The sequence below is a fragment of the Psychrobium sp. 1_MG-2023 genome (assembly GCF_030689115.1).
In the GTDB taxonomy this organism is placed as follows: domain Bacteria; phylum Pseudomonadota; class Gammaproteobacteria; order Enterobacterales; family Psychrobiaceae; genus Psychrobium.
The window spans coordinates 115,344-173,014 of sequence record NZ_JAUYVJ010000001.1; the positions used below are offsets into that span (position 1 = coordinate 115,344).

45 protein-coding genes and 1 other RNA gene (2 of these 46 cut by a window edge) are annotated in these 57,671 nt (G+C 41.7%); 31 read left to right on the forward strand and 15 right to left on the reverse strand.

Annotated elements, in window-relative coordinates; genetic code table 11:
• On the forward strand, positions 1-440 hold the final stretch of the coding sequence (locus Q8W26_RS00455) for a sensor domain-containing diguanylate cyclase (protein WP_101212778.1). The gene continues 814 nt to the left of window position 1, outside the view; the window shows 440 of its 1,254 coding nt (coding positions 815-1,254); its start codon lies off the left edge, out of view; it ends in the stop codon at positions 438-440.
• A 130-nt stretch (positions 441-570) separates the two neighbouring features.
• Here the strand turns inward: Q8W26_RS00455 and rapA are convergent, their stop codons facing one another.
• Positions 571-3,468, reverse strand: coding sequence for an RNA polymerase-associated protein RapA (gene rapA, locus Q8W26_RS00460; protein WP_101212781.1), 2,898 nt, complete (start codon positions 3,466-3,468; stop codon positions 571-573).
• Positions 3,469-3,719: 251 nt separating this feature from the next.
• On the opposite strand from rapA, the gene Q8W26_RS00465 reads away from it, so the two are divergent.
• Positions 3,720-7,355 (forward strand): response regulator, encoded by a 3,636-nt coding sequence (locus tag Q8W26_RS00465; protein ID WP_101212784.1) that lies wholly within the window; start codon positions 3,720-3,722, stop codon positions 7,353-7,355.
• Between the two features lie 50 nt (positions 7,356-7,405).
• Positions 7,406-9,787 (forward strand): zinc-dependent metalloprotease, encoded by a 2,382-nt coding sequence (locus tag Q8W26_RS00470; protein ID WP_305471850.1) that lies wholly within the window; start codon positions 7,406-7,408, stop codon positions 9,785-9,787.
• Between the two features lie 76 nt (positions 9,788-9,863).
• On the opposite strand, the gene Q8W26_RS00475 is transcribed toward Q8W26_RS00470, so the two are convergent.
• On the reverse strand, positions 9,864-11,675 hold the full coding sequence (locus Q8W26_RS00475; protein ID WP_101212787.1) for a phosphotransferase: 1,812 nt from the start codon (positions 11,673-11,675) through the stop codon (positions 9,864-9,866).
• Positions 11,676-11,967: 292 nt separating this feature from the next.
• On the opposite strand from Q8W26_RS00475, the gene Q8W26_RS00480 reads away from it, so the two are divergent.
• Both Q8W26_RS00480 and Q8W26_RS00485 read left to right on the forward strand, forming a co-directional pair.
• Positions 11,968-12,285, forward strand: coding sequence for a c-type cytochrome (locus tag Q8W26_RS00480; protein WP_101212789.1), 318 nt, complete (start codon positions 11,968-11,970; stop codon positions 12,283-12,285).
• 226 nt (positions 12,286-12,511) lie between these two features.
• Positions 12,512-13,534 carry a hypothetical protein gene (locus Q8W26_RS00485; RefSeq protein ID WP_101212791.1) on the forward strand — a complete coding sequence of 341 codons (1,023 nt, stop codon included), beginning with the start codon at positions 12,512-12,514 and terminating at the stop codon, positions 13,532-13,534.
• Positions 13,535-13,586: 52 nt separating this feature from the next.
• On the opposite strand, the gene Q8W26_RS00490 is transcribed toward Q8W26_RS00485, so the two are convergent.
• The 3 genes from Q8W26_RS00490 to pepA all read right to left on the reverse strand — a co-directional run bounded on the left by Q8W26_RS00490 (position 13,587) and on the right by pepA (position 18,412).
• Positions 13,587-16,349 (reverse strand): valine--tRNA ligase, encoded by a 2,763-nt coding sequence (locus tag Q8W26_RS00490; protein WP_101212793.1) that lies wholly within the window; start codon positions 16,347-16,349, stop codon positions 13,587-13,589.
• A 33-nt stretch (positions 16,350-16,382) separates the two neighbouring features.
• Positions 16,383-16,811 (reverse strand): DNA polymerase III subunit chi, encoded by a 429-nt coding sequence (locus tag Q8W26_RS00495; protein ID WP_101212795.1) that lies wholly within the window; start codon positions 16,809-16,811, stop codon positions 16,383-16,385.
• 89 nt (positions 16,812-16,900) lie between these two features.
• Positions 16,901-18,412, reverse strand: coding sequence for a leucyl aminopeptidase (gene pepA / locus Q8W26_RS00500; protein ID WP_101212797.1), 1,512 nt, complete (start codon positions 18,410-18,412; stop codon positions 16,901-16,903).
• Between the two features lie 222 nt (positions 18,413-18,634).
• Here pepA and lptF point away from each other — a divergent pair, with 222 nt between their 5' ends.
• Both lptF and lptG read left to right on the forward strand, forming a co-directional pair.
• Positions 18,635-19,792 (forward strand): LPS export ABC transporter permease LptF, encoded by a 1,158-nt coding sequence (gene lptF, locus Q8W26_RS00505; RefSeq protein ID WP_101212799.1) that lies wholly within the window; start codon positions 18,635-18,637, stop codon positions 19,790-19,792.
• Positions 19,792-20,856, forward strand: a complete 1,065-nt coding sequence (lptG, locus tag Q8W26_RS00510; protein WP_101212956.1) for an LPS export ABC transporter permease LptG — start codon at positions 19,792-19,794, stop codon at positions 20,854-20,856. Before lptF ends, lptG begins: the two co-directional genes overlap by 1 nt.
• Before the next feature lie 120 nt (positions 20,857-20,976).
• Here lptG and dolP read toward each other — a convergent pair whose 3' ends face one another.
• The 4 genes from dolP to Q8W26_RS00530 are packed head-to-tail and all read right to left on the reverse strand — an operon-like array spanning position 20,977 to position 24,437.
• Positions 20,977-21,567 carry a division/outer membrane stress-associated lipid-binding lipoprotein gene (gene dolP / locus Q8W26_RS00515; RefSeq protein ID WP_101212801.1) on the reverse strand — a complete coding sequence of 197 codons (591 nt, stop codon included), beginning with the start codon at positions 21,565-21,567 and terminating at the stop codon, positions 20,977-20,979.
• Positions 21,567-22,163 carry a phosphoheptose isomerase gene (locus Q8W26_RS00520; protein WP_101212802.1) on the reverse strand — a complete coding sequence of 199 codons (597 nt, stop codon included), beginning with the start codon at positions 22,161-22,163 and terminating at the stop codon, positions 21,567-21,569. The genes dolP and Q8W26_RS00520 overlap by 1 nt, the downstream gene beginning before the upstream one ends.
• A 15-nt stretch (positions 22,164-22,178) precedes the next feature.
• On the reverse strand, positions 22,179-22,535 hold the full coding sequence (locus Q8W26_RS00525) for a YraN family protein (protein ID WP_101212804.1): 357 nt from the start codon (positions 22,533-22,535) through the stop codon (positions 22,179-22,181).
• Positions 22,536-22,595: 60 nt separating this feature from the next.
• Positions 22,596-24,437: a penicillin-binding protein activator gene (locus Q8W26_RS00530; protein ID WP_305471859.1), complete on the reverse strand. Its 1,842-nt coding sequence runs from the start codon at positions 24,435-24,437 to the stop codon at positions 22,596-22,598.
• 87 nt (positions 24,438-24,524) lie between these two features.
• Between Q8W26_RS00530 and rsmI the strand changes: the two genes are divergently transcribed.
• A complete protein-coding gene (rsmI, locus tag Q8W26_RS00535) occupies positions 24,525-25,367 on the forward strand; it encodes a 16S rRNA (cytidine(1402)-2'-O)-methyltransferase (RefSeq protein ID WP_101212807.1) in 843 nt (280 codons plus the stop codon).
• A 21-nt stretch (positions 25,368-25,388) separates the two neighbouring features.
• Here rsmI and Q8W26_RS00540 read toward each other — a convergent pair whose 3' ends face one another.
• Positions 25,389-25,733, reverse strand: coding sequence for a DUF3802 family protein (locus tag Q8W26_RS00540; RefSeq protein WP_101212809.1), 345 nt, complete (start codon positions 25,731-25,733; stop codon positions 25,389-25,391).
• Positions 25,734-25,840: 107 nt separating this feature from the next.
• On the opposite strand from Q8W26_RS00540, the gene rnpB reads away from it, so the two are divergent.
• The 5 genes from rnpB (at position 25,841) to Q8W26_RS00565 (ending at position 32,182) form a co-directional block, all read left to right on the forward strand.
• Positions 25,841-26,216, forward strand: an RNA gene (rnpB, locus tag Q8W26_RS00545) — RNase P RNA component class A.
• 401 nt (positions 26,217-26,617) lie between these two features.
• Positions 26,618-26,932: a hypothetical protein gene (locus tag Q8W26_RS00550; RefSeq protein WP_101212811.1), complete on the forward strand. Its 315-nt coding sequence runs from the start codon at positions 26,618-26,620 to the stop codon at positions 26,930-26,932.
• Positions 26,933-27,147: 215 nt separating this feature from the next.
• Positions 27,148-28,599 (forward strand): hypothetical protein, encoded by a 1,452-nt coding sequence (locus tag Q8W26_RS00555; RefSeq protein WP_101212813.1) that lies wholly within the window; start codon positions 27,148-27,150, stop codon positions 28,597-28,599.
• Positions 28,600-28,730: 131 nt separating this feature from the next.
• Positions 28,731-29,303 (forward strand): ECF-type sigma factor, encoded by a 573-nt coding sequence (locus Q8W26_RS00560; protein ID WP_101212815.1) that lies wholly within the window; start codon positions 28,731-28,733, stop codon positions 29,301-29,303.
• A gap of 14 nt (positions 29,304-29,317) precedes the next feature.
• Positions 29,318-32,182 carry a serine/threonine-protein kinase gene (locus Q8W26_RS00565; protein WP_101212817.1) on the forward strand — a complete coding sequence of 955 codons (2,865 nt, stop codon included), beginning with the start codon at positions 29,318-29,320 and terminating at the stop codon, positions 32,180-32,182.
• Positions 32,183-32,235: 53 nt separating this feature from the next.
• Here Q8W26_RS00565 and Q8W26_RS00570 read toward each other — a convergent pair whose 3' ends face one another.
• From Q8W26_RS00570 to ahpC, 3 genes are all read right to left on the reverse strand, one after another.
• On the reverse strand, positions 32,236-33,120 hold the full coding sequence (locus Q8W26_RS00570; RefSeq protein ID WP_101212819.1) for a hypothetical protein: 885 nt from the start codon (positions 33,118-33,120) through the stop codon (positions 32,236-32,238).
• Between the two features lie 219 nt (positions 33,121-33,339).
• A complete protein-coding gene (ahpF, locus tag Q8W26_RS00575; protein WP_101212821.1) occupies positions 33,340-34,911 on the reverse strand; it encodes an alkyl hydroperoxide reductase subunit F in 1,572 nt (523 codons plus the stop codon).
• A 115-nt stretch (positions 34,912-35,026) separates the two neighbouring features.
• Positions 35,027-35,626: an alkyl hydroperoxide reductase subunit C gene (gene ahpC / locus Q8W26_RS00580; protein ID WP_101212823.1), complete on the reverse strand. Its 600-nt coding sequence runs from the start codon at positions 35,624-35,626 to the stop codon at positions 35,027-35,029.
• Positions 35,627-35,870: 244 nt separating this feature from the next.
• On the opposite strand from ahpC, the gene Q8W26_RS00585 reads away from it, so the two are divergent.
• From Q8W26_RS00585 to Q8W26_RS00605, 5 genes are all read left to right on the forward strand, one after another.
• A complete protein-coding gene (locus Q8W26_RS00585; RefSeq protein ID WP_101212825.1) occupies positions 35,871-36,524 on the forward strand; it encodes an ABC transporter ATP-binding protein in 654 nt (217 codons plus the stop codon).
• Entirely contained in the window at positions 36,508-38,913 is a 2,406-nt protein-coding gene (locus Q8W26_RS00590) for an ABC transporter permease (RefSeq protein ID WP_101212827.1), read from the forward strand. Before Q8W26_RS00585 ends, Q8W26_RS00590 begins: the two co-directional genes overlap by 17 nt.
• 1 nt (position 38,914) lies before the next feature.
• Positions 38,915-39,973, forward strand: a complete 1,059-nt coding sequence (locus Q8W26_RS00595; protein ID WP_305471865.1) for a lipocalin-like domain-containing protein — start codon at positions 38,915-38,917, stop codon at positions 39,971-39,973.
• A 136-nt stretch (positions 39,974-40,109) separates the two neighbouring features.
• The gene (locus Q8W26_RS00600) at positions 40,110-40,604 is read left to right on the forward strand and encodes a GNAT family N-acetyltransferase (RefSeq protein WP_101212829.1); all 495 of its coding nucleotides are present in this window, start codon (positions 40,110-40,112) and stop codon (positions 40,602-40,604) included.
• Between the two features lie 30 nt (positions 40,605-40,634).
• Positions 40,635-41,168 carry a GrpB family protein gene (locus tag Q8W26_RS00605; protein ID WP_101212831.1) on the forward strand — a complete coding sequence of 178 codons (534 nt, stop codon included), beginning with the start codon at positions 40,635-40,637 and terminating at the stop codon, positions 41,166-41,168.
• A gap of 6 nt (positions 41,169-41,174) precedes the next feature.
• Here Q8W26_RS00605 and Q8W26_RS00610 read toward each other — a convergent pair whose 3' ends face one another.
• Positions 41,175-41,567, reverse strand: coding sequence for a type IV pilin protein (locus Q8W26_RS00610; protein ID WP_101212833.1), 393 nt, complete (start codon positions 41,565-41,567; stop codon positions 41,175-41,177).
• 184 nt (positions 41,568-41,751) lie between these two features.
• Here Q8W26_RS00610 and Q8W26_RS00615 point away from each other — a divergent pair, with 184 nt between their 5' ends.
• The 6 genes from Q8W26_RS00615 to Q8W26_RS00640 all read left to right on the forward strand — a co-directional run bounded on the left by Q8W26_RS00615 (position 41,752) and on the right by Q8W26_RS00640 (position 47,152).
• Entirely contained in the window at positions 41,752-42,282 is a 531-nt protein-coding gene (locus Q8W26_RS00615; protein WP_305471866.1) for a Tfp pilus assembly protein FimT/FimU, read from the forward strand.
• The gene (locus Q8W26_RS00620) at positions 42,276-43,010 is read left to right on the forward strand and encodes a hypothetical protein (protein WP_101212837.1); all 735 of its coding nucleotides are present in this window, start codon (positions 42,276-42,278) and stop codon (positions 43,008-43,010) included. Before Q8W26_RS00615 ends, Q8W26_RS00620 begins: the two co-directional genes overlap by 7 nt.
• The gene (locus Q8W26_RS00625) at positions 42,994-44,154 is read left to right on the forward strand and encodes a hypothetical protein (protein WP_101212839.1); all 1,161 of its coding nucleotides are present in this window, start codon (positions 42,994-42,996) and stop codon (positions 44,152-44,154) included. The genes Q8W26_RS00620 and Q8W26_RS00625 overlap by 17 nt, the downstream gene beginning before the upstream one ends.
• A gap of 29 nt (positions 44,155-44,183) precedes the next feature.
• Positions 44,184-46,151, forward strand: a complete 1,968-nt coding sequence (locus Q8W26_RS00630) for a hypothetical protein (protein ID WP_153071454.1) — start codon at positions 44,184-44,186, stop codon at positions 46,149-46,151.
• Between the two features lie 110 nt (positions 46,152-46,261).
• Positions 46,262-46,636 (forward strand): VOC family protein, encoded by a 375-nt coding sequence (locus tag Q8W26_RS00635; protein ID WP_101212843.1) that lies wholly within the window; start codon positions 46,262-46,264, stop codon positions 46,634-46,636.
• A 78-nt stretch (positions 46,637-46,714) separates the two neighbouring features.
• Positions 46,715-47,152: an acyltransferase gene (locus Q8W26_RS00640; protein WP_101212844.1), complete on the forward strand. Its 438-nt coding sequence runs from the start codon at positions 46,715-46,717 to the stop codon at positions 47,150-47,152.
• A 12-nt stretch (positions 47,153-47,164) separates the two neighbouring features.
• Here the strand turns inward: Q8W26_RS00640 and Q8W26_RS00645 are convergent, their stop codons facing one another.
• Complete coding sequence (locus tag Q8W26_RS00645; RefSeq protein ID WP_101212958.1) at positions 47,165-48,127, reverse strand: LysR family transcriptional regulator; 963 nt, start codon at positions 48,125-48,127, stop codon at positions 47,165-47,167.
• 132 nt (positions 48,128-48,259) lie between these two features.
• On the opposite strand from Q8W26_RS00645, the gene Q8W26_RS00650 reads away from it, so the two are divergent.
• From Q8W26_RS00650 to Q8W26_RS00680, 7 genes are all read left to right on the forward strand, one after another.
• The gene (locus Q8W26_RS00650) at positions 48,260-49,468 is read left to right on the forward strand and encodes an MFS transporter (RefSeq protein ID WP_305471870.1); all 1,209 of its coding nucleotides are present in this window, start codon (positions 48,260-48,262) and stop codon (positions 49,466-49,468) included.
• A gap of 69 nt (positions 49,469-49,537) precedes the next feature.
• Positions 49,538-50,107: a hypothetical protein gene (locus Q8W26_RS00655; RefSeq protein WP_101212848.1), complete on the forward strand. Its 570-nt coding sequence runs from the start codon at positions 49,538-49,540 to the stop codon at positions 50,105-50,107.
• A gap of 263 nt (positions 50,108-50,370) precedes the next feature.
• Positions 50,371-51,789, forward strand: coding sequence for a xanthine/uracil/vitamin C permease (locus Q8W26_RS00660; protein WP_101212850.1), 1,419 nt, complete (start codon positions 50,371-50,373; stop codon positions 51,787-51,789).
• Between the two features lie 10 nt (positions 51,790-51,799).
• Positions 51,800-53,428: an acyl-CoA synthetase gene (locus tag Q8W26_RS00665; protein WP_101212852.1), complete on the forward strand. Its 1,629-nt coding sequence runs from the start codon at positions 51,800-51,802 to the stop codon at positions 53,426-53,428.
• A gap of 195 nt (positions 53,429-53,623) precedes the next feature.
• Positions 53,624-56,113, forward strand: a complete 2,490-nt coding sequence (locus Q8W26_RS00670) for a cache domain-containing protein (protein WP_101212854.1) — start codon at positions 53,624-53,626, stop codon at positions 56,111-56,113.
• 13 nt (positions 56,114-56,126) lie between these two features.
• A complete protein-coding gene (locus tag Q8W26_RS00675) occupies positions 56,127-56,837 on the forward strand; it encodes a response regulator transcription factor (RefSeq protein WP_101212856.1) in 711 nt (236 codons plus the stop codon).
• Between the two features lie 400 nt (positions 56,838-57,237).
• Positions 57,238-57,671: the 5' end (the start) of a cache domain-containing protein gene (locus Q8W26_RS00680; RefSeq protein ID WP_101212858.1), read on the forward strand. Its footprint extends 2,074 nt past the window's final position; only the first 434 of its 2,508 coding nucleotides appear in the window; the start codon lies at positions 57,238-57,240; its stop codon lies off the right edge, out of view.

Here is a 57,671-nt window from a genome sequence, read left to right on the forward strand (position 1 = left end):
TTAGGTTGGGAGAATTGATTGAAAAAGCAGATCAAAAACGCACCTTTATGGCTTTTCTATTTATCGATTTAGATTTGTTTAAGCAAATTAATGATACCTATGGCCATGCCGTGGGAGATGGTGTGTTAACGGGAGCAGCGAACCGATTAAAGAACTGCGTTAGAAAATCTGATCTCGTTACGCGCTTGGGTGGCGATGAGTTCTTAATTGTACTAGGGGGGTTGGAAAAAGAAGAGTTTATCGAGCAGATGGCCAATAAGATTTTAGCGGAATTTAGCTCGCCATTTAAAATACAATCTCAGTTAATTGATGTGGCTGCCAGCATTGGTATTTCCATCTACCATAATAATAATGCAGACCCACAAACATTGATACAACTCGCAGATGAAGCTATGTATCAAGCTAAAAAAAGTACGGGTAACTCTATCTATTATATTTAGCTGGAAGTAAAGCGTCGTCCCGGTAGCGTTTTAGCCGGAATCGACTGTTGGTTGTTACAACTGTGAGTAGATTAATCACTCATGAGGTTCCCGCTAAAACGACTGCGGGAACGACAATTTGTATGTTGACTTACTCAGGAGAAACCACAATAAAGCGTAAACAATCGAGTTGCACTTGTGCGTTATCGATGTATTTAGCCAGTTGTTGTTGCTCAGTACGTAAGAAATTAAGCTCTTCCTCACGAATGTTAGGGTTAACCGCTTTAAGATCAGTCATGCGCTCTAACTCTTGGTTTAGTGCATGATTCATTTTTTCCAAAGCTTCGGCTTTTACGGTTGCTAGAGCTTCTTGAGCTTTAGTTGTGCCTAGCTGCACTTGCTGGTGGATAAAGGCTTGTGATGCACCGACTAACTTACTTGCAATGTGTCGGCCAATCGGGCTTAGCTGAGAGCTGAGTTTGTCGTAGCTAATGTTAGCACTGAGATTGTTACCGTTTTTATCCATTAACATGCGTACTGGAGTTGCAGGTAAGAAGCGACCAATATGATATTTTTTAGGTGCAGAAGTATCGGCAACGAATATCAGCTCTAATAACATAGTACCAGCAGGAAGCGCCTTACTTTTTAAGACTGATACGGCATTATTACCAGTGGTGTCGCTAAGCACCATATCGATGCTCCCTTGAACCATCGGATGCTCCCAGTTAATAAACTGAAAATCTTCACGTGACAGTGCGGTTTCTCGGCTAAATGTTACCGTTGCACCATCATCCGTTAATCCCGGGAACTGGCTATGTAGCATGTGACCACCTGGGCGTAAAATCAACGCATTTTCGCTATGATCTTCTTGCTCAACCCCACAAATATCAAGCATATTAAACATGAAGGTTGGTAGCTCAGTGCCATTATCGCGTTTAGCAATACGCTGGGCAATTTCTTGGCCAGACTTTTGGCCGCCAGAGTTTAACTCTAGCAAGCGGTCTCGGCCTTGTTCTACTTTCTGTTTTAGCTCTTGATGTATCGATTGCGTTTGCTCAATCACTTGCTCTAAGCTAATCGAAGCCGTTTCGCGGTCGTTTAATAGCTCAAATAACGCGTCTCTGACTTGATTGAACACGATGCCACCTGATGGGCAGGTGTTTTCAAATGCTTCTAAGCCTCGGTGATACCAATCAAGTAATAACTCTTGGCTTGAACCCGCTAAATAAGGCAGATGTAACTGAATGTCGTTTGCTTGACCAATACGGTCTAATCGACCAATACGCTGCTCTAATAAATCAGGATTCAATGGTAAATCAAATAAGACTAAATGACGGGCGAATTGGAAGTTACGACCTTCTGAGCCAATCTCAGAACAGACCAATACTTGTGCACCGTCTTCGCTCTGTGCGAAGTATGCAGCGGCCTTATCACGCTCAATCAGTGATAATCCTTCATGGAATACTGCGCTACGGATGCCTTCTTTAACGCGTAATGCCTGTTCGATAACTAGTGCCGTTTGCGCGTGCGCACAAATGACTAACATCTTTTCTTTACTTGCTTTAATTTGCTCGATTAACCATTCGATACGCGGATCAAACGACCACCAAGAGGCGTCTTTACCTTCAAACTCTTGGAAGATTTCTTCTGGGTAGAGCGATTGCTGAGCCGTTGCTTCTATGCTCTTGCTTCCTCCCATCATCTTTGACACTTTGATTGATGTCGCGTACTGGCTTGGCATGGCTAATGGGTAAGTATTAACGATACGCTTTGGAAAACCTTTAACTGCTTGACGAGTGTTACGCATTAATACACGGCTCGTGCCGTGACGCTCGAGTAACAGTTTTAATAATTCATCACGTGCAGGTGATTCAGCATCATCGGCAATACGTTGTAATAAGTCACTAATATCACGTTCTTTTAATAGCTCGCTCAGTACGGCAACCGTATCATCAGATAACTGAGACTGTTCGAGAAGCTCATTAGCTGCACTCGCTACATCTTGGTAGGCAGTCTCTTCTGCTAAAAAGCTTTGATAATCGTAGAAACGGTCAGGGTCTAACAAACGTAGACGCGCGAAGTGAGACTCATGACCTAATTGGTCAGGGGTGGCTGTGAGTAATAAAATCCCCGGTACATTTTGCGCTAACCCTTCAACAACGCGGTATTCACGAGAAGGTTTTTCACTGTTCCATTCAAGGTGATGGGCTTCATCAACAACGAGTAGATCCCAATCACCATCAAGCGCTTGTTTGTAGCGGTTATTTTTACGTAAGAGATTTAAACTGGCGATAACCAACTGTTCTGTATCAAATGGGTTTTCAGCGTCTAGGTTAGCTTCACAACAACGTTCTTCATCAAAGATTGCGAAGTTAAGATTAAAGCGGCGACGCATTTCAACAAGCCATTGATGTTGTAAGCTATCTGGTAGCAAGATTAAAACGCGTTCAGCACGACCTGTAAGCACTTGCTGCAGGATAATCATACCTGCTTCAATAGTTTTACCAAGACCTACTTCATCAGCGAGTAATACGCGTGGTGCATAACGCGAACCGACCTCTTTAGCGATGTGAAGCTGATGTGGGATTAAGCTTGCGCGAGTACCAGCAAGGCCTAATAAGTCGCTTTGTTGCATCTTATGACGCTGAACTAAGCAGTCGTATCGTAGAGTAAAGTGATTCATTCGCTCAATTTGACCGGCAAACATACGGTCTTGAGGTTTGTTAAAGCGAATGTTGTGGCATAACATCACTTCACGCAAGGTGACGTCTTTTTCATCGGTATCGTTACGTGTACCAATGTAAGTGATTAATCCATTTTCTTCTTTGGTCTCTGTTACCGTCATCGACCAGCCTTCATGGCTTTCAACACTATCACCAGGATTAAAAATAACGCGGGTTAATGGTGCGTCATCTCGAGAAAAATGACGGCTTTCACCAGTTGCTGAAAAAAGTACGGTCACAGTGCGACCTTCAAGGGCAACAACAGTACCTAATCCTAGGTCTGATTCGGTATCACTGATCCAACGCTGAGCCAAAACATAAGGCATTTATAGAGTCTCTCTAGCCAGATAAAAAACGGGGGCGTATCTTACATTAACCATCGCTAGTTTGCATGGCTAATTTAGACCAATTTGTTAAGTGTAGTTGTTTGCTGTGATTTAGATTAACAAAATCTTTTTTACCTGTTCAATTAGGCAGGAACTCTTGATTTCGCTAGCTATAGTTAATGCTATAGCTAAGCGATGGTTTAAGGTTATAATCGTTAAGGAATTATTATGACCGCTACCTAGGAGTACGGGTGAAAACAAATATCTTAAGTCAGTATAATAAGACGATTTTTTATACTTACTTTGCCGTATTGGCATTGGCACTTGTTGCTTCGCTATGGGTGCTTAATAAAAACCGCAACGAAGCATTAGCAGAACGCTTTGGCCAGATTAAAACTCATGAGCATCAAGTTGAGTTGTTATTAGACTCTGGGGTTCGTGCTGTTACTTCGTTAAACCAATATGCGATAAAACACTTAAGCCTTGCTGAAGCGCCGCGTATAGAACTATTACTTTCTTATTATTACTACTCTTACAATTCTATTGATAAGGTATTTGAGATTGTGCCTAACGTCAAAGAAGAGGTACAAGATAAGTTTGAAATGGGCATGATCACAGGAGCTGGTGATTTAAAACAGCGCTCAAACGAATATTATCGTGAAATGGACATGCTGTTTGAAATGAACTTATCATTTCCTGTGGCGATGGAAATGGTCCCTGATGCTGCCTGGGTCTATTACCTTTCTGCGAATGACTTTATCGGCATTTACCCATGGCCAGGGGATGGTTACGCCTTTTCTGATAACACATACAACAATCCTGCTTATCAGGGGGCTGTAGAAAGCAATAACCCAGAGCGAAGTGTCTACTGGACTGATGCCTACATTGATAAAGCGGGTAAAGGGTTGATGACAACGGTAGGTGTTCCCTTGTATGTGGATAACCAATTTTATGGTGCGATTGCCATCGATATTACCTTATCGAGCTTAAGCGAAGAGCTCATGCCGCTATCTGGTTTAAATGGTCAGATGATGTTGTTGGATAAGAAACAGCAAATTATGGCGCAAAGTAGCGGTATTGAGAATGCAAGCACTCAAGAAGTTCAGCCATTGGTGGATAGCCTGCCTCAAGCGTTAAAGAACATCTCCACTGATGAGTTGTTTAACATGACGGAAGGACGACTAGTTAATGGCTATTATATTCAAGCCGTACCATTAGTTAACGCCCCCTTTAAATTGATTTATTTTGAGCCACAATCAGAGTTGTTTGCTAATTCATGGCGTCAGTTTGTGATGAGTTTGGTATCGATCATGCTTGCGCTATCTATTCTTGTTTCTGTGGTTCATTGGCTAGCCAATCAATCGTTTATCGGTCCAGCGTCTAAATTAATGCTGCACTTAGAAGAGTGTGCGAAAGAGCCTGTTGAGCCACCTAAAGGGATCAGTGAAGGTTGGCAGCCTTTCTTTGTGTTGATTAGTCGTATTTTTAGTGAAAATAAAAACTACACCTTGCAGCTGGCTGAGGATAACCGTCAGCTTGATATTCAAGTGGCGCAACGTACGGAAAAGCTGCGTGAAACAACTCAGCAACGAGAGCACGAATATGCACTATTACGCTCACTCATTGATTCAATTCCAGATGTTATCTTTTATAAGAATACCAAAGGGGAGTTTTTAGGTTGTAACAAAGCGGCCCATCAAATGTTCGGAGCCAGTGAAGAGGAATTATTGGGTAAACGTTTACATGATTTAGTGACACCGGCATTGGCAAAGCAATTACAGCATGATGATGATTTGGTGATTAAAAAACGTAAAACCGTCACGGTACAACAACAGTTGATGCTACAAAGTAATGACAAATTGTGGCAAACCCAAAAGACACCTTATACCGGGATTGATGGTGAGTTGCTCGGGCTCATCGGTGTGGCTCGAGATATAACGCAAGAGCATGAAGCCGCAGAAAAATTGCGTCGAAGTGAAGAGCGTTACTCATTAGCAATGGATGCGGTAGAGGAAGGCTTATGGGATTGGCATATTAATACTGACGAACTGCACTGTAATCCAGCCTATTTTACCATGCTTGGCTATAAACCCAGTGATGTGTTACCAAGTTGGCATGGCTTTAGGCGCTTAGTTCATAAGAGTGACTGGTCAGGTGTTGCAGAAAAGCTCAATATTCATTTAGCTGATCCTCATCAGCCTTATGAGCAAGAGTTCAGAATGCTCGCACAAGATGGTTCCTATCAATGGGTACTTGCTCGCGGCAGTGTGGTGGAGTATGACGATTTAAATCAGCCGACTCGGATGCTAGGTACACATAAAAATATTACGAAGCGAAAAGAGTTTGAGCGAGAAATTGTTGCTGCTAAGCAAGATGCTGAAATGGCTAATCGTTATAAAAGTGAATTTTTGGCGAATATGAGTCATGAGATTCGAACGCCAATGAATGGCATCATGGGCATGATTCAGTTAGCGCTACAAACTAAGCTTGATCATCAACAGCATGATTATTTAGACAAAGCGCGTAACTCAGCCCACTCATTGCTGCATATCATCAATGATATTCTAGACTTTTCGAAGATTGAAGCAGGAAAGATGGAATTAGAGCAAGTAGCCTTTAATCTTGAGGATGTATTAGATGCCGTTATTAACGTTAATGTAATTGCTGCACAAAACAAGCATCTAGAACTATTACTTATTTCTCCTAATGCGCCTATGTCATTGATTGGAGATAGTCTACGTTTAACCCAAGTGTTAACTAATATTGTTTCTAATGCGGTGAAATTTACTAATGATGGTTTTGTCGAGCTTAATTGTCATGTGGTGGAACGCAGTCATGAACGAGTTCGGCTGGAGTTTTCTGTACGTGATACAGGGATAGGTATTGATGAAGAGAAATTACCAACGTTGTTCTCGGCCTTCAGTCAAGCGGATGGTTCAACAACCCGTGAGTTTGGTGGCTCCGGTTTAGGGTTATCTATTTCAGAGCATTTAGTGCAAATGATGGGAGGCGAGTTCTCGGTTGAGAGTCATCTAAATGAAGGCAGTAAATTTAGCTTTACCATTGACTTTGACATTGAAAATCAACAACAGCAATTACCATGGTTATTACCCTCTAAGCTGCAGTCTGCACCGTTGTTATTAGTGGAACATTGTGAGCGAACTGCACAGGTTTATCAGCACTTATTAGAAAAGCTTGGCTTTAAGGTGACGACAGTTACAAACCCTAGCGGGGTTGAACAAACAGATTATCATGTGGTGCTATTGGATTGGAGCATAGAGCAAGATATTGAAGCGTTAAAAATATTATCACAGCAGCAACCGCAAGCGGTTATCTTTTTGCTTGTTAATTATGGTGACGATGCCATGAAGAGCCCTCAGATCGCCGATATTGTCGATGGTATTTTTAGTAAACCATTGTCCCCACTTGATGTGATAAAACGCGTGACTCAATACATGGAGCAAAGACCTGTTGAAGTGCCCAAACAAGAACCGGAAATATTGAGTAAAGGATCCATTTTATTAGTTGATGATAATATCATTAATCAACAAGTCGCTAAGGGGCTTTTAGAGTCTCAAGCATATGAGGTCGAATTAGCGAGTAACGGCCAAGAAGCGGTTGATGCTGTGATGGCGAAGCAGTATCAGGTAGTGTTAATGGATATTCAAATGCCAGTAATGGATGGTTTAACTGCTGCACAGGAAATTAGAAAGGTATACAATATGCATGAATTGCCGATTATCGCCATGACAGCTCATGCTATGACGGGTGATAGAGAAAAAAGTTTAGCGGCCGGAATGAATGACCATATAACTAAACCTCTGGTTCTTAAAGAAATGTTTGATACTATCAGTCGCTGTATTGATGAGTCTGACGCTGCACAATAATAATTAAAATTGAGGATAACACTCGTATGTTGCGAATAGTAAAACACGCTATGAAGCCAAGTTTAGGCATCGCGCTAACCTTAAGCTTATGCTTTTCAGCATCAAGCGCTGCCGATGCCTTTAGTGATAAGTTAAAAGGCTTAACTAAAAAATCTGGATTCTTTAATCTTTATGGCAGTGAAAAGCAGTCATCGTTATTACTTGAAGTTGATAAACTGGAACAGCCTTTTATTTATGTGACGAGTTTGATGCAAGGTATTGGTTCTAACGACCTAGGACTCGATCGCGGTCAATTAGGTGACTCGCGTTTAGTTCAGTTTGAACGCATTGGTAATAAAGTTATTTTACGCCAGCTTAATCCATATTATCGAGCGGTTAGCGATAACCCGAGTGAGCGAAAAGCATTAACTCAGGCTTTTGCACAATCGGTCTTATTTAGCTTTACGATTGTCGCTGAGCGAGAAGGCAAGCTATTAATAGATGTAGAAGATTTTGTTGAGCAAGATGTACATGGTGTCGCCAAACGTTTAAAGCAACGGGGCGAAGGGAGTTACCGTGTTAACACGTCGACCTCTATGCCGCAATGGGCTGAGTCTAAGTCATTTGCGCAAAATACGGAACTAACGGCGTTAGTTAGTTTTACTGGTGAACCAAAAGGCCGTCATTTATCAACAGTAACACCAGATGCTCGTTATGTTTCCATTCACTTTAGGCATTCGCTAGTTCAGTTGCCAGAAGCTGGATATGAAATGCGTGAGTTCCACCCATACAGTGGTTACTTTCCGTTTGAATTTCAAGATTACAGTCAGCCAATCGATAAACCCATGACGCAGCGTTACATTTATCGTCACCGATTAACAACCGACGCGATGGGCAAAGTTGTTGAACCAATTGTTTATTATCTTGACCCTGGCGTTCCCGAACCCGTGCGTGGTGCATTATTGGATGGTGCACGCTGGTGGAGTGATGCCTTTGATAAAGCAGGCTTTAAAGGGGGCTTTCGTGTCGAGATGCTGCCTAGTGATGCTGATCCACTAGATGCTCGCTATAATGTGATTCAGTGGGTACATCGCTCAACACGAGGTTGGTCTTATGGTGGCTCGGTTAGCGATCCCCGTACCGGTGAAATCATTAAAGGGCATGTTAGTTTAGGTTCATTGCGTGTGCGTCAAGATTACTTAATCGCATCAGGTTTGTTAGCTGATCAAGATAAAGCTAAAGCAAGTGAAGCGGCGCAAGCAATGGCATTGGCACGCATCCGACAGTTATCTGCACATGAAATCGGCCATACATTGGGGATTGCACATAATTTTGCGGCAAGTGCCAACAACCGTGCTTCGGTTATGGATTACCCACATCCATTAATCGAATTGCAAGATAAGCATATCAACCTTGATAATGCTTATGCCGTTGGTATGGGGGCTTGGGATGACTATACCGTGGCCTATGGTTATGGTGAGTTGACCAATGACCAGCTGGCTGAGTTGATTAAAAAAACCAAGCGGCAGGGACTTGGGTTTATTTCTGATAGTGATGCACGTGCCGCTGGCGGTTCGCACCCTTGGGCACATTTATGGGATAACGGTAAAAAAGCAGACCAAGAATTACAGCGATTAATTCTGGTACGTGAATTAGCATTAAAGCGTATTAATGAATCGATGTTAGACCCGAGTCAAGCGCATTCAGAAATGCGTGAAGCGATTGTGCCGATTTATTTATTGCACCGTTATCAGGTTGAGGCTGCGAGTAAGATTATTGGTGGTATTGATTATAACTATGCACTATCTGGTGAAAAATTACTTAACCAGGTCGTGGATGCGGATTGGCAGCGTCAGGCATTAGTGAGTGTGTTAAACACCTTATCGGCTAAATATTTAAGTTTACCAAGTGAGCTTATTGCTAAGCTGCCACCAAAAGCATACGGTTTTTATAACAGCCGTGAGAGCTTTAGTTCATCGAATGGTTTGAATATTGACCCTGTTGCAATGAGCGAAGCCAGTGCACGACATAGTTTAAAATATTTACTACACAGTGCTCGCTTAAACCGTGTATTACAGCAAGGGGTTATCGACCGTGACCAGCTTTCATTGCAAGAGTTATTACAACGCCTTATTGCACGAGTCATTAAAGAGTCAAGTGAACGTGATTATTCAGGGTTAACTGAGTTAGTCGCTAAGCGAGTCAATGTTGTTGTGGTTGAACAGTTGTTAGCTGCATATCACCATAAACAAACCTCGCCTGAGACGAAGGCGGTGCTACATAAAAGCTTAACAGAGTTGCAGAAATGGTTTAAAAAGCAAGCTAAACGTGGCGAAGATGACTTTAAAAGCCACTTTAAGCTACTTGAGCAAGGGTTAGATGAAGGGTTAGAAGATGCCAGTCTGAAACTCATTGCTAAACCGACTAAGTTGCCTCCGGGATCACCGATTTAATAACTCTTAGCTTATTGCTTGAAATTACTGGCGGTAAAAAGCAGCCTAGAGCAGCTTTTTACCGCTATTAATTGATTCACTTTGATGATTTAGGGTTGATTGGCATGAATAGCGTAGGCTGTTGCTGCTGATACTCAAAGAACTTACTGTCTTTATAAGGAAACTTCATAAACCCTGAAACACCAGTTCCTTTAATCAGTGGCACTTGACTGATTAACTTAGTGATTAAACTATCAAATAGCGATTCTTTTTCGGCATCAAGTAACGATAAATAATTATGAATCTTTAAATCATTCGCTAACGATTCAAAGATGATACAGCCTGTGTGATGAATTAAGTTCATTTGTGCTAAGGTTTCTAGCATTTCATCGGGTAAGTCCAATTGTTCATCGGGGTCTTTTTCATCTTCAAAGTAGGAATGCAGGCGACTTTCATCGCTAATTAGTGGGCGGTCATGGATGTCGTAATTTAGCTGCATTGATGGCGGTGGGATATAAGCATCGCTATCGCTATCCCGTGCAATATGCTTAGTTTGCTTTGCATTAAAGAAACAGGCTTTAAATATGCCTTGACGATCAATCGCGCGTGCAAGGGTTACCATATTATTAACGGCGCTGATAAATGATTGCCTTAGCTCATTGTTATATAGGTTAAGATTAGAATCGATATACAATCCATCATCGTGCCAGTGAATCGCTAATCCACCAACCACAGGATATTTACCCAAACGACTCACTGCCGCTAAAAATGCTTTGGCATTTTCCCCCATACCCTGAAGAAAATTTTTGTAGTAGTTATCAAGCTGAACATCGTCTATATCATCAAAATCGTTGAGGTGGGCTTCTTCTTTTAAAAATGAACGGCGTGAGGTATAAACTACCGACTCTAATTCGTCATTATTTAATTGGTGTTGCCACACCGGAAGTTGTGGTGTTAAATCGAGTGAGTGTGGCGCTGGAGTTACAATATTTTTCATAAACTTCATGTTATTGATGAAATAGTCACCAGCCTGTTGACGCAGTTTAATATCGTCACTGAGCATATTTTGTAACGTTAACGCGAACTCTTTTGGTAGCCCTAAGGATGTCGCGGGAATCACGCGAGATCCAAAACGGCATGATTGACCAGAGGCAAGGGCGTATAGCGTTCCAGCAAGGCCTTGTTCATCAAAACGGACGGAAGAAAGCGCACCATTGAGCTGCTCATCGCCAATAAAATAAACATCACCAAGACGGGCGTTACTGTGCTGTAAGTCCCCCGACATCAACTCCATCACATTGCTACTATAAAATTGACCGTGCTGATCAACTTGAGCATAAACCGACGAGCCCCAATCAATTAAACCAATGGTTTGGCTGGCATGATCGAACACGATATTTGAAGGCTTGATGTCTCCATGAATGATGACCTTATCTAATTGACGTAATTTTATCAGGATTTCAGACATTTGATGAGCAATCGCGAGCACTTCATTTGGCGGCAGCGGGCCATTTGCGATAGAATACTGCTCTAAATCAACCCCAATGGCGCGGCGCATTGATAATATGCGTTGTTTACCAATTTTAAAGTAACCTAAGAATGACGGTACCAGCGGGTGATTAACTTGCTCAAGCATGAAGCCCTCTTCTTCGAGGCGATCTTGAACGTGCTCGGGCAAGGTGATCCGGGAAAACTTAAATACATGTTGCTCACCAATCGGGGTGGTTGCTGCAAAAGCAAAACCATAAGCACCTTTACCGACATATGCAATACGGTGATAACCTAATTGACTGAGTTGGTCCTGACATAAGTTAAGCCAATTTCTTAGCTTGGTTGCATCATGATGATTTAATAAATATATGGATTGCTCTTCGGCAATATAAAACTGTTGTAAGTTTGGTTTCGTCATATTAAGTTGCGATAAAGGTTACTGTGGTTAGAATAAAGAATCTTGCGTTATTGAGCAATTGTTAACGCAAGACGAGTCCGATACTTAGCTGAAGCTCTTACTGATAATAAATGATAAAAATTAGACTTTAGCGTTGTTGAGTTTTTAGCCGATTGTAGTTTAAGGTTATATGTATTTTTGGATATAAGTTGATTTATATCTATATTAATAAGCAATAAAGCAATTATGCTTGCCGTTACAGATAAAATAATTTGATCGTCGAGCAAAGAATCAATTAATCGGGAGATTTACTATGTTAAAGAAACGTACTATTGCACTAGCACTGGCGTTATCACTACCAATGATGGCAAACGCAGCTAAAGGCGATGCCGCAGCAGGTAAAGCAAAAGCCGCAGTTTGTGCTGGTTGTCACGGTGCTGATGGTATTGCCATTTCACCAATGTACCCAAACCTTAAGGGTCAGAAGAAGATGTACTTAAAGTCTTCTTTAAAAGCGTTTAAAAATAAATCTCGTACCGGTGGTCAAGCAATGATGATGTATGCAATGGCTGCAAACTTATCAGATGCTGATATTGCTGACTTAGCGGCTTACTACAGCTCACTTAAATAGTTCTATCGTTTTTTAAATGGTCAAAGCAAGAGCCTTGATCGACTAGAGAACATCGAGCCCTCAACAGTTGAATTGTTCAATTGCTGGGGGCTTTTTATTGGTGCTGCAAAGTAACAGCTATCATAATTCTCGTGTTGAGTAATTATACCTCTTGGAGGTATGTTACTCGGTTAATCTTACTTTCTATGTTAATTTATGTTTTTTAAAAGGAAAAAGGTCAAGGGATGTGATTGGAATCAGACGCTTGCTAGTTGCTGGCTTCGCAGTATTGTTTATGTCAACTATTGGCTCTGCAATGGCTATAAGCAAACCACGCGTTGAGTATGCTGTTTGTACAGGTAATGCCAAAGTGTGTGGTAACCTTGGTTTTCAACGTCATTACGCGTTAAACGAAGCTAGACAATTTGTAAACCAATCTTCGAGTCCGCAAAGCTATGATCTGTTTTTTCAGGTCGATGCCACCAGTTCAGTGACTCATTTTAAACTTCATTTTTACCAAAAGGGGCAACCCGTTGAGGGAGCAGGTGGGAAGGTTGTTTCTTATTATCGTACTGCTGAGCTGTTATCTGAAAAACCAATAGAGGGCGAATTAAAACATCGCATTAATCGACTTTTAATGTCTGGGACGAAAACACAGCGGTTTATTATGCGAAATCTTCCCTATGCTTCAAATAAAGATATTATTGATATGGAAGATTTTTGCGGTATACCAGCGACGGAGCATTCACCTTCTATCATGCTAAGTCAATGTAGTAACGCTCTTTTAACTTACCTGTGGCCTGATGTCGAATCAGTGCAGATTATAGAAGGCTTATTAGGTGAAGACTTTGAGGGGAAAGTTACTGCGAATGAGCTTTTCATATATCCAGATATGACGTTGGGTAGTAAAGTCCGTTATCTAAGCTCACCGTTACTGACGGCACCCGCTGGTAATGTATTTCATTTAGCCACTAAAACGGGTTATAGGCTAACAGTCGTTGCTACGGATCTAGGTTTTATTAAAAGCACCAGCTTTACTATACCACCTCATGATCTACCTATTCCTTTGAAGGAAGATGGTGATATCGATTTCGATAAATTGACCAAAAAAGCAGAACAGGGCACATACAGTTTTACTATAGATAATGCTCGGTTTATCCAGCTTGTTGCGACACGAACAGGTCTTAGGCAATGGCAAGAGTTAGCCGATAAGTTACTGAGAGGGTTTAATTGTTATCACTGCCGTGTCACGGCAGGTGAGCCCAATTAAAGAGGGTCTAGAATAAAAAGCGCATCAAATTGATGCGCTTTTTACATGCGTATTACAACGCTTCAATCGTCGCTTGTTGCTCTTTTAACTTAGCAACCGTTTGTTCCATTTCGGCTAATTTTTCACGCTCTTTAGCGATAACATCGGCTGGTGCTTTGCTAACAAAGCGCTCATTAGATAGTTTGCCGCTAGTACGTGCTAAGTCCTTGCCGATTTTTTCTAGCGCTTTATTGATACGACTTAGTTCTGCGTCTTTATCAATTAAACCTGCCATTGGGATCAGAATTTCCATTTTACCAACTAGCGCTGTTGCTGACGCTGGTGCTTGCTCGTCATCACCTAAGCTAGTGAAGCTTTCGATTTTCGCCAATGCTTGTAAGAACGCTTGGTTGTCGTCTAGACGACGCTTGTCTTCTTCAGCAACATTTTTGAGTAACACGTTAAGTGGCTTGTTCGGGCTAATGTCCATTTCACCACGGATGTTACGAATACCATCGATAAACTCTTTAACCCACTCTAAATCGTTTAAGGCTGTTTCATCAGCTAGAGCGGCATCTGCTTTAGGGAAAGGCTGTGTCATGATGGTATCACCATAAACACCAGCAAGTGGTGCAACACGCTGCCAGATCTCTTCAGTGATATAAGGCATTAATGGGTGTAGCAAACGTAATGTGGTTTCTAACACCTGCGCTAATGTTTTACGCGTGCCTTTTTGCTGCGCGTCAGTGCCTTTAAATAGCACTGGTTTAGTTAGCTCTAAGTACCAACCACAGAACTGATTCCAAGTGAATTCATAAATACACTGCGCTGCTAAATCGAAGCGGTACGTATCAAGGTGAGAGCGATATTGCTCCGTCACTTGTTGTAGTTTCGCTTGAATCCAACGGTCTGCTAGGCTGTATTCATGATCATCACCGTTTAAGAACTCTTTCTCTTCGGTGTGCATTAATACGTAACGGCTACCATTCCATAACTTGTTACAGAAGTTGCGGTAGCCTTCAACACGGCCTAGATCGAAGCTGATTTCACGATTCGCCGAAGCTAATGAAGCAAAGGTAAAGCGCAGTGCGTCAGTACCGTACGAATCAATGCCTTCTGGGAACTGATTGCGGGTCGCTTTTTCTATTTTCTTAGCCATTTGCGGCTGCATCATGCCACTAGTACGTTTAGCGACTAAATCTTCAATGGTGATGCCGTCTAAAAGGTCGATCGGGTCAAGCACGTTACCTTTTGATTTTGACATCTTATTACCTTGCTCATCACAGATAAGGCCAGTAATGTAAATCTCTTTGAATGGGACTTTACCGGTAAACTTCTTGGTCATCATGATCATGCGAGCAACCCAGAAGAAGATAATGTCAAAGCCTGTCACTAACACTGAGCTTGGTACGAAAGTTTCTAGCTCTGGTGTTTTCTCTGGCCAGCCCATCGTTGCGAATGGCCATAGCGCTGAAGAGAACCACGTGTCTAATACATCTTCGTCTTGGCGTAATTTAACATCATCAGCGATGTTGTGCTTAGCACGTACATCGGCTTCATCACTGCCAACGTAGAAGTTGTCATGTTCGTCATACCATGCAGGAATACGATGGCCCCACCACAATTGACGTGAGATACACCAATCTTGAATGTTATCCATCCAGTTGTAGTAGGTTTTATCCCAGTTCTCTGGCACAAACTTAATTTCACCACTGCGTACCGCTTCAATCGCAGGTTCAGCGAGCGGTGCTGCTTTAACATACCATTGGTCGGTTAATAATGGCTCGATAATAGCGTTTGAACGATCGCCACGCGGCACCATTAATTTATGTGGTTTGATATCAACGAGTAAACCTAGTTCGTCTAAATCACTAACGATTTTCTTACGTGCATCAAAGCGATCTAAGCCACGGTATTGCTCTGGGCAATCGGCGTTCATCGTCGCTTCTTTGGTTAAGATATTGATCAGTGGTAAGTCATGGCGCTTACCCATTTCATTATCGTTAAAGTCATGGGCAGGGGTGATTTTCACACAACCTGTACCGAATTCTGGCTCAACGTAATCATCAGCAATGATAGGAATTAAACGGCCGGTTAAAGGCAGCTTGATTTCTTTACCGATTAGGTGAGCATAACGCTCATCTTCAGGGTGAACAGCAACGGCGCTATCACCTAGCATGGTTTCTGGGCGCGTTGTTGCAACAACAAGTGCACCACTGCCATCGGCCAGCGGGTAGCTCATGTGCCACATGCTGCCTTGCTCTTCTGTGTTTACTACTTCTAAATCAGAAACCGCAGTGTGTAATACCGGATCCCAGTTAACTAAGCGCTTACCACGGTAAATTAACCCTTCTTCATGCAATGAAATAAATACTTCTTGCACGGCATTAGATAAATCGTCATCCATGGTGAATGCTTCGCGTGACCAATCTGGAGAGGTACCTAAACGGCGCATTTGGCTAGTGATAGTGCCACCAGATTGCTCTTTCCACTCCCAGATCTTCTTAACGAAGTCTTCGCGACCTAAATCATGACGGGTTTGACCGTTGGCGTTTAACTGACGCTCTACCACCATTTGCGTTGCGATACCTGCGTGGTCAGTCCCAGGTTGCCATAACGTATTGTCACCATCCATACGGCGGTAACGGGTTAGCGCATCCATGATGGTATGTTGAAATGCGTGGCCCATGTGTAAGCTACCGGTGACGTTCGGTGGCGGTAATAAAATACAGTAACTGTCTTTGCTGGTGTCGCCGCTTGGTTTAAATAAATCACTATTTTCCCAAGTCTGGTAAATAGTTTGCTCAATAGCTTGTGGGTTATATGTTTTTTCCATGATCCGATAATTCTTCGTTGGCGTTAATAGCGATTAGTCTTGATGCAACTGCGGGGCAAGGTTTAACACTCTACATTGGTGAAAACGCTCGCGGGCTTGTTGCTTCTGTTCAGACTCGCTTGGAATAAAGTCGATTATTTGGCTAAAGTTTACTGCAAATGGCGGTAAAGGGTGGCATAAGTTAATTAAAACGTGACGGCGACCTTGCGGTGGCTGATGTCCTATTTCAATTGGCGCGCCATAATGAGGCCCTTCACCTTGTAAGTTATGCGGGATAAACTTTGCTGGTGGCTGTTGCCACATTAACTCGTCAATAGCTTCACTGGTTTTTGCATCCATTGTCGCAATAAACACGCGCTGTCCTTGCTGATACAGTTCACCAGCCAGCTGACAGGCTTTATCTATTACTGTCGTAGCTCGCTCGTCGTTATTGTCTAAATGGTAAAAAGTTGTTTGTGCCATTGTCTCGTCAAGTTATCTATTGTGCTAAACGCACTAAGGCAGCGTTTAATCACTGCCTTATTAATGCTTTGGTTTATTGTTGCAAATGATTATTCTGCAACAACACCTTCTGCACGGTTCATTAAGAACTGAGTTAGTAGCGGTACTGGGCGACCAGTCGAGCCTTTGTTTGCGCCACTATTCCATGCAGTACCAGCAACGTCAATGTGAGCCCACTGATATTTCTTAGTAAAGCGCGATAAGAAACACGCCGCAGTAATAGTGCCAGCTGCACGGCCACCTAAGTTGGTGAAGTCGGCAAATGGGCTGCTTAATTGCTCTTGATATTCATCCCATAACGGTAGACGCCATGCTCGGTCACTCGATTGCTCGCCAGCGTTTAATAATTCATGGGCTAATGGATTGTGGTTACTTAATAAACCACACGCATGCTTACCAAGTGCAACAATCACTGCGCCAGTTAAGGTTGCGGTATCAATCACCAGCTCTGGGTCAAAACGTTCAACATAAGTTAATACGTCACATAAAACCAAGCGGCCTTCAGCGTCAGTATTTAATACCTCTACGGTTTGCCCTGACATTGTAGTTAAAATGTCACCTGGGCGATACGCGTTGGATGATGGCATGTTTTCACAGCCTGCTAAGATACCAACAACATTAATTGGTAACTCTAAATCGATTAATGATTTCATGGTTCCAAGAACGCCCGCGGCACCACCCATGTCATATTTCATCTCATCCATGCCTTCGCCAGGTTTAAGTGAAATACCACCTGAGTCAAAGGTTAATCCTTTACCAATTAATACAATTGGTTTTGTATCTGGGTCTGGCGCGCCTTTATAATTGATAATCGTCATTTGTGATTCATTATCACTACCACGACCTACAGCAAGGTATGATTCCATACCTAACTCAGCCATTTGCTCTTCGCCAATGACTTCAACTTCAACTTTATCGCTGCTTTCTGCTAATTGACGAGATTGACGTGCGAGGTAAGCTGGATTACAAATGTTTGGCGGCATGTTGGCCACGTCTTTACATAAATTCATGCCATTTGATACGGCGTTACCATGGTTAATTGCACGTTCGCCCACAGGTAGTTCACGGCGAGTCGGTACATTGAACACTAATTTACGTAGCGGGCGGCGAGTTTCATCTTTTTTGCTTTTAAGTGCATCAAAAACATAGAGGCCGTTATTTGTCGCTTCAACAGCTTGGCGTACTTTCCAGTAGGTATCACGGCCTTTAACGTGTAATTCAGTTAAGAAGCAAACGGCTTCCATTGAACCCGTTTCATTAAGCTTGTTAATCGTTTTATTGATGATTTGCTTATATTGGCGCTCATCAAGCTCACGCTCTTTACCGCAACCAACTAATAAGACTCGCTCACTTAATACTTTTTTATCGATATGATGTAATAATAAGGTTTGACCTACTTTGCCTTCAAGATCACCACGACGTAATAGGTTGCTAATATAACCATCACTGATCTTATCCAGCTGCTCTGCAACAGGTGATAAACGACGCGGCTCGAATACACCAACAACGATACATGCACTGCGTTGCTTTTCTGGGCTGCCACTTTTTACATTGAACTCCATGAGCTCTCCTAGGTTCTTAAAGACAAAGGCTTTGAATTGTTAGATAATAGCAAACTGAGTACGACTAGTTACCTAGCTAATAGCTATTGAGTTTGCATTGATTGTATATATGCTAGTCTTTATAGTACTACTTTGCCGAGATAAAACTAGCCAAAACGGGTAGTCTACCTAAAATATAGGCCGTTTCCAGTAAAATTGTAAGTTTAGTGATGGAAAATACACTTGATCATTTTTAGTTATTTAATAAGAGAAGCATTAAAATCACAACTCGCAGTGTTGTTCATTTTAATGTCGATATTTCTCAGCCAAAAATTCGTCAGAATTTTAGCCGATGCCGTCGATGGTGATTTGCCCGGTGCATTAGTTGCTACGTTATTAGCGTTAAACTTACCAAAACTTGCAGGACTTATTCTGCCATTAAGCTTATTTCTGGGTATTTTAATGGCCCATTCTCGTATGTATGCCGATAGTGAAATGACGGTGATGCACGCGACAGGAATAAGTGAATGGTATGTGACCCGTATCACCTTAGTTCTGGCCTTTATTATGATGGTCATCGCTGGATTAAATAGCATATGGCTTGGGCCATGGGCTCAAGAAAAAGAATACCAAACCGTTGAAAGTGCACAAGCGGATGCAGGCATATCCACTCTATCCCCTGGGCGGTTTCAATACTCTTCTAATAAAAAAGCGGTTATTTACGTTGAGTCCATCAAAGATGGCCAATTAAATAATGTTTTTGTTGCGCAAATGCCTAATCTCGATGAAATTGATAAAGAAACAGGGGAGATACTGGTAAAAGCGGTGAATGGTAAATCGAGTGTGGTTATTGCTCAGCAAGGTAAAGTATTAGAAGAAGATAGCGGCTCGCAGCAGTTAGAATTGTCCAGTGGTAAACGTTACCAAGGGCAAGCGGGTGAAGCGCAGTACTCAGCTATTGAGTTTGCTAATTATCAAATGCAAATTAAAGAACAAGAAGTTGAACAGCGCCGCCGTAAATTAAGTGCCATTCCTATGATGCAATTAATTGAAGATGGTGACGTTGAGTCAATGGCCGAAGTGCATTGGCGCTTAGCGATCCCATTAACTATTCCAATGCTTACATTGATTGCAGTGCCTTTGGCACGAGTTAATCCACGCCAAGGCAAGTTTGCTAAATTGTTTCCAGCGATTATGTTGTTTTTAGGTTATTACGTCATGCTAATGGCTGGGCGTAGTGCGCTTGAAGATGAAGTGATCCCTATGGTATTTGGCTTATGGTGGATTCATATCAGCGCATTAGTATTAGGGTTAGCGTTATTAATGAAAGAACGTGAATTTGGTGTTGCGGTCCGTGCAAGGCTCAAAAGTAATAATAAAAAGCAGGGTAGTCACGCATGATTAAAATTTTAGATTGGTATGTGGCTAAGGTTATCGCTTCAACAACCGCATTTTGTTTATTGATTTTGGTCGGCTTAAGCTCAATGCTTAAATTCGTTGAGCAGCTAAAGTCGGTAGGGCAAGGCACCTATTCAATGTTTGATGCCGCTGCTTTTGTTTTTTTGATGGTGCCTCGTGATATCGAAATGTTCTTTCCCATGGCTGCACTGCTTGGAGCATTAATTGGTCTTGGCATGATGGCGACGAATAGTGAACTGGTTGTTATGCAAGCGGCGGGAATATCACGATTGCAAGTGATTTTATCGGTAATGAAAACCGCTATTCCATTGATGATTCTTGTAATGATTCTTGGAGAATGGGGCGCACCTTGGGCTGAGCGAGAAGCGCGTAATCTGAGGACTCAAGAAATCTCTGGTGGTAGTCTAATAAAGAGTGAACAAGGTTTATGGGCAAAAGACGGCTCTAGTTTTGTGCATGTGAGTAAAGTTATTGAGACGGGACTGCTTAATAAAGTGACCGTTTATCAGTTCGATGATAATAAGAGTCTCAGTAAAGTAACTAAGGCGCAAGTGGCACGATACCAAGATAAGGTGTGGCAACTTGAAGATGTGAATCAAACCACTTTCTCTGAGCACCGTACACAGGTTTTAAATACCGATAACTTATTGTGGCAATCTAGCTTAACTCCAGATAAGTTAGGTGTGGTTACCGTCAAACCTGAGTCACTTTCAATTCAAGGTTTAACAGACTACCTAGCGTATTTAAAAGCTAATAAACAAGACACTGGGCGCTATGACTTAGCATTATGGCGCAAGGTCATGCAGCCATTGACCGTTGGCGTAATGATGTTATTAGCGCTATCTTTTGTGTTTGGTCCACTGCGTAGTGTGAGCATGGGCGCTCGCTTAGTGATGGGCGTGATCACGGGTTTTGCTTTCCACCTAAGTAATTCGGCCTTTGGTCCAATTAGCTTGGTTTATCAATTGCCACCGATTTTTGGTGCAATCTTTCCTAGTTTACTCTTCTTAGCTATTGCTGCGTATTTCTTAAATAAACGAGCATAAACCGAGACAACTCTGTTGCCCTGAAAGTGTATTCTTCAGGGCTTTTACCACTTAGCTACTTCGACGGGATATCATCATTTTAAAAGTGTTTTATTGAGCAGTTATTACTTAATACACTGACTAAATCTTTTGGTATTCAAACACCTTAATCACTTTTTTAACCCCTGATACATTACGTGCAATCTCAGCGGCTTTGTTACCTTCGGCTTGTGAAACCAGTCCAAGTAAGAAGACTTCACCATATTCGGTAATGACTTTTACTTGGCTTGAAGCAAGCTCAGTATCAGCTGTCATGGCAACTTTAATTTTCGAGGTTAACCAGCTATCTTTAGTGCGTGTCTTTAACTGGATTGGATTACCAATACGAATCTGATTATGGATCTTGGTCACATTAGGCACAGTGCGTAACAGGGTGATTACACGGTTACGTAACATTTCGTTGGGTGCTTGACCGACAACCAGCATCATTCGATTGTAACTGATCACATTGATGTGGCTGTGTTCACTAATACCTTTATCATCACTCAGTAAGCTTGATGCTTTTAATTCAATTGATTCATCTTCTAGTTGTGATGCCGCAGTACGGCGATCATTAGCGACAGTGGCAATTCCTACTGCGCCGAGTACTACACCTGTTACACAACCCTGTAATGAGAGAAATACTGCTAATAACGCAGCTAATTTTATCGGCTTAGCGTTAAACAACATCATTACGCTTGCTCTTCATCTTGAGGGAATAAAGTACGGTCAATAGCATCACACAAACAATGAATGGCTAATAAGTGAACTTCTTGAATGCGCGCTGTGCTCATTGATGGCACGCGGATTTCAACATCATTCGCGCTTAGTAAGCCTGCCATGTCACCACCGTCTTTGCCCGTTAAAGCAACTATCACCATGTCACGACTTAATGCGGCTTCCATCGCCTTAATCACGTTGTTTGAGTTGCCACTGGTTGAGATGGCCAGTAATACATCACCCGGTTGGCCTAATGCACGTATTTGCTTTGAGAAAATTTCGTCATAGCTATAATCGTTAGCGATAGAAGTAATCGTTGAGCTATCTGTGGTTAAAGCGATGGCCGGTAAACTAGGACGTTCGGTTTCAAAGCGATTTAGCAATTCTGAAGAGAAATGCTGCGCGTCACCAGCTGAGCCACCATTACCACAAGTTAATATTTTGCCATCGGCCAAAAGACATGACACCATCATCATTGCGGCTTTTTCGATTGACGGTGGTAGCATCTCAAGCGCATCAATTTTAGTTTGGATACTTTCGGTGCAACATTCTTTAATGCGTTCTAACATGTAATAACCTTTATTTTAATTTGGGAAAGCATTCTTAACCCATTGAAACTGATAAGGCTCAATTGAACCTGTAATGGCAACAACGTCAAAGCGACAAGCTTGTTGCTCAAAATTAATATGTTTACTCTGGCAATAAACCATTGCCGTTTTTATGATGCGTCGCTGTTTTGCTGGCGTGACAGCGGAAATAGCTCCACCAAAGTCATTATTAGCTCGTTGCTTCACTTCGATAAACACTAAGCTATTATTATCTTTCATTATGAGATCGATTTCACCGACTCGACAGTTAAAATTATCACAAATTGGCGATAACCCACGGTTTTTTAGATATGACTTAGCAATTTCTTCGTACTGTTGACCTTGTTTGCGCATCTTTCCAACATCCTTGTTGTGTACAATGATACTTTGTTTGCTATTTTAGCAGATGTTTATTTATTTTTTCTTTAATAGCTTGCCACGCTGATATTGCGCCCACGCGACTTCTCGGGTTATCTCGCCTTGTGGTGTTAGACGTAACTGTCCACTAAAACCGTCTAACGCGTAATCGGGGAAGTACTCCATTTGTGCCAGCATACCGATCAAACTATAGGCATCATGTCCCATGGCAAATAAACGCATTTGGCTTTGACTGATCTCTGGCCAAAGCTTTTTAATGTATTGTGGCGAAATAGCGGTTGGCTGTTGTAACAGCCAAGGGATTTCACTGACCGTTAAGTTATTTAAATGATTCAGCCCTTGTGGACTATTAAGGTGGTTATTACCACTTGAGCCAATATACACTGGAACTTGTGGCGCAAAAGCACTAACGGTTACTTCAATAGAAGGCATTAGCATGCTGGTTTGATTTGGGTTGGCGACCAGGTAAATTGCATCGATATCGCGTCTTGAGCGAGTTTCACTTTCCATTTTTGAGCCGACCAGCATACGCATATGATTGATACGTGCTTGAGACTTATTGGTTTCAAACATCTTTTCAATGGTTAACTTGAGGGTTTTATCATCTTCAAAGAAGAACGCTTCAACGGGTTTGATATCGAGACTTTCTTTATTTAAGGCAAGCCATGTGTCATTAAATAATGCGGCTAAGCGTTTGCCTTGCGCGGTATTTGGCGCAACAACAACCGGATGTTTTTTTCCCTGATTGAAGATGTATTCACTGCCTTGAATGGTTTCACTATCTTTATCTAATGAATAAAAATATTGTTGTGGTTGGCGCTGGTTATCACTGGTCTGATTAAGAAATAGCGTTGGCACCATTGTGAGCTGCTGTTTTACTGTCTCAACATTTTTCTTCAGCAAGGGGCCAATAATAAACTCTGCTCCTTGGTTGATCGCTTGTTCGTGTGCTGCTTGTGCACCTAATTCAATCGTATCAAGGACAATGAGTTCTTGTTCATTATTGTGTGCCATCAAGTTACTCACCAAGCCGTTTTGTACCGCTTGACCCAAGTGAGCATAACGGCCCGATAGTGGTAGTAATAATGCTACTTTTTGTGGTTTAAACTCTGATACGCTTACTGCTGTCACTAGGCGCTGTGGTAATTGATTTTTCGCCATATGATTTGGGTAATCAATAGCCCACTGAGTTAACCCTTTTCTTAATGCTTGTGGCGAATGGGTTGATTGATGGCTTAAGGTGGCTAAGGCAATCCAGCCCTGAAATTGCTTGTTATCATCACTGGTTGTAATTAACTTTTCTGTGGGCACCTGAGAGAGGTATTGCCAAATATGTTGTTGTAACTGCTGCTGCGTTTGCTGATCTTGGGCGTAAGTATATGCAGTGAGTAACGTTTTAGTTGCATCAAGGTGTTGGGTTAAACGATGTTCAATAAGCGCTTGCTGTCGGTAGATAGCAATAAATTGTTGCGATGCTACTTGCCATTGTGGATTGATATTAATTGCTGACAGTGCTTGATTGGCTTTATTTTGTTCTAATAAAGACATGCTATAAAGAAGCTGGAACTCTAAGGTGTGCTGATCATTAACCATGGTTTGGCTAAATAGCTGGGCTTCAATTGATGAGATTAAGTCAGGTTGCTTGTCTTGTAATGCGGCACGGTAAGCTTGTAATTGATAAGTTTGCTTTAAATTACCAATCGCTTGTTCTGCGAGTGCTAAATAGTGGCTTGCTGCTTTATCTACTTGGCCTAATTGAACTTGGGCTACTTCAGTTTTTTGTACTGGTGGTGTTGAACCACAACCAATTAACCCTGTCGCTAAAACACCCAAAAGTGATAGTTGTTTTAGCTCTTTAGTAAACGAAAGTTTAAACACAATATTTGTCTCTGTTACAATAGTCGGTTTAGTGTATAACAATCTGTGCTCAAAAGTTAAATCGAGCGGTGATTATTGAGGAAGTTCATGGAATTATCTCCAGCAAAACTATATATCGTCCCAACTCCCATTGGCAACTTAGCTGATATTACACTGCGCGCCTTAACCGTTCTCGAACAGGTCGATATTATTTGCGCAGAAGATACACGACATACGGGTAAACTGCTAAGCCATTATAATATTAAAACACGAACCATGTCAGTGCATGACCATAATGAACGTCAGCGTGTTGATTCTTTAGTCGAAAAGCTAGCGCAAGGTCAGTCGATAGCTCTTGTCTCAGATGCGGGGACGCCGTTGATTAGTGATCCTGGTTATCATCTTGTGAATGGCATTCGTGCTGCAGGTTATGATGTGGTTCCACTACCAGGGGCTTGTGCGGCGATCACTGCATTAAGTGCCGCAGGGGTTGCTACGGATCGTTTTTGTTTTGAGGGCTTTTTACCTGCCAAGTCAGCGGGACGAATCAGCCAATTAACAGCATTGCAAAGTGAAACTAGAACCATGGTGTTTTATGAATCACCGCGCCGTATTTGTGACACTATCAATGAAATGCGCGATGTCTTCGGTGAAGAACGCCATATCGTATTAGCGCGAGAGTTAACCAAAACTTTTGAAACTATTCATGGTGCCCCAGCGAGTGACTTGCTTGAGTGGCTCAATAGTGATGAAAATAATCGTCGTGGTGAAATGGTTGTGATGGTGTCAGGCTATAAAGAAGACAGCGAGCAAATTGCACCAGAAGTCATCGATGCACTTAAACTATTGGCGACAGAGCTACCACTGAAAAAAGCAGCAGCGTTAGTGGCAAAGCTTTATAACCAGAAAAAGAATGCTTTGTATAAGTACGGATTGAGTATTGACCTGTAAACGTCTTGTTATTCATCGCAGTTAAGCTGGGCTTAACTGCGCATCGAATAAGTTTTTAAAAATACCTGCGTAATCAGTTAAAAATGCTTGTTGGCTTGGTGTCGTTTGCTGCTCGATATGCATCCCTAGCACTTCTGATAAGTCGTCAAAAGCTGTATCAAATTCGGCTACAATATATATCTTTTCTTGTGGCAATAACTCTGGGTGCTGTTTAAACAACAATGCCATCTGTTCAACCATTTGATAGCGAATGAACATTTTTACTGTTGTCGCATGCTTTTCTTGTTGCTCAGCCGGGTTGAATATTGATAAGTGTTCAGTTAAATATTCAATGAGTGACTGATATCCATCGCTTTGAATAACCATCTAAATACCTCGTTGTGTGCTCAAAGTCAGTATCTAATAAAAAAATTAATCAAACAAGCCCTATCAATGCTATTGTTCTATAGATAATTCGGATATAATCCGCGCCGGGAGTTGGTCAGGCAATCGCTGCGTTAACATTAAGTTTAACGGGGAGGAAAGTCCGGGCTCCATAGAGCAGGGTGCCAGGTAACTCCTGGGGAGCGTAAGCTCACGACAAGTGCAGCAGAGAGAATACCGCCGATGGCTCCGTAAGGAGAACAGGTAAGGGTGAAAGGGTGCGGTAAGAGCGCACCGGGCGACTAGTAATAGTTCGTTGCAAGGTAAACTCCACCCCGGAGCAAGACCAAATAGGGTTCCACTACTTTTCGAAGTTAATGCGTGGCTCGCGTTGGAACCGGGTAGGTTGCTTGAGCCTTAGAGCGATTTAAGGCCTAGACGAATGATTGTCCACGACAGAACCCGGCTTATCGACCAACTCCCACCTCATTTTTAGGATTGGGGAACAAGAACTTAGCGATGCTTCAAAGCGAGGTGTCCATCAATGTTCCACAAGCTGTTACACACACAAAATACTCAAGTATTTCATAAGCTGCCTTCATATCTCGAACAGCGAGGCAGTGTGTATTGCTTTCGATATCGATTACCTATCCCAATTTCTCGAATTATTAATTCAACAGAGGCTCCTCACGCAGGTAATTTCAGTCAGTGTATTATCGCTTTCATTCTTTTTTTGATTTTATTACGTGTTTTTTTATGAAATACGTGTCTTATTTTTATTCTTTGTTTAATCAAAATGTCACTTGAACCAATCACATTTTAATGTTCGAAGTGATTACCTTAAATTAGTCCGTGACTAAAATAAAAGAAATTGAATAGGCTTAGAAATGAAAACGAATCTTATATTATGCACTGCATTTGCGGCATCAATCTTATCTGGCTGTGTAACGACTGGCTCTGACAGTAACGTCGATCTGACCAATATTAACTTTAATGAGTTAACCTGTGAGCAAATCAGCCAAACATTCAAAGACTATAAAGCCAATGTGGATTCTGGTGACGCATTAACAGGATTACTTTCAATCGCTAGTACAGATGCGAGCGCTGCGGCAAATAAAGCCAAGTCAGCAGCAATGAACGTTTACCATCAAGCGAAGAAAACGGCTGCACCAGCGATTAAAGCGAAAGGGTGTAGGATTTAATTCCGCTATTTGTTTCAGTAACAATAGTTGTTTGGTATCTCTATGTTGATGCCTTTAAAGCCAGTGAGTTCGCCGCTGGCTTTTTTATCCCTTGAACTTTTCGATGAGGCTGTCTGCTTCGAATTATTCTCATTGTAGAAACCTCATCACTCTCAAGCCAGTTAATTAGTTAATTAATATTTTAAACACTTAGTTAACACATTAAGGAAAATAAGATGATACTCAATGATTTTTCTAAGGTCTTTGTCGGCATTATTGTGCTTTTATCTGTCTCTACAGGGGCTTTTTCTGCAAACCATGACATTGTGTTAAAAAAGGAGCACGGAGCTTTATCACCACTGTGGCTTAAAAAGAATGACAACAAAGTGAACCGTAAAGTTTATGAAGTAAATCACTCTTCTATCCCCGCATTAAAAGCATATATAAAAGAAACTAATGAGCTTTTTAAGCTTAAAAAAATTGATTTTGATACGATTCGTGCACTAAACCCTGAACTACTGTCACTCGCATATAATGGTACTGAGGCTGGCGATGTTAAAGCGCAATATAATCACCTTATACGCTCTGTGCAGCAAGTTATCGATGACAAAATCGCGAGAAAGCATCAAGCAATACGTGAGAGAGAACTTCTTAGTCAAAATTATGAAGCGCAATTAATTACCCTAGCTAATAATCAACGAGATTATCGCGCTATGGTGCAAGGAGTATATGATTTAAAAGAGCAAATAATTACTAAGCAGGCCCTTAGTAAGGAAGCCGTCAAGGAGCATTCTTCGCAGTTATCGAAGGCACTTAATCAGCATTCGGCATTAAATCGAGTTCTACAAGATAATCATTTTGAGCGCCCTAAAATGCGCGCTGGCGCTTGTAAACAAAATATTGTCACTAAGCCTCGCAGACTTGAAGTTGCTTATACCGTGCAAAACTTTTGTTTCAGTAGCAAAATTAGTGTTGTCAAAGACTCGGCAGAAGCTTTAGCGGGCGACTCCAAAGTGATGTCAGCGATAAAAAACAAATTAATGGCGATAGGGTTAGAGAAAATTAGACAAGGAAACACCTTTAACAAGCCACAAGGGCAACCGGGGTATACTCAGGAGATCAAAGGGTTCTCTCATGGTGGAATCGAATCGGTAAAAAAAGCCGCTAAAGAAAAGTACGGGCATAGTGAACGTGGTTTTGGGTTTGCCATCAAAAAAGTTGAGAAAAAATTAGCGTCAAATAATTATCAAATTACTTACCAGAAACAAAGGGTGAATGTTATTCCTAAAAAGGAGCTCATTCATTCGACAGGAATGAAAGCTTTAAAGCCATTGTCTAATGAATTGGACCGATTAATCTCAAAATATTTTGCTGCATCATTTGTTAACGCCATTAATGAATCGGTTAATGAGTTTATTACAGATCATGCGCTAATTGAGTTAGAAGAGTCTGAGAACATTTATTTAGTCAGAGACAGTTATGAAACTGATACTCAAATTGAAGTCGAATACTACCTTGTGAATCCTAAGGTTTTGCTAGAAAACCCTGCGATAAAAAAACACTTTGACGGTAAAAAAATACCTGTAACCGCTGCTGCGAAGGTCGGTAGTTTAGTCTTATGGCGGGGCAGAGATGTGAATCACTCTAGAATAGCCAGGCGTTTAGTCGATATTCTTTCTACAAAGTAACAATAACTTAAGCAATCGTTCTCATGAAGAGCGATTGCTATATAAGTCGTCATAAATGATTACCTGACGTTGAGGTGTAATTCATTATCTGTATAATCGTTTTTTTATATAGACGGTCATTAAAGTAGACTATGGGTATACACAATAATGATACGACTGATTTAATTAAGCAGTGGTCATTAGGCGATAAAGCGTCAGAAGAAAAGCTATTCACATTAACCTATCAGCAATTCAAAATGATAGCCCGAGATGCTAGAAGTAAATTACCTAGTAATGAAGGCCTCAATATTACGGCTAACCTTATTCATTCGACAACTTCATTAGTCCATGACGCTTATATCAAGCTTGCTCCCGGAGTTACTGAGAGTATTGATAGCAAAAAGCAGTTTTACTTGTTACTTAGTAAAGTTATGCGCCATATACTCGTTGATTATCATCGTAAAAATGAAGCGTCTAAAAGACAATACAGCAAAAGCATTTCTAACAATGAGCAAGGGTTAGAAGATTGCCCGTTAGACTATATTGCGATTGATAAGGCGATCGTTAATTTAACAAAAGACTATCCTAGACAAGCTGAAACCATACAGTTGCGCTATTTCCATGGCCTTAAAAACAAAGAAATCGCTGAACTACATCAAATATCTGAAAGTCTTGTTGATAAGGACTTAAAATTTTCTAAAAGTTGGATGCGCCTCCATGCATAAGGTCATGCCCCGAAATGTTACATAACAAAACTGACTTATTTGAGCACTATTGTAATATTGCTGAGTTGTCTGCAATAAAACAACATAACTATATCACTGCATTAAAAAAGTCCGAACCAGAGTTGGCAAGTAAGCTAAGTGCCTTGCTCGTAAATGATAGTGATTTAACGCAAGTTTTTAACCAGTCTATTCTAGCGCTAACAGATAGTGAAAGTGTGGTTAATGTGGGCGATAACATTGCAAATTATCAATTAACCCAGTCATTGGGGCAAGGGGGGATGGGGCAAGTTTTTAAAGCGGAACGCAATGATGGGAAAATAGAGCAAACAGTTGCGATAAAATTTTTGCACCCACTGTTTCAGCAATACCAATCCGGTCAATTGTTATTGCAAGAGGCACAGGCGTTAGCAAGCCTTAGTCATCCCAATATTGCTTCTATTTTGGATATTTCAGAAACGCATGATGGTAATACCTTTATTGTGATGGAATATATTGAAGGAGTCACACTTGATGTCTATTTACAAAAAAACAGCTTATCAATAGCTCAAAAATTATCACTGTTTAATCAAGTCTCTGATGCTGTTTTGGAGGCCCATAATCATCAAATTATTCATGCGGATATTAAACCTTCTAACGTTTTAATTACCTCATCAGGTCAGGCAAAGTTAATCGATTTTGGCGTGATGCAAGTGACAGAAGGTTTGCATAATAGTGCGCCTAAGTTCGTGACAGCTTATCTAGGTGCTATGACCGTGAATTATGCTAGTCCAGAACAATTGAATGGTGGTAAAGCAACGATCGCGAGTGATATTTATAGCTTAGGTAGTTTGTTATACTTTTTATTATCGGGTAAAGGTCCGTTTGAGGAGTTCGATGATACTTTGGCGCAAAAAGTTGAGCGTATAATGACGCAACGCCCGACCAGCTTCGCCATCAATGAATCGGTGATATTTAAATCCGATGTCATTGCTATATTACATAAAGCCTTGTCAAAAAAGGCTAATGAACGATACCGAACCGTTACTGACTTCATTAGTGATATTAACGCATTTCAACAGCATCAAACACTGTCGGTTAATGCCAATAATAGTCTTTTTAATACGTTTAAATTTATCTATCGCCATCGTATTATTAGCACGGCTTTAATCAGTGTTTTTATGATATTACTGGTAGCATTTTTCCAAATAAATGCAAAAAATGAATTACTGCTTAGTGAAAAGCATGCCTTAGAAAATGCGAATAAAGAACTAAAAAATACCTTCACTCAGCTTGATAAAAATATTTCGGAAGCGCACCTTCAAAGCGAAACTATTTACTTACCTGATCCTAACAATTTATCGTCTAAACAATATATTGAAATGATGATGTTAATGTTTGATGATTATTACTTCAAGAGTAATCATGGTGCTTATACTCTGGTGATTGATACGTTAATGGAGTGGCTAGAGGCACAAAAAAGCATTGAGCCATTAAGTTTTCATTTAGCAAAATACCGAAAAGTGTTAGCTGTTAGTGGCGATAGTGATAACTACGAAAGCGACCGTGAAATCTTGGGTAATATTTTAGCCTTAAAAACACCATTAAACGCAGCTGTTTTAGATTTACTTAGGTTCAAACGATTTACGATTAAGTTGCAACAAACGCATTTTATCCCTTTATTTATTCGTTTAGATAAAGAGTTGGTTAAATCAACCCTATCAATTAAAGAATTATTTTCTTTTCATAGTGCCGGTGGGGGGATTTATGCTGATAGTGATTCGGAACAGGCCATTTATCATTACCAAAAAGCTTATGAGTTAGCTAAGCGTAATACGGATGAGATAAAGCTGTGGACATTTATTGCTACATCTATTGATTATCGTACGGCACTTATTAACGTGAAAGGATTTGATGACGAGCAAGTTGTTGCCTTAACTGATGAGTTATATAAATTAATTAAACAGTCTAATGATAAGAAGCTAGATACGGGTAAATTGTCTCTAATTTTAGGCATCGATCTAAATCACTCCATGGAACATGTTGCTGACACTTTGCAAAAGTATGACATAACGTTTGAGTCTGCAATGAACAACGCTACCCAAAGCCATCCGCCAATACTGTATATTATTGGGTTGTATTACGCCTCGCTCGGCGAATATGAAAAAGCCATAGCCTTACATAAAAAATCAATGAAACAATATGTCAGCGATAGAGGGGGGGAGGACCCTTATTTGTTGTTCCGAGTTGCTAATATGCATTTAGCTGCAGGAGATGTTGTGACTGGGATGCGATTAATAGAACAGCAAATATTACCTCAGAGCGCCGAGCACTATGAATTAGATACCCTTGGTTACTTTCAAACAAGAACGTGTAAAAAACTAGCATTAATTGAAAATAGTCAGCGACTAAAAGATTTATGTTTTGATGGGTATAGTAACGTAGAGAAAAGCTTAGGGGAGGATGGTTATTGGCTTAAATTAGCGGCAAGTGGTGTTGTTGCTTGGTATACGTTACAACCAGCTAATGAGGCCGAAAATGATTATGTTAAGTTATTAGAAAGTAACTTTGAAAGTAATAATAACGTCAATAAAATGAAATATGGAACTGTACTGCTTCGCTATTACATCAGTCGAAAAGATATTGATAAGGCTATGTATTATCAAAACGAGGTTGCTATTGCTACCGAAGCGGACTATGGATCTGTAGATGCGGTTATTCGTTACTATCACCAAATAATGGTGGCTGAAATTAACCTGCTACAAGGCGATAAAGCAAGTGCGCTTGTTAAGCTCGATAGCATTAAGAACAAAATGTGTAGTTTAGGTGATAGTAATCCAAATAAAGTGAGGTATTTAGAGCTCCTAAATTTCCTTGGACAGCCTGATTGTATCAATTCGTAGAGATACAATCAGGGTGATACCTTTAGAGGTAGACTCAGCTTTTTTATTGTGTCTTATTGCGCTTGTTTGATTGTTGCTTTGGTGATTTTAATCTTGAAATCATCAGTACCAACTTGCACTAACTGCCCTGACATCACTGCATTAAAATAAGTATCATCATTGCGCGGAATGGCGACTTGTTTGTCTTTGAAACTACAATTCAGCATTGTGTCAGGTAATTTAACACTAGCTGCTAAACATGAGTGGACAACGTCATCGGTTTGCTCATTGCGTACAGACTGACAATAGTTACTGTCCAAGGAGTCTAAGCTACTTTCTGCGACCGCTTGTAGTGATAGCTGGTGTTTAAAGCGAGCACTGCCACATTCGAGAGCAAGCGAGGTTGTTATTTTATCTACATCTCTAAAAACACTATAGAAACCACCTTGTCGAGCTAAGCGAATGGATAGACTGCTTTCGCCTAAAATGGCATCAACGGTCTCGGGGGAACTTGCATTTAACCATGTCTCAAGTGAGGAAACGTCAGGGGCGATAAATGCGAGTTTGAACCAAGGGGAATAAGTAAAACTTTCTCCGGGCGAAATACCTGCGCGATCGTCTGTATTCCACGTATCAGCCCCCATACTACCAAACATTTCAGCTAAATGATTACAGTCACTATTGGCAGTGCTCAGTGTATAGCTACCACCGGTGAGGTTGTTAGAGGGTTCAACACTGATGTAGTTACCACGCCAAGGTGTTTGGTCTGAGTTAGACCACATACCATTAACGTAGATTAGGTTATTTAAACTACGCTCGGCATAAAAGTCACTTCCGCAAGATATACCATTAGGTGCTTCTAAGATTGGCTTTGCGGTGTTGTTATCCGGAGAGCTACCCGCACCACCACAACCACTAAGTACAGTAAATGCGACAGCACCCATTAAAATGTTTTTCATCATAATCCCTTGGAATGATAATTATTCACAGTGGTAGCTAAACTATCATAAAGTTAATAATTATACATAATGTATTGATATTTATTATGAGTTTGACGGGAATAAACTGACTGAGCACTGAACCAATTTAATTTTCTGTAGAATAAAAAAGGATCAGACGATCCTATTTTATATGTTTTAAATGGTGTTAATTAGACCTCATCGTATATAGCGACTTAATTAGCTTTCTTGGCGAATTAAATAATCAAACGCTCCTAAGGCTGCGTTCGCGCCACTGCCCATGGCGATGATGATCTGTTTGTACGGACTGTTTGTCACATCTCCTGCGGCAAAAACGCCTTCAATTGAGGTTTCGCCGCGACTGCCAGTGATAATCTCGCCGCGATTAGTGAGTTCAATATCGCCTTGCAAAAATTCAGTGTTTGGCATTAAACCAATTTGAACAAAAATACCTGCAAGTGTGACCTGATGATTCTTGCCAGTGATTCTGTCGTTATAATTTAAACCTGTCACCCGTTTGCCATTGCCAATAACGTCGGTTGTTTGCGCATTAGTGATAATAGTGACATTGTTTAATGACTTGGCCTTTTTAACTAATACGTCATCAGCGCGTAAAGTGTCGGCAAATTCTAATACGGTGACATGTTCGACGATGCCTGCTAAATCAATGGCTGCTTCAATGCCTGAGTTGCCGCCACCGATAACAGCCACCGGTTTTCCTTTAAATAAAGGGCCATCACAGTGTGGGCAATAAGCAACGCCTTTGCCACGATACTCACTTTCACCGGGCACATTCATTTCACGCCAGCGAGCACCTGTCGCTAAGACTACAGATTTACTCTTTAATACCGCTCCATTTTCTAAACTCACCTCAACTAAGCCGGTTTGTTCATTGCGTTTAACTTGGCTCGCTTTGTTGCTGTTCATGATATCAACATCATAATCACGGACATGTTCTTCGAGGCTGGCTACTAGCTGTGGCCCTTGAGTCGCTTTAACAGAAATAAAGTTTTCTATTGCCATAGTATCACTGACTTGACCACCGAATCGGTCAGCGACTAAGCCGGTCGTAATCCCTTTTCTGGCGGCATAAATGGCTGCCGCGGCTCCTGCTGGACCACCGCCAACCACTAGGAAATCGAAGTTGTCTTTTTCGGCTAGTGCGTTGGCTTGACGCTCACCAGCATTACTGTCGACTTTATTTAAGATATCGCTAAGTGATACTCGGCCTTGGCTAAATGATTCGCCGTTTAGGAAGACGCTTGGTACTGCCATGACGTCACGGTCAAACACTTCGGTTTGAAACAGTGCACCATCAATCATGGTATGTTTAATGTTTGGGTTAATGGCTGCCATCATATTTAATGCTTGCACCACATCTGGGCAGTTTTGACAGCTTAATGAAATATAGGTCTCAAACTCAAATGAGCCGTCAAGATTACGTACTTGCTCTATTTGAGCTGGCTCGAGTTTTAATGGGTGTGAACCGCTGTGTAATAAAGCCATCACCAATGACGTAAACTCATGTCCCATTGGTAGGCCTGCAAAGCGTATTTCACTACCTGTGGCAACGGACTTTACGATCATCGAAGGGTGACGTTCATTAGCTGCTTGTGGGGTATCGTTACCATTAGTGTGACTAACTAAGGATGATAGTTCAGTAATTTGTGCTACTAACTGGCTTAATTCTTGTGCCTTTGGGCTGTTATCAGTAAAGGTGATTAGCTCAACAGGTGTTTTTAAGTTTTCTAAATAGCTTTTTAATTGTGTTTGTAAGTTGGTGTCTAACATGATGGCCTCTACTGCTTGTTAATCTAAAGAAAGAGATGAAAAATGTGGTAGGCGTAAGGGCACGCCGTGGCAGTTACTGTCGTAGTGCGCCCTTATTTATTACCAAGCGAGGGTGTTAGATTTTACCCACTAGGTCTAAAGACGGTGCTAATGTATCGGCACCTGGTTGCCAAGCCGCTGGACAGACTTCGCCGTCGTGTTCTGCAACATATTGCGCCGCTTTGATTTTGCGAAGTAGCTCTGAAGCGCTGCGGCCTATGCCTAAGTCATGTACTTCAGCAATTTTGATTTCACCTTGTGGGTTAACAACGAAAGTGCCACGAAGTGCTAAGCCTTCTTCTTCGATCATCACACCAAAATTTCGAGTGATTGTCCCTGTTGGGTCACCGATCATCGGGTATTTAATTTTGTTGATAGTGTCTGACGTATCGTGCCAAGCTTTATGAGTGAAGTGTGTGTCAGTTGATACTGAATAAACTTCTACACCCATTTGTTGTAGCTCAGCGTAATGGTCAGCCATGTCGCCTAATTCTGTAGGACAAACAAACGTGAAATCCGCTGGGTAGAAGAAAAACACAGACCACTTGTCTGCAACGTCTTTGTCACTGACATCGATGAAATCGCCGTTGTGAAATGCAGTCGCGTTAAAAGGTAATAACTTACTATTGATAATAGATTGATTAGCGTTAGTGTTTTTTTCTGTTACGTTGCTCATGGAGAACTCCCGTTATTTTATAAAGCTGGTTATTAATTAAATTCAAATGAAACGCTTATAAATTGTGTTTCGTTGAAGACGGGATAATAATAGGGTGAGACTTATAATTAGTATAATCGATTAAATCTACTATCTTGATAGGTTTTGGCTATTTAAGGTTGGTGAGACTTTTAACTAATCTTTTAGATGGTGTATTTATAACGCTTGGGTTAGGATTAACTGTTTTTATAAACAAGGAGTTATCTTGATTGAGGTCAGCGATTTAAGTTTTAGCCGTAGTGATGGTGACAATAAGCTTGCGATTTTAAATGAGCTAAACTTGTCAGTGCCAGCGGCGCAGCGCTTAGCATTGCTAGGTGATAGCGGCTCAGGAAAGACCACCTTATTACATCTCTTAGCAGGACTGGTGCAAGCAGATAGTGGCTCTGTCGTCGTGAACGGTCAAAACCTATCCTTGCTGAGTGAACAGGAACTGGCGTTATATCGCCGCAAGATTGGATTGATTTTTCAGCACTATCAATTGCTCGACTGCCTAACGGTAAAACAAAATATCCTTTTCCAGCATCAGCTAAACTTTCCTGAACAAAGCCCCACAGAGCTCAATCAGCTGGTGAGCGACTTAGGCTTAACGAACAAGCTTAATGCCTTACCTCATCAACTCTCTGGAGGTGAACAACAACGTGTGGGGATTGCCAGAGCATTGTTAAATCAACCGCAGGTTATTTTTGCTGATGAGCCAACAGGTAATTTAGACCAACAACGTTCACACCAAGTGGTTAAGTTATTAACTGAGTTATGCATTGAGCGTCAAATTAATTTGGTCATGGTGACTCACAGCCATCAATTAACTGATTATTTTGATCAAGTAAAAGTATTAAAAGATGGTCGTTTTGAATAACGAAATTAAGCTGATTGTCAGTACGCATTTAGCGTTTTATCGCCGCTCTCCTTGGCTTATTTTATTATTCATTTTAGGGTTTAGCTTAGGCAGTGCCTTATTAACGGCGATCACCGGGCTTAATCAAGAAGCAAAAAATCGTCACCAGCACTCTTCAGCATTGCTTAATAATCCAGTGTCACATTTAATTGAGCCATTGACTGGTAAACGTTATATTGACGGCGCTTTATGGCTTAAATTACGTCAATGGGGCTTTACTCATGCGCAGCCAGTGTTACGCGGCCAACTTAACACGGTGCAAGGGCGTACTATCGCCATTCAAGGGGTCGATAGCTTATTGTGGTTTAATCGTCCCGCTTCATCGCCGCAACAAACCTCATCGGAACAAGGCTTCAAAGCTTTCTCATTGTCGACGTTAATTGTTGATAGGCAATTCTCTGCTCGGCTGTTTAATGCCGCTGGCGAGCAACATTTATTTAAATTACCTGATAAAAAGCAGCAACCTGATGTTCTCTTAGCCGATGATGTTGGACTCTGGGCAATCACTGATTTAGCGAACGCTGATTATTTACTCGGTGCCAATGGGCAGCTCAGTTATATTGAATTATCGCAATTGGACGACGCGCAATACGACAAGATCGCTTTGTTAATTAAAGGCAAAGCCCAGTTGGTTGAGGCACAGCAGCAAGAATTTGATGTGTTATCCGAAGCGTTCTTTTTTAACCTCACTGCGTTGGCGATGCTTGGCTATATTGTCGCGGCATTTTTAAGTTTTAATGCGATTAAATTAACCTTAACGGCGCGTAAAAAGCTGCTCGCACAGATGCATTTACTTGGCTGCACCCAGCGCAATATCACACTGAGCTTAACGCTTGAATTGATGGTGATAAGTCTAGTCACTGCATTGTTAGGCAGCTTAGGCGGTTACCTGATTGCTAATGGCTTGGTGCTGGATATTAATCGCACCTTAGTTGGCTTATATCAGCTTGATAAAGCCTTGGTGATCCATTGGCAGTGGTCAAATGTCTTATTAGGCTTTGCGCTTAATGTATGTTCCTTGTTGCTGATTTTGTTATCTCAAATGAAACAGGTGATCGATAAAACCAAACTACTCTCATATGGCTTAGTAGGGGGAGTATCGATGACGCTACTGTGGTTGCTGTATGCTGCGAACACCAAGTATCAAGCGCTCGTGTTGTGTTTGTGTATTCTGCTGCTGTTTATTTTATTAACCCCTAAAGTACTAGCGGCGTTGGTGGCATTGCCTGTGACATTGAATAATCCCCTAGCGCAGTGGTTACAAGCGGATACGCGCTTTCACCTAAAAGATCTGCATATTGCGATTATTGCCATTCTAGTGGCTCTGGGGAGTGCAATAGGGATGCAAATCATGGTGCACAGTTTTAGCGATACCTTAAATGCACACCTTGAAAAGCAGCTTAGCGCCGATGTTTATTTGCGTTCGAATCAATTAGAGCCACAATTGCGCCAACAGCTCGCGCAGTTACCTGAAGTCAAACAGCTTAGTATTTATCTACAAAGTGAGGGTAAGGTCAATCATTCACCAACAAAGCTTGCGAGCTTTGGTGACAGCTTTATGCACTATCAACATATTTCGCTAACATCTGGAGTGGCTGTGAGTGAGGGAAATTTTGCAGATGGCGGCTGTTTAGCCAATGAGCAAAGCAAGATAAAGCATGGTTTGTCATTAGGAGATAAGGTGCGTTTTGTGCAAAATGATACACTATTTGATTGTCGCGTCAGTGATTTTTTCTATGATTATGGCAATGCTAGCATGTTGTTTTTGACGCTAGAGTCAAGGCATCAGCAAGCTGTACTCAACAAAGATTTTTTTGGTTACTCTATTCGCTTAATTGACGATCATTCACTGGCTCAATTTAGTGAGCGTTTGATCAATGAATTTAAGCAAGATAGCACCAAGGTGTTGCCTAATAAAAGGTTTAAACGTTATGCCAATGCCTTGTTTAATGACACCTTCATGGTAACCAAAGCGCTAAATGGCTTTATGCTTGGGATCGCGTTATTAAGTTTATGTACCAGTTTGCTCAGTTTAAGTAATAATCAATTAAAACAATTAACGATCTTACGCCATTTAGGGGTCACGCAGCGGCAATTACTGGTGATGAAGTTATCGCAAACGGCGATTGTGGTGCTGTTTACAGCATTGTTTGCTATCCCTTTGGGTTTGGCGCTTGGTGTCGCGCTTTTAACTTTTGTGATGCCCATTGCCTTTGGCTGGACCATTCATTTTAGCCTTGACCTTCCCACGTTGTTATTGACCTGCCTGACGCTGGTAGTTGTGTCGGTGATTTGTGCTTATTTACCGATTCGTCAGCTTACTAATTTATCAGCTAAGGAGCAGTCATAGAGTGTTAAAGCGTGTGTTTATAGTGATTGCGGTACTCTTGCTTGCTAGCTGGTATCTGTATCAGCCGCAGCAAACAAAACCATCGTCTGCGGCATTGCAGATGGCTAGCGGTGAGCCTGTAACCAAAGGAAAGCCATTAAATTTTCCAGCCGATCATGGCGTTCACGCTGAGCAAGGCATTGAATGGTGGTATTTAACTGCGAACTTGACCAGTGACAGTGGCGAAACGTTTGGCGTGCAATGGACAATGTTTCGTACCTTGATGCCCAGTAAAGTAGAATCACAATGGTGGGATAATAACCTCTATTTTGCTCACTTTGCCGTGCAGCATCAGCAACAACATGTCGCATTTGAGCGTTTTTCTAGGGCTGGGCAAGCACAGGTAATAAGTTCGCCATTTAAGGCATCGATCGATAATTGGCAATTATCAAGCCTTGAGGATAGTTTTTTACCGCTTAAACTCACCGCTAGCCAAGATGACTATGCTGTAGATCTATCATTAAGTGATAGTCCAATGACTTTGCATGGTGATAATGGCTACAGCCAGAAAACCCAAAGTGGTCATGCTTCTTATTATTACAGCTATCCATTTTTAGCGGTGCAAGGTACCTTGACCTTTGGCGGCCAGTCATACCAAGTCTCTGGTAACGCTTGGTATGACCGCGAGTGGTCGGCCAGCTTGCTCGATAGAGACCAGCTGGGTTGGGATTGGTTTAGTTTGGTTGACTCACAATCAGCGAATAAAGGGTTGATGCTTTTTTGTATTCGTGGGCAAGCACAACGTTATGATTATTGCAGTGGCACACGTATCAACGCCGCAGGGCAAGCTACTGCTATTTCAACTGAGCAGATAACCTTAACGGTACTTGATACAGTGACACTTAATAATCGGGACTACCCAAGTCAATGGCAAGTTAAGCTAAACGATAGTCAACCTATTATCATTGAGAGTGTGACCAAAGATTCCCGTAATCAACTCACTATCCCTTATTGGGAAGGGCGAGTTAAAGCTACGGGAGGCTTTAATGGCAAAGGCTATGCAGAGCTAACAGGCTATTAGGGGCAATGTGTTAGTCGGTATGAGTTAACATGGTATCGTTAGCTATTTATTCTTTAGCTAAAAAGCTGAAAATGTTTGGTGGGTCAGTGGCTTTCAAGTTGAGAGTGGCAGTGTAAATTTATTATGGGAAAGTTAGATGATAAGAGCAGCGCAGCCGAAAGATTGCATTAGTTTAGCCGCGTTATCAATACAAGTGTGGCTAGAAACCTATGCCGTAGAAGGCATTCGCACCACATACTCAACGTACGCTATTTCAACATTTACTGAGTCGTACTTTTTAAAGCTACTCAACCATCCTGACTATCGGCTGTTAGTGAGTGAGATTGACGTTATTTATCAAGGGTATGTGTTAGTTAATCTGGCATCTGACTTTAACGACAACTCAAATGGTTTTGAAGTGGAGAAATTGTATGTACACAGTAAATTTAGTGGTCAAGGAATTGGCCGACGTTTACTGGAACAGGTCCAGAAAAATTATGGTGATAAGTTTTGGCTCTATACTTGGGTGGAAAATGAGTCGAATCATTTTTATCGCCATTTAGGGTTTACGAAGCTTGGGTTACTCAGTTTTGAGTTTGATGGCCAACAGATTGAAAATAATGTTTATGGTTTTAATGGCTTTCGCGTTTAGCGTTTAAAGCCCAATGAGGAAGAATAATTCATGACCGCTGCTTCAGCTCGCCGCATTATTGAAGTGGTTGATTACAACCCACAATGGCAACAAGCCTTTAATATTGAACAGGGCTTACTCAAAGGTGTTATAGGTAATAATGCGATTACGATAGAGCACATTGGTAGCACTGCGGTCGTTGGCTTAGCTGCTAAACCAATTATTGATATCTTAATTGAGGTCTCTAGCCTTGAGCTACTTGATCGAGTGAATGAAAGTATTGCAGAGCTCGGCTATGTGGTGAAAGGGGAAAATGGTATTTCAGGTCGTCGCTATTTTCAAAAAGGCGGTCACCAGCGTAGCCACCACATACATGCGTTTGTCGCAGATGACCCGCACTTAGAGCGTCATCGGGCATTTAAGGCGTACTTGAGTCATCACTCTGCTATCGCGCAAGAATACAGTAAGCTAAAGCAAGCAGCGGCTGTGGTATGTGATAATGATATGACACGCTACATGGCATTGAAAAATGACTTCATTGCGCACCATGAGACGCTTGCCGTTCAGTGGTTTAGACATTCATAGCATTTATTACCAGCATGCCACTGGTAGTTTAGTCCCCGCTTGGTCAATGGTTAATGCGGTGCAGCCTGTATCTGATGCTTGCGATGAGCCAGTTTTTGCGGTGGCTTTAATGGTATAGCTGGTGGCGGTGACATTTGACATGGCATAACTGTAATACTCGCTAACAGGCTGTTTAACGTCATTAGCTGCGGTTCCAAAGGAGCTTGCAAAGGACGTGTTTAATGTGCGCCAGTGCTCTTGTTCTAGCTGGATCTTTACCAAAGCGCTATGAGCCTCTGAACGGCGACTTTCTCTGATTGATTCTTGATAAGATGGCACGGCTATCAGGGTCAGAATAGCTACAATGGCTACTGCAATCATTAATTCAACTAACGTAAATCCTTGTTTATTTTTTTTCATCTGTTGCCCCTGTTTATTAGAGTCAGGCTTTTGTAACAAATTGAACACAATAGGAATTGACGTTTAAAGGATAACCAAAGCCATTAATAGGCTAGGCAGACACTGCTCCCTCACCATGCTATCAGCTCTCTTTAGTATATACTTAATATTACAAGGATGTTTTTTTCTAGGAGAGGGCGTCGTTATGTATTTCATTGCATTGATAAAAAATAGAGGTTATAGCCTCGTTGAAATGATGGTCGTTGTATCGATTGTCGTGATCCTATTATCTATTGCAATCCCATCCTTTCAAGATGATTTCAGACGCCAACGAATCACAGGCCTAAGTGATAATTTACATTTCTTAATGAGGTTAGCAAAAGCACAGGCCGCGAAACAAAATACAGATATATTTGTGGTATTTAAGGTGGACTCTGCGGATTCATCTCAATGGTGTGTTGGCCTGAGCGATAGCAATATCAATTGTAATTGTAATGTCCAAAACTCTTGCACCGCTGAAAATGTTGAGAGGATCTTAGAAAGCGCGGATTTTTCAGGCGTTCGATTGTTAACAGATAAGTCTGCGCTCACTGTTGCTGCTCATTTGGGGCGCAGCCAAGATTTGACCATTCATATCTCTTATGGTGATAAAGATGCAAAGCTCAAACATAATGCAATGGGATTAGATATCATCTGCTCACCTTCTGGTAGTTTAGTTAGGTACCCCAAATGTTAACCATACGCCTGCAGCAAGGATTAAGCTTAGTTGAATTTATGGTCAGCATTGTGGTCAGTATGATTGCAATGGTGTCAATCCTAGGGCTTTATACTATTGGGTTTGCCGTTGATCATAAAAGCGTTAAATTATCTCGACTCCATAATGAAATGACCGCTATTACTTCACTGTTAAGTGGTGAAATCAAACGGGCGGGTTATGTTGATAATGCCGAAAATATTATTTTAACTCCTCAGGCTAATGCCAATGCTAGTCGTTGTTCTCCGGTGATTGATGGTTGTAGTCCGTTGGAATATCGTACACTGTCGCTCTCGCAGTACACTGGTGAAATAAATAACTCTTGTATTATATTTGCTTACGATCAAGCACCTTTTGGCATGCTTGGTGATAATGATCGAATGGGTTATCGCATAAATGATGGCATCGTTGAAGTTCGTGCTGGTGGTCAAAATTGTAGTGGGGACGATTGGGAGCCGTTAACTGATATAAGCCTAATGCGTATTTCAAATTTTGCTTTTAATGTCTGCGGACAAAATGATTTAACACCAGCACAATGTGCTGACTTCTCATTTCCACCAACAGCAGCTGCCAATGATGTTTTTTTAGTGACTTTTACGTTTACTGCAACATTGGTAGACCCACGATGCTCGTTTGAGGCAACGGATCCAGACTGCATTTCATTAACTGCAACAGAAACTGTGATGGTGCGTAATGCTAGCTATAACTAACCCAAAACCTTTAACGTCATCAACAGGCGGAATAACTGTCACTATGTCTATTTTGTTGCTATTACTTGCCTTGGGTAGTGCAGTCTATAGTGCTAAATCAGAACTGATCGACATTAGAATTACCAATGCAGAGTATCGTAAAAATCAAGCGATTTTAGCGGCAGAATCAGGCTTATCACATGCGCTAGCGCATTTGGATAAACGCGGAAAGGTGCTGACGACATTAAATGAAAATGTCGGGGCAAACTCTTTTTCGGTATCGATTGCCGAGCTACTCGATGCGATGGGTGAGCCCGTCCAGTCTAGTTTGTGGGAAAACGATAGTGTATTAAGACTCGTCTCGACAGGTTTGAGTGATGATGCGAGTAGTACAAGTACTTTAGAACAGAAAGTATGGTTGCATGCCATTTTGCGACAAGTACCAGATTCTGCGATTACTGTGGCTGGTGGTATTGGGGTGGGAGGAAGCTTTCGCGTTGGAGCCAACCCGAATAGCAGCGGTATTGGAGTGCCATTGTCCATTTGGAGTGATTCACCCGTCACACTCACTGGCAACGGTGCGACTTGTGGTCTTGAAGAATACGATCAAGGTGCGTGTGAAGATAAACCTTATTCAGATAAGACCGCATTAAACGCAGATGTTTTTAGCGATACAAAGATATCAGCTGGGGGCAGTTTTCCTGATGATTTATTTGAACATACCTTTGGTATTCCGACAGCAGACTATATAAGGCTAAAAGAGCAAGCTGATGAAGAGCTTACTGACTGTAGTTCGTTAAATACAGCGAGTACTGGGTTATTTTGGGTTACCGGTGATTGCACGATTAACGCGGGTACAATTGTTGCGGACGCAAGCACTCCTATCGTGTTAATCATTGAGGATAGTGACCTCAAAATGAATGGTGGTGCTGTTATTTATGGCCTAGTGTATGTGTTAGAAACCTCGTTTGGTAGTGGAGGGAAAGTGAGTATGACGGGGAACGCCGAAATTAGAGGTGCGATTATTTCTGATCATGCCATTGATATATCCTCAGGGACTTTGGATATGCGTTTTGATGCCGAAGTTCTAGCAAAAATTGCCGATCCTGATAATGATATCTTTGCCAAAGTAGAATTAATTCCCGGTAGTTGGAAAGACTTCTAGTCTATAAGGTGATTTAAGAGGTAGTGCTTATGTCTTTTATTAAAAGAAAGCGAAATATGGGCTTTTCGTTAATCGAAGTAGTGATTGGTTTAGCTATTGCCACCGTTGGTATCATTGGCATTTTAGAACTACAAAAAGTGTTTATTCAATCGGGTAACGAAACAAATGCACGCATGCTTGCCATGCAATTGGTGCGCGAAAAGTTGGATGATATCAAACAACTTGATAGCTATGGTGACATAAATTCCGGAGCCGATAACGATCCTATCATTGTGCAAAATATTAGTTTTACGCGTCAATGGGAGGTAACAGAACGTTATTACAATAGTGGCTCTGAGCAGTGGCAAGAAGGAATAGCAGGGTTAGGGGCCGTACCGAATGTTGCTGATGGTAAGCGTGCTTTAGTTACGGTGCAATGGACTGACTTAGACGCAGCTGTGCAGCAAGTGGCACAGTCAGAAATTTATTCACGTATTTCTTTACATGATAGTACCACGCTTACCGAAAGCTTAGCTGAAAGTACTGGACCACAAATTCCCTATACCTCAGCACAGTCTCCAGAGAACCCATCAATCACCTTAATCGATGACACTATGACAGTAGTACCAATTGAGAATGTTGAATCAAAGGAAACCTCCAAGCCTGTGCCAACGGTGGATGCAAAAAATGGTAATAACCTGATTCAATTTGAAACCGTTGTCTATGATCAAGAAACTGATACTCAGAGCATAGAAGATTTTTCAACCATCAATTGCCGTTGTAAGTTTAATGGCCAAGCAAGCGCAAGCGCACCGACGTTATTAAAAATAGATGATGGAAAGTTAAGTAATGACGACGATTCAGGCCAGTTGATCACCAAAACGACAGGGACGGTATCGGTAAGTTCACAGCCGTTTCTTTGTAATAAGTGTTGTAAAGATCATCATGATACTGATGGTGTCAATGCTAAATATGTTATTGGCACCAGTAATAATCACTCACATTACTCAACCGCGCTAAGCAAAGTGCTCTCCGGTGATTATCTTGAAGCCTGTCGCTTTAGGCGGGTCAATGGTTTTTATGAGTTGGTCCCAGATTGGGTGCTGATTGATTTTATTATTATGCCGCAGAGCTTTTTCTTAGATGCGTCGAATGTAACAGCCTATACCTCTTATATTAAGTCAGCGGTGCGCGCTTATATGACAGGTATAGCTATCTCTAGTCTTGTAAAGCCTAATCGAGATCTGTCGGAAGTTATTTCTGGTACTCAGCAGTTAATTGCACGTGGTTTATATGTAGATATCGCGTCGCTTTCTACATCTGATGTAAATTTAATTAAGAGTGAGATAAGTAACAGCAACCCGAAATGGCTTGAAATGGTGCCTTTTTATGAGGTCAATCTGACTTTATTTGCTGATTGGTCATCCAGCGACACGGCGATAGCGACAGTGACCGAGGAACCCATTAATACGATTGTTGATGAGACATTGAATTACTATGGCACTTATTCGAGGGGTCGTATGACCACGTTGATTGATGGTGATGTAATGATAACGTCAACGATTAAAACGGATAATACGGGAGTCACAGGCAGTGAAGCAATTACGCCTAGTGTAGCCAATCTTAATGATAGTATTACGGTGAAAGTTAAAACTTCTAGTGCTGGAGAAAATAGTATTCTTATCCCGGTAAACTGCCTAACGCTTAATAACAAAGGGAAAAGCGCTGCTTGTCATGCTAAAGATACCAAAGACATTACTATCTTAGTGAATCCATCGAATATTAACTGTAACTATACGCCGCAGTCAGGTAACAGCACAGCATTCCTTAACTGCAGTAAAGTGCCGGATCATTGGAGTGGTCAAATTTCATTATCTAAAGCGGGTTATACCTTTAGTTCTAGTGAAACAAACTTTTTTTCATCAAAGTTCAACTTTGGTACAGGAGTGAACGAATTAGATCTCAATAAGGCGACGTTAACCAGTGTTTATTTACCTGTAACCATGAAGGATTATTAACTATTTGTCGTTATTGAAGTATTAGGGTAGTTTACAGTAATCAATTTCTTTAAGTAGCCACCACCTTGCGTTTATTAATGCGAGGTTTTTATTGGTTAGGAAGTACTGTAATGAACCTTAATCAAGTAACAATACCCGTTAAAGATCTCACTCAAGCGAACGCTTTTTATTTAAAGCTTGGCTTTATTCAAATCGTTGATACTCCTCATTATGCTCGTTTTGAATGCCCTGGCGGAGAGACCACATTCTCTTTGCTACTTGAGTCTAATGACTTTGCAAACGGGGCTGTTATTTACTTTGAACATGAGCAGCTCGATGACTGGGTGGCACAATTAAAATCTCAAGGTATAGTATTTGCACAGGATCCAGTAGATCAACGTTACTTGTGGCGAGAAGCCGTACTTTATGATCCTTCTGGAAATAAAATTAAACTCTACTGGGCTGGTGAGAATAGGCTTAATCCACCATGGCGCGTAGAGAAATAAATAACTCCCTAATAAGCGTATGCTTATATTTTAAACTTTATTACTTAGCGTTTAGCATTTTACAATCCAAAGGCTCACATGCATAAATCTATTTCACTATCTAGTTATGTTAAAAGACGTAATGGGCTACCTTTAGGGGCCTCTGGTTCGTTGCAAGCGATGTTGAAACGCTCGTTTGGGGCTGGTTCTTTTGATACCTTTTGGCAGTATTGGAACCCTATTTGGAGTTATTATTTATCTCGTTTTGTGATGAAGCCTCTAAGTCGGGTTCTGCCGTTTTGGTTATCGGTTATTGTGACTTTTTCTGTTAGCGGCGCGTTGCATGATGTTGTCGTTAGTATTATAAAATGGCAGTTAATCTTTGTGTTGACGCCATGGTTTACCTTAATGGGATTACTGGTTGTCACGTTAAAATATGCGCAAGTATCATATCTGGGATACCGTTGGCTTGTTCGTGCGTTAATCAATTTGTCATTGATTGGTACTAGTTTTTATCTGACGACTTTGTTCATCTGATGGTATGTCATTTCAATGGCGAAAATCGATGATTGAAGGCCAATTTTCTGCCCAGGTATGGTTGGTGCTTTCGCCGATTGCAGTTAAGGAGGTCGTCATAAATTCGATGAATATTTTAACCTTCACTGGCAAAAATTCCCGCTTAGGGTAAATTGCAAATACACCATTATCGGGTTGAGGTGGCCTGAAGTATGGGTAGAGAGAGACAAGTTCGCCACTTTCTAAGCCTTGTTTTGCTAGGAAGTGGGGCAATTGGGCAAAGCCCAAGCCATCAGCACACATATGTGCCATGGCCTCACCATCATCAGTAATATGACTACGAGATATATCGAAATGTTCATAATCACCCTGCTGGTTAGGTAAAAACACAGGTTGCAGTTGTTGAGTCTCTTTGATGCGAAAACCAATCCACTGATGCTGATGAAAGTCGTCGCGGCTTTTAGGTGTACCGTATGCTTTTAAGTATTGAGGGGAGGCACAGATCAAAAAATCCATTGGGCTAAGGCGTCGAGCGATTAAACGACTATCTTTGATGTAGCCAGTACGCAGCGCAATATCAATATCATTATCGATAATATCAACATGTAAATCATTGATCTCAAGTTCGAGTTTTATATCAGGGTAACGTAGGCAAAAAGCGCGTAATAACGGACGTAGATAAAGGTGGCCGTAACAAACTGCTGTGCTAATACGCAATGTGCCACTAGGACTGTCATTTAAGTGCTGTAACTCTTCTTCACAAGCGCTGAGATCTTGCACCATCTTACGCACGGTATCGGCATAGCGCTGACCTGCTGTTGTGATTCTCAGCTGCCGTGTCGAGCGTTGAAATAGGGTTAACTCAAGTTGAGCTTCAAGGCGTCCAATGGCTTTACTTACCGTAGAAGGGTCAGTGTTACAGGCTCTCGCTGCCGTAGCGAAGCTACCGCCATCGCAAGTGGCTAAAAATATTTCTAATGATCGTAGTTTATCCATCTGGTGAGTATAACAAACCAATTCGTGAATAACATTCATGGTTGTTAGGGAAAATGGTCTCTTCTTTTAAGTGCTCAAACACATAAAATGCCACTTAACCAATTCTGTTACCCAAAATGGAGACACTACTTTATGTTGCAACGCGCTAAATTCTTTAAGCTACCCGCGACTAGTTTAACCACCTATTTTTGCCTCGCTTTCATAGCGATGGCGGGTTTGTCATATATTAACTTTTTGCCAGGGGTGGTCAATGCCTTAGCTGGAGGGATTGGCTTTAATGAGGTGGAGGCGGGGGAGATTGTTGCCAGCAACGGTTATGGTGGTTTACTTGGCAGTATTATTGCCATTTTTTTAGTTCGTAAAGTTTCTTGGCAACCTGCGATAGTAGCATGCCTAGTGGGGCTGGTATTCATTGATATTACTACGGCTTGGATTAACCACTATGGCGTGATGCTGGGTTGGCGCTTTCTTGCTGGCGTACTCGGCGGTTTATGTGTGGGGGTTGCTTTTTCTGTACTTGCTCGAATGAGCAACCCTGACCGCGCTTTTGGTGCTTTGTTGTTTGTACAGTTTACGATTGGCTCGATCGTGATTTCGATACTACCGGGATTGGAAGCGCTTGTTAATGCCTATGCCGCCTTCTACATCATGGCAAGCATCTCGTTACTGAGCGTCATTATTATGCTGCTCCTTCCTGCGTTGACCTTAAATGACAATGTGACTGAACGTACAATGACCTTATCGGGTGGCCGCGCTCAAGTCGTCTTGTTATTACTCGCGATTACTTTATACCAAGTCGCTGCGAGTGCTATTTGGGCTTACGTTGGACTGATTGGTCATAATGCGAGTTTTAGCCCAGATGACGTTACCCTGTATATCGCAATTACTGGCCTGTTAGGGCTAATTGGCGCAATGCTGCCGGTGATTAATGGTAAGCGTTATGGGCGTTTATATTGGGTTGTTGGTGGGCTGGTTATGTCGCTAGTATCGGCGTTATTGCTGAGTGTGTCTCAACTGAGTTTGCTCAGCTACGTGATTGCTATGGCATTATTATTTTTTTCATGGCCAGCGGTTTATTCCTATTTATTAGCAGTTACGGCAGAGTTGGATGAAAGTGGCCGCCTTTCAACCATTGCGGCGATGGTCTCGTCTGTTGGTCTAGCCTCTGGGCCCCTCCTTGCTTCCGCATTACTTGATACTGGTGATTATTCAACGATGCTCTATAGCTGTGCGGTGTTTTTCTTGGTGAGCTTGCTCTTGTTATTAAAGCCAGTTAGAGCACAAGAACAAACGCATGAGGAGCAATCGAGTTCTGATTTATCGTCACAATACCAATCATAGGGCATGACCCTTATCCGCTATCGTTTGTTATTTATGTATTAATAAAATTATTCTACTAAGGAGCCTATCATGATTCGATTTATGTTTAATAAAATGCTGCAAAGCATGAACCGCCGATACGATTACGATGTACGCTATATGCAAGATATTTTAAAGAATGACTTAGGTGCATTTTTAAAATTTATGGGCTTTCAAACGATGTCATCTCATTCAGGGAGCTTGCCCGCTGAAGCGTTATTTGCTGCGAGATTGAGAGCAATTATTTGGGATGACTGTGGACCATGCACACAACTCGTGGTTGATTTGGCACTGGAAGCTAAGGTGAGTCCAGAATTGGTGCGAGCGATTGTTGACAGAGATCTAAGAAAGTTAACTGAGGAGATAGCAATGGTGGTGGAATTTACCGAACTGGTGTTGCAACATCACCCTGAGGCAGATGACCTTCGAGAGAAAATTGTCGCGCTATGGGGCGAAAAAGGGCTGATTGCAATTGGATTTGGTATTAGCTCGAGCCGAGTTTACCCAGCGCTAAAATACAGCTTAGGTTATGGCAAAACGTGCAGCCAGGTAGTCGTTGAAGACCTATCCCTTGTGCCAAAGCGTCAGTCGCCTACGAGTGAACAGGCTACCTTGAGTTAACCCCTTATTAATGACTAGATATTCTTTAGTCTACCCTGCTGGAGATAACAATTAAGTGTAGTGATGAATTATTGCTATCTAAATTAATGTTATATAAGGCATTTCATTTTCTTGTTATCAACTGATTAGCAGATGTCTGTCCTGTTAATAGTGGCAAGAATAGGCCTGTTACATTTCGTCACATTTGCGCAAAACTTCTGACAGAGTTTCGTTGTTCACTAAATAGACGCATTGAACAATAAAACTAATAGAAAGGAGATCATATGCAATTATTTAAGCGAACCCACGGGGCGGAGCAGCCCTATTGGCCAGCAGGCCCTTTTAAAATAAGGTTGCCCTTTGTCCATTATCGCTGGGAAACCCCAGAGATGATTCAAGGCTTATTTATGTTTGTGGTGGGGCTTGCAATGATCCCTTTATTGCAAACTTATCTCGGTATGCCTTATGAAGCGGCACTCGCTTTTACTTTTGTCGCTGGCTTTTGCTATATCCTGCCATCGTTGCTTGGGGTGCCGCTGGTGCCGGGTTGGATCACTCCTGCTATTCCCGTGGTGTTGTTATACCTAAAAGGGTTTGAGCCAGGTCCTGAAGCGATTAAAGCACTCTTTGCCTTACAGATCGAAGTATCACTAATCTTCCTCTTCCTTGGCATCACACGATTAGGGTCAAAGTTGGTGGACTTTATTCCTAATTCGTTAAAGTCGGGGGTTATTATCGGCGCTGGTATCGCTGCAATGATGGGGGAGTTAAAGCTAGGCGGTCGTATTGACGCTACCCCAATTTCATTAATCGTTGGTGCAGTTATCTCAGCTTACGTCTTGTTTTCTTTGTCATTTAAAAATGTGATGCAAGGTAATTCATTTGCCAAGAAAGTAGCAAATTTCGGTATGGTACCGGGAATGATTATTGCGATGCTTGTTGGCTGGGCTGTCGGGGAATATCCAACCCCTGAAATTCAATGGGGCATTACTCAACCTGACTTTGCCCTGATGTGGCAATACCTCACTTTTACTGTTGGCTTTCCGGGGTGGGATGTCTTTTTACTGGCGATACCGACGGCGTTAATTGCCTATGTGATTGCGTTTGGAGACATTATTGTTGGCTTTACGCTAGTAAAGCGTGTTGACCATATCCGTGATGACGAAAAAATTGAAGAAAACGTTGATCGTGTTCACTTAGTCACTGCGATTCGAAATGCTATTCATGCATTCTTTGCGCCTTGGCCGGGGTTAGCGGGTCCATTATGGACTGCTGCTCATGCGACGGTTGCCGAGCGTTACGCCATGGGTAAAAAGTCGATGGACTCTATTTATAGTGGTGGCGGTACCTTCTGGATTAGTGGTTTGTTAGCCCTGTTTGCACTCCCACTAGTAACCATTTTTAAACCCGTGTTGCCGATTGCATTGTCATTAACGCTTATCTTAACCGCTTACATTTGTATCATGGTCGGTATGGAACAGCTTAAAAACTCAACTGAACGCGGTGTCGCGGGAATCGTTGCTGTGACATTAGCGATGCCGGATCCAAAGTCCACTGTTTACGCGGTAATAATCGGTTTAGTGTTGTACTTCTTAATCGAACGCCCACGTTTAATGGGTAAACATGACATGCAAGATAATGTAATTTTCGGTGATGAAGGGTGCGACTCTTCTACTGCCACTGACGCTGGCAAGTCATCTTAGGGAGTAGAGCATGAGTAATAATATTTTTGAGCAATATTTAGAACAAAACCAAGCGAACTATGTGGCGCTAACGCCGGTTTCCTTTCTAGAGCGTGCCGCCTTTGTTTATCCCAATAATACAGCAACCATTAATGGCGATATTCGACGTTCATGGCGTGAAGTATTTGAGCGCTGTTGTAAATTAGCCAGTGCGTTAAATAAGCGCGGGATTAACCGAGGCGACACCGTATCGATTATTGCGCCAAACATTAGTGAACATTTTGAGGCACACTTTGCGGTGCCGATGAGTGGTGCGGTACTGAACTCGATCAACACCCGCCTCGATGCCGAAGCCATTGCGTTTATTCTAGCGCACGCGCAAAGCAAGGTTTTAATTACCGATAAAGAGTTCAGTGCAGTAGTGAAAAAAGCAGTGCGAATGCTACCGACCCCACCATTGGTGATTGATATTAACGATCCTTATTACACCGAGGGAGAGCTCATTGGCAGTCTTAGCTATGATGAGCTTCTTGCTGAGGGGGATAGTGACGTTGAGTATTTCAAGCCAAGTGATGAATGGGATGCTATTACGCTAAATTACACCTCAGGCACCACGGGCGATCCTAAAGGGGTGGTTTATCATTATCGCGGCGCATACCTTAATGCGGTAAGCAATATGATGTCTTGGGGGATGACGGACCATCCGGTGTATTTATGGACGCTACCAATGTTTCATTGTAATGGTTGGTGTTTTCCGTGGACGATCGCTGCGACGGCTGGCACCAGTGTCAGCTTACGTCATGTACGTGCCGAGCCTATTTTTGAGTTAATTAAAACCGAAAAAGTTGGCTATTTTTGTGGTGCACCCATAGTGCTAAATATGCTTAATGGTGTGGATGTATCACTTAAATCCGATATTAATCATACCGTTAAAGTAATGACGGCCGGTGCACCACCGCCAGCTGCTGTAATTGAAGGAATGGAAGCGTCCGGTTTTAAAGTGACTCATGTTTATGGCTTGACTGAAACTTACGGACCGTCGGTGGTTTGTGCGTGGCACGATGAGTGGAATGAGAAAAACAGCGAGCAGCAAGCCAAGCTTAAGTCTCGTCAAGGCGTTCGCTCACCGATGCTTGATCAATTGATGGTAGCTAATCCTGATACGCTCGAACCCGTTCCACAAGATGGTAGTACTATTGGTGAAATATTCATGCGCGGTAATTTGGTGATGAAAGGGTATTTGAAAAACCCGTCAACCACTCAAGCGGCTTTCAAAGGGGGATGGTTACATTCAGGCGATCTGGCGGTTTGGCATAGCGATGGTTATGTTGAGATTAAAGATCGCTCTAAAGATGTGATTATTTCAGGCGGCGAGAATATCTCCAGTGTGGAAGTTGAGGATGTGCTCTATCGCTATCCTAAAATTCAGGAAGTGGCAGTCGTGGCCAAGCCCGATAAAAAATGGGGGGAAACGCCTTGTGCCTTCGTGACTCCAATACCAGGTAGTGATATCACTCAGAATGAAATCATTCGTTTTTGTCGTGACAATATGGCGCATTTTAAAGTGCCTAAGACCATTGTTTTTGGTGACTTACCAAAAACATCAACTGGTAAGGTCCAGAAGTTCCTTTTGCGCCAGCGCGCAATTGACTTAACCTAGCTTCTTACCAAGGCTGGGGCGTAGTAATTGTCGCACTGGTGGTGGCTCTCAGATTATTACGTTTTTGGGTTGTGCTTTTTAGCACAGCCCCTTTTTGGTTTAAGCGTAAATAAGCATTAAGGAATTGATCTTTAATATTTCTTATTAGTGATTACTCATATAGTCTTAATTCTACTCTATCTTAATCGGTGAATCATGTTGTTACAGCGAAAGTTATCTCATGTGTTCTTCATGACCATAGTGTCTATTTTGTTGGCCTTTTTTATCGTGATTCATTGGTACTCTGTTCCATTAATCAATAAAGAGGTGTTTGAGTCAGAACGTAACGCTAGTCGTCTGGTGCTCAATAATGTGTATGAGTTAGCGGATAAGATGCATTTGACGCTTGAAGATTATCAAGCTCAAACAATCACTGGACATAAGAAAAGAATGCAAGCGGTGGTTGATCTAAGTGCCGATTATATCGAACACTCTTTGTTTCGCGCCGAGCAGCTTGGTATTTCGCGTTCTATAGCTCTTAGTCAAGTTTTTAGTAGCTTGCGTGATTTCGATTACGACCAAACAGGGTATGTTTGGGTAGCGAATAAAGATGCATTTATGTTGTCCCATCCTGATCCTACATACCACCAGACGGATGCGTCAGCACTCAAAGACGTGACTGGTACATTGATTATTGCTGAAGTCATTAAGCAGGTGTCAAAGCAAGGGGATGGTTTTCATCAGTATTTTTGGCAACCAATGGGACAGAGCCAAGCCTTAGAAAAAATTTCTTATGTTAAATACTTCCCACAGTGGGATGTATTCATTGGTACTGGTGTTTACCTAAATGATATTGACGCAGAAGTAGAACTTAAGCGGCGAAAATTATTGGCTGAATTACGTCAAAATATGCGCGAGATTGAGATTGCTAAGACTGGGTACTTATTTATTTTCGATCAACAAGGCGATATGTTGGTGCATCCGAATGCCAATATTGAGCAAACAAACGCACTGTCTTTAAAGAATCCACTTACAGGGCAATCGATTCTTGAGAATTTGATGGCGATATCCGATACGGGAAAAGAGTTAGAGTATCGGTGGGATAGGCCCGATGACCCGAACAACTATAGCTACAATAAGCTATCGCAAGTACGCTACTTAGAACAAGCAGGTTGGTATATTTGCTCGTCGGTGTATGTCGATGAATTGCAAAGCAGTGGGCGGTTACTCAGTGAACGAATTATTACCATTGGTTTGATTGCTTTGTGTGTAGCGATTATTTTGGCTTTTATCTTTTCTTATTGGATAACGCAACCAATCACTTCACTTGCTAAAGCGGCTCAGGCGATCAGTGAAGGTGATCTCACTGCGAGTCATGAGAGTGCAGCTAAGCGCAAGGATGAACTGGGCGTACTCAGTCATGCATTTGATAACATGGTTGGACGGCTGCGAGACAATATTGAAACCCTCGATTTAAAAGTTGAGTCGCGCACTAAAACATTAGCTAAAACGAATGAGCAGTTGCAACTGGCCGTAGAAGAAAGTCAGCAAGCGCAGCAACAATTAACACAAGCGCAGCGAATGAATGCTGTGGGTCAGCTTGCTGGTGGCTTAGCACATGATTTTAATAATTTATTAACCATTATTTTAGGTAACTTAACTGCCGCTCAACAGCGTTTTATTGATAATGATGAGTTACAAAAACGCCTGAGTCCGGCGATTCGAGCCTCAAGGCGAGGCAGTGAATTAACCAGTCGTCTGTTGATTTTTTCGCGTCGTCAATCGCTGGTGCCACAGTGGGTTAATATTATCGACTTAATTAATGATACGGTGACACTAGTCAAAGGCTCACTCCCAAGGTCAGTCAAGGTCGCAGTGCAGCTAAAAGAGCTAGAGTTATACGCTTATATCGATTCAGGGCAATTTGAGAACTGTCTTATTAATATGATATTAAATGCTAAAGATGCGCAGCCTCATGGTGGTCTAATCACGATTAAGCTCACTCAAGAGAATATTCTTGAGCTGTCTGATTTTGATGAGCCTGTGCCTGCCGGCGAGTACTTATGCTTAGCTATTTCCGATCAAGGTTGTGGCTTTTCAAAAGAGAACATCAGTAAAGTCTTTGAACCATTTTTTACCACTAAAGAATCAAACCGAGGAGCGGGATTAGGGCTCAGCATGGTCTTTGGTTTTGTTAAGCAGTCTCAAGGGTTTATCCGAGCGAGCAATAATGCTATAGGTGGCGCTTGTCTAACGATTCTCTTACCTGTGATAAAGCGCTCCCCTGAGTCGTTTGATGTTACTAGCAATGATAATTTCATCAGTTTAGGAGCTTTTAAAAACAAGTTAGTATTGCTGGTTGAAGATGATCAAGATGTCAGACAAGTGGTGAGAGAGCAATTAATCTCGTTTGGTTTTAATGTCATTGAAGCCAGTGATAGTGATGAAGCCATTTTATTGATAGAAACCATTAAGGGGCTTTATGCCATGGTGTCAGATATTAGTATGCCGGGCCAATTAAATGGTTTTGAGCTCGCACAGTTATTCACGTCGAAAGTTAATAGTCAAACAATTGTCTTAATGAGTGGATATGCTTATGATGAAGGCGAAGATGTGCAACTGAACCGCTTTCCATTATTGCAAAAACCTTTTGCTGCTGATGAGCTATTAGCTGCCCTGTGTTCACAAGCAAAAGAGTCAACATAAGGTCTAGATTGAAGTGAAAACTAAACCACTGATTTATATTATTGATGATGAGCCTGATATTTGCGAGCTAGTGGCCCAAGAGTTAGAGCGTTATGATTTTGCTACTCAATCGTTTTATACAGGGGCACAGGCGATGCAGGCCTTTAATCGTCAGTTACCCGCCCTATGTATCATTGATCTAGGTTTACCTGATATGGACGGCTTAGCGTTGGTCAAAGAGCTTTATGAAGATAAAAAAGTTGGTGTGATGATTTTATCGGGCAGAAACAGTCTTCCGGACAAGGTGCTTGGGCTTGAGCTGGGGGCTGATGATTATATTAGTAAGCCCTTTGATGCACGTGAGCTTGTCGCACGAGTAAAAAGCATTGTGAGGCGCTTAGACCTCATGGAACATGTTAATGGAAGTAGTCAGAATAAAGTGGTGGCACGATTCGCTGATTGGCAATTTAACAGTCAAACGCTGACACTAAATCATGATAATGGTGACAGCCTGATGTTAAGCAGTGCAGAAGCTGAAACCTTATTATTATTTTTACGCGCACCACAGCAAATCCTATCTCGTGAGCGCTTACTTGATGAGCATGCTAGCCCCTTTGATCGTTCAATTGATGTACGGATGTCTCGACTGCGTAAAAAAATTGAACTTGACCATAAGAACCCGCGAATTATTAAAACAGTGTATGGTGCGGGCTATATGTTTGCCCTACCCGTGAGCTGGCAGTAACCGACTGCGAGTCTGTTAATGCTTTGTTTAACACCTTGCTGAGAAGACGGCTAAGTCCGTTGTTTATTTTCCCCTCCGTTTGATTTTACATCGATTACTAACCTTATGGGTATTGCTACTCCAACTTAAAGCTAAATTAATCACATACTTTTAGTAGGGAATTGAGCTAGATCAAAGACGCATTGTCCAGAAAGAATAATAATATGACAACATTGGGATTTACTACCTTAATTTTACTTAAGATATTCTTTAGCAAATTCATTACGAAATTTATAAAAGTTATTGTTTTATAATTATTTATATTCGACTAATGAGTGAATCTTTGGTTTGCTTCTCAATAATAACTTATATATTTTAGTTGGGTTATTCGGTTAAGAACATAAAGGGCTTTTGATAGCTAATGCACGTTGTACAAGATAATAAGCTACTAAAATTAATTAAGATTGTTCCGCCGCTCATCGTAATTACTTTTGCGATCCTCACTAATGCCTTTTTGATTAAAGATAATCAAAGTCAGCTGGCGCAAGACTTAGCGACATTACAACAAGACTTTATTGAAACCGAAAAAAGCGTGATTAAAGCGCGGGTGATTCAACTAAAAAAGCAGATCAGTTATGAGCGGAGTAGCACCGAAACTTTGCTCAAAGAAGATATCAAACAACGTATCTATCAAGCCCACCAAATTGCTTCAAACATTTACCAGAATAATAGCCATCTGCCAGAAAAGCAGATTGTTGAAATGGTTAAAGATGCGTTAAGGGACATTCGCTTTAATCAGGGCCGAGGCTACTACTTCATTTATACCATCAGTGGTAAAAATATATTACACCCCGT

Coding starts and splice junctions, on each gene's coding strand:
- Q8W26_RS00480 (WP_101212789.1), top strand. CDS start 11,968: ATGTTAAAGAAACGTACTATTGCACTAGCACTGGCGTTATCACTACCA.
- Q8W26_RS00610 (WP_101212833.1), bottom strand. CDS start 41,567: ATGAAAAAAAATAAACAAGGATTTACGTTAGTTGAATTAATGATTGCA.
- Q8W26_RS00495 (WP_101212795.1), bottom strand. CDS start 16,811: ATGGCACAAACAACTTTTTACCATTTAGACAATAACGACGAGCGAGCT.
- Q8W26_RS00540 (WP_101212809.1), bottom strand. CDS start 25,733: ATGGTTATTCAAAGCGATGGATATCAGTCACTCATTGAATATTTAACT.
- Q8W26_RS00650 (WP_305471870.1), top strand. CDS start 48,260: ATGTTGCAACGCGCTAAATTCTTTAAGCTACCCGCGACTAGTTTAACC.
- Q8W26_RS00620 (WP_101212837.1), top strand. CDS start 42,276: ATGTTAACCATACGCCTGCAGCAAGGATTAAGCTTAGTTGAATTTATG.
- Q8W26_RS00520 (WP_101212802.1), bottom strand. CDS start 22,163: ATGTTAGAACGCATTAAAGAATGTTGCACCGAAAGTATCCAAACTAAA.
- Q8W26_RS00670 (WP_101212854.1), top strand. CDS start 53,624: ATGTTGTTACAGCGAAAGTTATCTCATGTGTTCTTCATGACCATAGTG.
- rapA (WP_101212781.1), bottom strand. CDS start 3,468: ATGCCTTATGTTTTGGCTCAGCGTTGGATCAGTGATACCGAATCAGAC.
- Q8W26_RS00525 (WP_101212804.1), bottom strand. CDS start 22,535: ATGCGCAAACAAGGTCAACAGTACGAAGAAATTGCTAAGTCATATCTA.
- Q8W26_RS00635 (WP_101212843.1), top strand. CDS start 46,262: ATGAACCTTAATCAAGTAACAATACCCGTTAAAGATCTCACTCAAGCG.
- Q8W26_RS00660 (WP_101212850.1), top strand. CDS start 50,371: ATGCAATTATTTAAGCGAACCCACGGGGCGGAGCAGCCCTATTGGCCA.
- Q8W26_RS00490 (WP_101212793.1), bottom strand. CDS start 16,349: ATGGAAAAAACATATAACCCACAAGCTATTGAGCAAACTATTTACCAG.
- Q8W26_RS00665 (WP_101212852.1), top strand. CDS start 51,800: ATGAGTAATAATATTTTTGAGCAATATTTAGAACAAAACCAAGCGAAC.
- Q8W26_RS00550 (WP_101212811.1), top strand. CDS start 26,618: ATGAAAACGAATCTTATATTATGCACTGCATTTGCGGCATCAATCTTA.
- Q8W26_RS00555 (WP_101212813.1), top strand. CDS start 27,148: ATGATACTCAATGATTTTTCTAAGGTCTTTGTCGGCATTATTGTGCTT.
- Q8W26_RS00470 (WP_305471850.1), top strand. CDS start 7,406: ATGAAGCCAAGTTTAGGCATCGCGCTAACCTTAAGCTTATGCTTTTCA.
- Q8W26_RS00600 (WP_101212829.1), top strand. CDS start 40,110: ATGATAAGAGCAGCGCAGCCGAAAGATTGCATTAGTTTAGCCGCGTTA.
- ahpC (WP_101212823.1), bottom strand. CDS start 35,626: ATGAGCAACGTAACAGAAAAAAACACTAACGCTAATCAATCTATTATC.
- ahpF (WP_101212821.1), bottom strand. CDS start 34,911: ATGTTAGACACCAACTTACAAACACAATTAAAAAGCTATTTAGAAAAC.
- rsmI (WP_101212807.1), top strand. CDS start 24,525: ATGGAATTATCTCCAGCAAAACTATATATCGTCCCAACTCCCATTGGC.
- dolP (WP_101212801.1), bottom strand. CDS start 21,567: ATGATGTTGTTTAACGCTAAGCCGATAAAATTAGCTGCGTTATTAGCA.
- Q8W26_RS00625 (WP_101212839.1), top strand. CDS start 42,994: ATGCTAGCTATAACTAACCCAAAACCTTTAACGTCATCAACAGGCGGA.
- Q8W26_RS00590 (WP_101212827.1), top strand. CDS start 36,508: ATGGTCGTTTTGAATAACGAAATTAAGCTGATTGTCAGTACGCATTTA.
- Q8W26_RS00475 (WP_101212787.1), bottom strand. CDS start 11,675: ATGACGAAACCAAACTTACAACAGTTTTATATTGCCGAAGAGCAATCC.
- Q8W26_RS00605 (WP_101212831.1), top strand. CDS start 40,635: ATGACCGCTGCTTCAGCTCGCCGCATTATTGAAGTGGTTGATTACAAC.
- Q8W26_RS00615 (WP_305471866.1), top strand. CDS start 41,752: ATGTATTTCATTGCATTGATAAAAAATAGAGGTTATAGCCTCGTTGAA.
- Q8W26_RS00565 (WP_101212817.1), top strand. CDS start 29,318: ATGTTACATAACAAAACTGACTTATTTGAGCACTATTGTAATATTGCT.
- Q8W26_RS00655 (WP_101212848.1), top strand. CDS start 49,538: ATGATTCGATTTATGTTTAATAAAATGCTGCAAAGCATGAACCGCCGA.
- Q8W26_RS00630 (WP_153071454.1), top strand. CDS start 44,184: ATGTCTTTTATTAAAAGAAAGCGAAATATGGGCTTTTCGTTAATCGAA.
- Q8W26_RS00640 (WP_101212844.1), top strand. CDS start 46,715: ATGCATAAATCTATTTCACTATCTAGTTATGTTAAAAGACGTAATGGG.
- pepA (WP_101212797.1), bottom strand. CDS start 18,412: ATGGAGTTCAATGTAAAAAGTGGCAGCCCAGAAAAGCAACGCAGTGCA.
- Q8W26_RS00645 (WP_101212958.1), bottom strand. CDS start 48,127: ATGGATAAACTACGATCATTAGAAATATTTTTAGCCACTTGCGATGGC.
- Q8W26_RS00570 (WP_101212819.1), bottom strand. CDS start 33,120: ATGAAAAACATTTTAATGGGTGCTGTCGCATTTACTGTACTTAGTGGT.
- Q8W26_RS00560 (WP_101212815.1), top strand. CDS start 28,731: ATGGGTATACACAATAATGATACGACTGATTTAATTAAGCAGTGGTCA.